54 protein-coding genes and 1 tRNA gene (1 of these 55 running past the window's edge) are annotated in these 57671 nt (G+C 52.1%); 27 read left to right on the top strand and 28 right to left on the bottom strand.

Annotation, left to right across the window (positions count from 1 at the left end):
* The 7 genes from B051_RS0119475 to mutY form a co-directional block, all read right to left on the bottom strand.
* Positions 1–12: the start of a hypothetical protein gene (locus B051_RS0119475; protein ID WP_018479910.1), read on the bottom strand. 1446 nt of this gene lie to the left of the window's left edge; 12 of the gene's 1458 nt are visible here — the first part of the coding sequence; the start codon lies at positions 10–12; its stop codon lies beyond the left edge, outside the window.
* A gap of 162 nt (positions 13–174) precedes the next feature.
* On the bottom strand, positions 175–2271 hold the full coding sequence (recG, locus tag B051_RS0119470) for an ATP-dependent DNA helicase RecG (RefSeq protein ID WP_018479909.1): 2097 nt from the start codon (positions 2269–2271) through the stop codon (positions 175–177).
* A 133-nt stretch (positions 2272–2404) separates the two neighbouring features.
* A complete protein-coding gene (locus B051_RS0119465) occupies positions 2405–2812 on the bottom strand; it encodes a hypothetical protein (RefSeq protein ID WP_018479908.1) in 408 nt (135 codons plus the stop codon).
* 102 nt (positions 2813–2914) lie between these two features.
* Entirely contained in the window at positions 2915–3469 is a 555-nt protein-coding gene (gene gldD / locus B051_RS0119460; protein WP_018479907.1) for a gliding motility lipoprotein GldD, read from the bottom strand.
* Positions 3470–3494: 25 nt separating this feature from the next.
* Complete coding sequence (gene gldE / locus B051_RS0119455; RefSeq protein WP_018479906.1) at positions 3495–4826, bottom strand: gliding motility-associated protein GldE; 1332 nt, start codon at positions 4824–4826, stop codon at positions 3495–3497.
* 65 nt (positions 4827–4891) lie between these two features.
* The gene (locus tag B051_RS0119450; protein WP_018479905.1) at positions 4892–5368 is read right to left on the bottom strand and encodes a single-stranded DNA-binding protein; all 477 of its coding nucleotides are present in this window, start codon (positions 5366–5368) and stop codon (positions 4892–4894) included.
* A 110-nt stretch (positions 5369–5478) separates the two neighbouring features.
* A complete protein-coding gene (gene mutY / locus B051_RS0119445; protein ID WP_018479904.1) occupies positions 5479–6570 on the bottom strand; it encodes an A/G-specific adenine glycosylase in 1092 nt (363 codons plus the stop codon).
* 353 nt (positions 6571–6923) lie between these two features.
* Here mutY and B051_RS0119440 point away from each other — a divergent pair, with 353 nt between their 5' ends.
* The 3 genes from B051_RS0119440 to B051_RS0119430 all read left to right on the top strand — a co-directional run bounded on the left by B051_RS0119440 (position 6924) and on the right by B051_RS0119430 (position 9982).
* The gene (locus B051_RS0119440; protein ID WP_018479903.1) at positions 6924–7229 is read left to right on the top strand and encodes an HU family DNA-binding protein; all 306 of its coding nucleotides are present in this window, start codon (positions 6924–6926) and stop codon (positions 7227–7229) included.
* Positions 7230–7296: 67 nt separating this feature from the next.
* Positions 7297–8172 carry a tetratricopeptide repeat protein gene (locus B051_RS0119435; RefSeq protein ID WP_026236545.1) on the top strand — a complete coding sequence of 292 codons (876 nt, stop codon included), beginning with the start codon at positions 7297–7299 and terminating at the stop codon, positions 8170–8172.
* Positions 8173–8380: 208 nt separating this feature from the next.
* Positions 8381–9982, top strand: coding sequence for an Rne/Rng family ribonuclease (locus B051_RS0119430; protein WP_018479901.1), 1602 nt, complete (start codon positions 8381–8383; stop codon positions 9980–9982).
* A 69-nt stretch (positions 9983–10051) separates the two neighbouring features.
* Here B051_RS0119430 and B051_RS0119425 read toward each other — a convergent pair whose 3' ends face one another.
* Positions 10052–10729: a porin family protein gene (locus B051_RS0119425; RefSeq protein WP_018479900.1), complete on the bottom strand. Its 678-nt coding sequence runs from the start codon at positions 10727–10729 to the stop codon at positions 10052–10054.
* Between the two features lie 69 nt (positions 10730–10798).
* Between B051_RS0119425 and gldB the strand changes: the two genes are divergently transcribed.
* Together gldB and B051_RS0119415 are read left to right on the top strand one after the other, a co-directional pair.
* On the top strand, positions 10799–11791 hold the full coding sequence (gene gldB, locus B051_RS0119420; protein WP_071594925.1) for a gliding motility lipoprotein GldB: 993 nt from the start codon (positions 10799–10801) through the stop codon (positions 11789–11791).
* A gap of 36 nt (positions 11792–11827) precedes the next feature.
* Positions 11828–13039 (top strand): glycosyltransferase family 4 protein, encoded by a 1212-nt coding sequence (locus tag B051_RS0119415; RefSeq protein WP_018479898.1) that lies wholly within the window; start codon positions 11828–11830, stop codon positions 13037–13039.
* 35 nt (positions 13040–13074) lie between these two features.
* On the opposite strand, the gene B051_RS0119410 is transcribed toward B051_RS0119415, so the two are convergent.
* Positions 13075–13491: a hypothetical protein gene (locus B051_RS0119410; RefSeq protein ID WP_018479897.1), complete on the bottom strand. Its 417-nt coding sequence runs from the start codon at positions 13489–13491 to the stop codon at positions 13075–13077.
* Between the two features lie 387 nt (positions 13492–13878).
* On the opposite strand from B051_RS0119410, the gene B051_RS22100 reads away from it, so the two are divergent.
* Positions 13879–14358, top strand: coding sequence for a DUF4890 domain-containing protein (locus B051_RS22100; RefSeq protein WP_083919482.1), 480 nt, complete (start codon positions 13879–13881; stop codon positions 14356–14358).
* A gap of 87 nt (positions 14359–14445) precedes the next feature.
* On the opposite strand, the gene nth is transcribed toward B051_RS22100, so the two are convergent.
* From nth to B051_RS0119380, 5 genes are all read right to left on the bottom strand, one after another.
* Positions 14446–15129 (bottom strand): endonuclease III, encoded by a 684-nt coding sequence (gene nth / locus B051_RS0119400; RefSeq protein WP_018479895.1) that lies wholly within the window; start codon positions 15127–15129, stop codon positions 14446–14448.
* Positions 15130–15147: 18 nt separating this feature from the next.
* A complete protein-coding gene (locus B051_RS0119395) occupies positions 15148–15378 on the bottom strand; it encodes a hypothetical protein (protein ID WP_018479894.1) in 231 nt (76 codons plus the stop codon).
* Positions 15353–15955: an RNA polymerase sigma factor gene (locus B051_RS0119390; RefSeq protein ID WP_018479893.1), complete on the bottom strand. Its 603-nt coding sequence runs from the start codon at positions 15953–15955 to the stop codon at positions 15353–15355. The genes B051_RS0119395 and B051_RS0119390 overlap by 26 nt, the downstream gene beginning before the upstream one ends.
* 387 nt (positions 15956–16342) lie before the next feature.
* On the bottom strand, positions 16343–16732 hold the full coding sequence (locus tag B051_RS0119385) for a group III truncated hemoglobin (protein ID WP_018479892.1): 390 nt from the start codon (positions 16730–16732) through the stop codon (positions 16343–16345).
* A gap of 339 nt (positions 16733–17071) precedes the next feature.
* Entirely contained in the window at positions 17072–17398 is a 327-nt protein-coding gene (locus B051_RS0119380) for a hypothetical protein (protein ID WP_018479891.1), read from the bottom strand.
* A 523-nt stretch (positions 17399–17921) separates the two neighbouring features.
* On the opposite strand from B051_RS0119380, the gene B051_RS0119375 reads away from it, so the two are divergent.
* A complete protein-coding gene (locus B051_RS0119375; RefSeq protein WP_026236544.1) occupies positions 17922–19190 on the top strand; it encodes an MFS transporter in 1269 nt (422 codons plus the stop codon).
* A 66-nt stretch (positions 19191–19256) separates the two neighbouring features.
* On the opposite strand, the gene B051_RS22270 is transcribed toward B051_RS0119375, so the two are convergent.
* Both B051_RS22270 and B051_RS22095 read right to left on the bottom strand, forming a co-directional pair.
* A complete protein-coding gene (locus tag B051_RS22270; RefSeq protein WP_018479889.1) occupies positions 19257–19379 on the bottom strand; it encodes a 30S ribosomal protein THX in 123 nt (40 codons plus the stop codon).
* A gap of 130 nt (positions 19380–19509) precedes the next feature.
* Positions 19510–20532, bottom strand: a complete 1023-nt coding sequence (locus tag B051_RS22095; protein ID WP_018479888.1) for a T9SS type A sorting domain-containing protein — start codon at positions 20530–20532, stop codon at positions 19510–19512.
* 530 nt (positions 20533–21062) lie between these two features.
* On the opposite strand from B051_RS22095, the gene uvrA reads away from it, so the two are divergent.
* The 7 genes from uvrA to B051_RS0119330 all read left to right on the top strand — a co-directional run bounded on the left by uvrA (position 21063) and on the right by B051_RS0119330 (position 33168).
* Positions 21063–23867 carry an excinuclease ABC subunit UvrA gene (uvrA, locus tag B051_RS0119360; protein ID WP_026236543.1) on the top strand — a complete coding sequence of 935 codons (2805 nt, stop codon included), beginning with the start codon at positions 21063–21065 and terminating at the stop codon, positions 23865–23867.
* A gap of 173 nt (positions 23868–24040) precedes the next feature.
* The gene (gene tpiA, locus B051_RS0119355; protein ID WP_026236542.1) at positions 24041–24802 is read left to right on the top strand and encodes a triose-phosphate isomerase; all 762 of its coding nucleotides are present in this window, start codon (positions 24041–24043) and stop codon (positions 24800–24802) included.
* Positions 24803–24894: 92 nt separating this feature from the next.
* Positions 24895–25260 carry a DUF6150 family protein gene (locus B051_RS0119350; RefSeq protein WP_018479885.1) on the top strand — a complete coding sequence of 122 codons (366 nt, stop codon included), beginning with the start codon at positions 24895–24897 and terminating at the stop codon, positions 25258–25260.
* A gap of 9 nt (positions 25261–25269) precedes the next feature.
* The gene (gene prmA, locus B051_RS0119345) at positions 25270–26100 is read left to right on the top strand and encodes a 50S ribosomal protein L11 methyltransferase (RefSeq protein WP_018479884.1); all 831 of its coding nucleotides are present in this window, start codon (positions 25270–25272) and stop codon (positions 26098–26100) included.
* 18 nt (positions 26101–26118) lie between these two features.
* Entirely contained in the window at positions 26119–30897 is a 4779-nt protein-coding gene (locus B051_RS0119340; protein ID WP_018479883.1) for a hypothetical protein, read from the top strand.
* A 166-nt stretch (positions 30898–31063) separates the two neighbouring features.
* Positions 31064–31708, top strand: coding sequence for a glycerol-3-phosphate 1-O-acyltransferase PlsY (plsY, locus tag B051_RS0119335; protein WP_018479882.1), 645 nt, complete (start codon positions 31064–31066; stop codon positions 31706–31708).
* Between the two features lie 98 nt (positions 31709–31806).
* Positions 31807–33168, top strand: coding sequence for a dipeptidase (locus B051_RS0119330; protein ID WP_018479881.1), 1362 nt, complete (start codon positions 31807–31809; stop codon positions 33166–33168).
* 63 nt (positions 33169–33231) lie between these two features.
* Here the strand turns inward: B051_RS0119330 and B051_RS0119325 are convergent, their stop codons facing one another.
* The 9 genes from B051_RS0119325 to B051_RS0119285 form a co-directional block, all read right to left on the bottom strand.
* Positions 33232–33900 carry a porin family protein gene (locus B051_RS0119325; RefSeq protein ID WP_018479880.1) on the bottom strand — a complete coding sequence of 223 codons (669 nt, stop codon included), beginning with the start codon at positions 33898–33900 and terminating at the stop codon, positions 33232–33234.
* A gap of 152 nt (positions 33901–34052) precedes the next feature.
* Positions 34053–34715, bottom strand: coding sequence for a porin family protein (locus tag B051_RS0119320; protein WP_245539672.1), 663 nt, complete (start codon positions 34713–34715; stop codon positions 34053–34055).
* A gap of 365 nt (positions 34716–35080) precedes the next feature.
* Positions 35081–35668 (bottom strand): porin family protein, encoded by a 588-nt coding sequence (locus B051_RS0119315; RefSeq protein ID WP_018479878.1) that lies wholly within the window; start codon positions 35666–35668, stop codon positions 35081–35083.
* A gap of 245 nt (positions 35669–35913) precedes the next feature.
* Positions 35914–37452, bottom strand: coding sequence for a YifB family Mg chelatase-like AAA ATPase (locus tag B051_RS0119310; RefSeq protein ID WP_018479877.1), 1539 nt, complete (start codon positions 37450–37452; stop codon positions 35914–35916).
* A gap of 138 nt (positions 37453–37590) precedes the next feature.
* The gene (locus B051_RS0119305) at positions 37591–38223 is read right to left on the bottom strand and encodes a hypothetical protein (RefSeq protein WP_018479876.1); all 633 of its coding nucleotides are present in this window, start codon (positions 38221–38223) and stop codon (positions 37591–37593) included.
* 32 nt (positions 38224–38255) lie between these two features.
* Positions 38256–38828, bottom strand: a complete 573-nt coding sequence (lpcA, locus tag B051_RS0119300; protein ID WP_018479875.1) for a D-sedoheptulose 7-phosphate isomerase — start codon at positions 38826–38828, stop codon at positions 38256–38258.
* A 9-nt stretch (positions 38829–38837) separates the two neighbouring features.
* On the bottom strand, positions 38838–39176 hold the full coding sequence (locus B051_RS0119295; protein ID WP_018479874.1) for a hypothetical protein: 339 nt from the start codon (positions 39174–39176) through the stop codon (positions 38838–38840).
* 128 nt (positions 39177–39304) lie between these two features.
* Positions 39305–41143, bottom strand: a complete 1839-nt coding sequence (locus B051_RS0119290) for an ABC transporter ATP-binding protein (protein ID WP_018479873.1) — start codon at positions 41141–41143, stop codon at positions 39305–39307.
* Between the two features lie 255 nt (positions 41144–41398).
* Entirely contained in the window at positions 41399–43078 is a 1680-nt protein-coding gene (locus tag B051_RS0119285) for a hypothetical protein (protein WP_018479872.1), read from the bottom strand.
* A 191-nt stretch (positions 43079–43269) separates the two neighbouring features.
* On the opposite strand from B051_RS0119285, the gene upp reads away from it, so the two are divergent.
* Together upp and B051_RS0119275 are read left to right on the top strand one after the other, a co-directional pair.
* Positions 43270–43932: a uracil phosphoribosyltransferase gene (upp, locus tag B051_RS0119280; protein WP_157579118.1), complete on the top strand. Its 663-nt coding sequence runs from the start codon at positions 43270–43272 to the stop codon at positions 43930–43932.
* Positions 43933–44086: 154 nt separating this feature from the next.
* Positions 44087–44539 carry a hypothetical protein gene (locus B051_RS0119275; protein ID WP_245539671.1) on the top strand — a complete coding sequence of 151 codons (453 nt, stop codon included), beginning with the start codon at positions 44087–44089 and terminating at the stop codon, positions 44537–44539.
* Positions 44540–44646: 107 nt separating this feature from the next.
* Here B051_RS0119275 and B051_RS0119270 read toward each other — a convergent pair whose 3' ends face one another.
* On the bottom strand, positions 44647–45990 hold the full coding sequence (locus B051_RS0119270; protein WP_018479869.1) for a DEAD/DEAH box helicase: 1344 nt from the start codon (positions 45988–45990) through the stop codon (positions 44647–44649).
* 142 nt (positions 45991–46132) lie between these two features.
* On the opposite strand from B051_RS0119270, the gene B051_RS0119265 reads away from it, so the two are divergent.
* The 6 genes from B051_RS0119265 to B051_RS0119240 all read left to right on the top strand — a co-directional run bounded on the left by B051_RS0119265 (position 46133) and on the right by B051_RS0119240 (position 50874).
* Positions 46133–47467, top strand: coding sequence for a dihydroorotase (locus tag B051_RS0119265; protein ID WP_026236540.1), 1335 nt, complete (start codon positions 46133–46135; stop codon positions 47465–47467).
* A 9-nt stretch (positions 47468–47476) separates the two neighbouring features.
* Positions 47477–47845, top strand: coding sequence for a DUF6980 family protein (locus B051_RS0119260; RefSeq protein WP_018479867.1), 369 nt, complete (start codon positions 47477–47479; stop codon positions 47843–47845).
* Between the two features lie 132 nt (positions 47846–47977).
* Positions 47978–48053, top strand: a tRNA-His gene (locus B051_RS0119255).
* Positions 48054–48204: 151 nt separating this feature from the next.
* Complete coding sequence (locus tag B051_RS0119250) at positions 48205–49128, top strand: PfkB family carbohydrate kinase (protein WP_026236539.1); 924 nt, start codon at positions 48205–48207, stop codon at positions 49126–49128.
* Positions 49129–49283: 155 nt separating this feature from the next.
* Positions 49284–49484, top strand: a complete 201-nt coding sequence (locus B051_RS0119245) for a hypothetical protein (RefSeq protein ID WP_018479865.1) — start codon at positions 49284–49286, stop codon at positions 49482–49484.
* A 154-nt stretch (positions 49485–49638) separates the two neighbouring features.
* A complete protein-coding gene (locus B051_RS0119240; RefSeq protein WP_018479864.1) occupies positions 49639–50874 on the top strand; it encodes an NAD(P)/FAD-dependent oxidoreductase in 1236 nt (411 codons plus the stop codon).
* Between the two features lie 4 nt (positions 50875–50878).
* Here the strand turns inward: B051_RS0119240 and B051_RS0119235 are convergent, their stop codons facing one another.
* Positions 50879–52603: a M61 family metallopeptidase gene (locus B051_RS0119235; protein WP_018479863.1), complete on the bottom strand. Its 1725-nt coding sequence runs from the start codon at positions 52601–52603 to the stop codon at positions 50879–50881.
* 176 nt (positions 52604–52779) lie between these two features.
* Here B051_RS0119235 and rpmH point away from each other — a divergent pair, with 176 nt between their 5' ends.
* From rpmH to B051_RS0119215, 5 genes are all read left to right on the top strand, one after another.
* A complete protein-coding gene (rpmH, locus tag B051_RS22265; protein WP_071594924.1) occupies positions 52780–52938 on the top strand; it encodes a 50S ribosomal protein L34 in 159 nt (52 codons plus the stop codon).
* 54 nt (positions 52939–52992) lie between these two features.
* The gene (locus B051_RS0119230) at positions 52993–53385 is read left to right on the top strand and encodes a ribonuclease P protein component (RefSeq protein ID WP_018479862.1); all 393 of its coding nucleotides are present in this window, start codon (positions 52993–52995) and stop codon (positions 53383–53385) included.
* Between the two features lie 29 nt (positions 53386–53414).
* Positions 53415–55064 carry a S41 family peptidase gene (locus B051_RS0119225; protein ID WP_018479861.1) on the top strand — a complete coding sequence of 550 codons (1650 nt, stop codon included), beginning with the start codon at positions 53415–53417 and terminating at the stop codon, positions 55062–55064.
* 133 nt (positions 55065–55197) lie between these two features.
* Positions 55198–55896 carry a tRNA (adenosine(37)-N6)-threonylcarbamoyltransferase complex dimerization subunit type 1 TsaB gene (tsaB, locus tag B051_RS0119220; protein ID WP_018479860.1) on the top strand — a complete coding sequence of 233 codons (699 nt, stop codon included), beginning with the start codon at positions 55198–55200 and terminating at the stop codon, positions 55894–55896.
* An 8-nt stretch (positions 55897–55904) separates the two neighbouring features.
* Positions 55905–56417, top strand: a complete 513-nt coding sequence (locus tag B051_RS0119215; RefSeq protein ID WP_018479859.1) for a DUF2480 family protein — start codon at positions 55905–55907, stop codon at positions 56415–56417.
* Between the two features lie 923 nt (positions 56418–57340).
* Here B051_RS0119215 and B051_RS22780 read toward each other — a convergent pair.
* Positions 57341–57671 (bottom strand): hypothetical protein (locus tag B051_RS22780; protein ID WP_211214363.1); only part of this gene is annotated, 331 nt, incomplete at its 5' end.

The following is a 57671-nucleotide window of genomic DNA, read 5'->3' as shown; positions in this document are numbered from 1 at the left end:
TGATGTTCTCACAGGTATAGGATTGTTTTAAAAAGTAACGCTTTATAGGTATAGAAGCTTATAAAGTTCAGGCAAGCTGCCCTACTTTGCAAGCACAGCCTCTGAAATAATTGCACATTGTTTCGCGTGGAACCTCAGGCAGTTAGGTATGGGAGGAGCAGAAACAGGGAAGATTTAGCTGATGCGGCTCCAGTTGATGGTGTTTACGCTGAGTGACTTGATGTGGCGGAGAATGTTCTGGTTCTGCGGCTGCTCCAGTTGTTCATCTTCCTGCAGTATCCGCTGCGCCGCGGCTCGTGCCTCCTGCAAAATAGGCGCATCCTTGGCCAAGTCCGCGATGAGCAAATCCAACACACCACTTTGCTGCGTGCCCATCAAATCGCCCGGACCGCGCAGTTTTAGGTCAATGTCGGCTATCTCGAAGCCGTTGTTGGTGCGCACCATGGTCTCCAGCCGCGTCTTGCTGTCTTTGCTTAGTTTATATCCGGTCATGAGTATACAGTAGCTCTGTTCCGCCCCACGGCCTACGCGCCCGCGCAACTGGTGCAGCTGCGACAGCCCGAAGCGCTCGGCACTCTCGATAATCATCACGGAGGCATTCGGCACGTTCACACCTACTTCAATCACGGTGGTGGCCACCATTAGCTGCGTTTCATTGCGCACGAAACGCTGCATCTCATAATCTTTGTCCTGCGCTTTCAGCTTGCCGTGCACCATACTGACCTGGTACTCCGGGAAAGCGCGCCGTATGCTCTCATAGCCGTCCATCAGGTCCTTGTAGTCCATCCCTTCCGATTCCTCGATGAGCGGATACACGATGTATACCTGGCGGCCCAGCTTGATTTGGTCGCGCACGAACTGGAACACGCGCAGGCGGTGGCTGTCGAAGCGGTGCACCGTCACAATCTCCTTTCGTCCTGCTGGCATCTCGTCTATCACCGACACGTCCAGGTCGCCATAGAGCGTCATGGCCAGAGTACGGGGGATAGGCGTGGCCGTCATCACGAGCACGTGCGGGATGATGCATGGGTTCTTGCGCCACAGCTTAGAGCGCTGTTCCACGCCGAACCGGTGCTGCTCGTCCACGATACAAAGACCCAAGTTATGGAACTGCACCACATCCTCCAGCAAGGCATGCGTGCCCACAATCATCTTCATCTCGCCGGAACGCAGCTGCTCGTGCAACACTTTCCGGTCTTTGGTTTTGGTAGAGCCGGTGAGCTTGCCTATGTTGATGCCGAGCCGGTCTGCGAATTCCTTGAGGCCAGTATAGTGCTGGTCCGCCAATATTTCAGTTGGGGCCATCAGCACCGACTGCGCCCCGTTGTCTGCGGCGATAAGCATGGTGATGAAGGCTACGATGGTCTTTCCCGAGCCCACATCGCCCTGCAGTAGGCGGTTCATCTGCTTGCCGGCCGTCAAATCTTTGTGTATCTCCTTGATGACCCGCTTCTGCGCATTGGTCAGGTCGAAGGTCATGTGGTTTTTGTAGAACTCGGTTACAGTAGGCACCTGCTTGAACACCTGCCCCGCCAAATCGGCGCGTCGAACGGTCTTCTGGCGCAGCAGCCGCAGCTGTATGTAAAATAGCTCTTCGAACTTAAGACGGAACTTGGCCGCGTTGTACTTCTCAACCGATTGCGGAAAGTGGATGTTGATGAGTGCATCTCGCTTGCTCATGAGGCGGTAGTGGTCGATAAGCTCCGGCGACAGCGTTTCCTGGATGTTCGGTACAGCCACTTTGAGCAGCAACTCCATCATGCGGGCAATCACTTTGCTCTCGATGCGGTGGGCTTTGAGTTTTTCGGTGGTATGGTACACCGGCTGCAGGAAGGCAGTTGTCTGCTTCTCCTCGGCCAGCTCCTCCAGCTCCGGGTGCGCCATGCTGAACTTCCCGTTGAACGCCGTCGGCTTGCCGAACACGATGTAGTCGGTGTGGTTCTTGAGGGACTTCTGCATCCATTTAACGCCCTTGAACCAGACCAGGTCCATCTCACTGCCGTCTTCATCCACTAAAGTAGCGGCCAGGCGCTGCTTCCGGCCTTCGCCCAGCACCTCTTTGCCCTTCACACGCCCCTGCACCTGCACATACGGCATGCTCTCGTCCAATTCTGCTATTTTGTAGAACTGTGTCCGGTCGAGGTAGCGGAAAGGGTAGTGCTGAATCAGGTCGCCGTAGGTATAGATGTTGAGCTCCTTCTGCAGCAGCTCGGCACGCTGCGGACCCACGCCTTTCAGGAATTCAATCTTGGTATGGAAGAAGTTGCTCAATGGTTCTGGGTGAAATTAGCAGGTATACATTACAAAAATAAGCAAAAGCCCCGACAGGTATAAGTGCTGCCGGGGCTTTCTGGTTTGTGTGTGCTGCTTTATTGGTAAAAACCTTAATGCCGGCGAGGTATACTTAAACAAGGTGCCGGCCTATGGCCGCGTTTTTAGCTATTACAAATAGGAAAGGAGATAAAATTGATAACAAAACATACAACCATCCTGCAGTTCTAGCTGCCTTTGTATTTGCCCAAGGCTTGTCCTTATAATGGTGGTATACCTTCATCGGCTTGTCGCCCTTTATATAAATAAGGTAGATAATGACGAAGTTAGCTATCATTATTAATGGTAAGTCAGAATTGGAAAATCCGGCACCATAGGCGTAAGGGTCTTTAATTGCGCGTATGATTGTATATAGGAAAAGTTCTTGAGCAGACAGTACAATAGTTAAAGCTGATAATGCACCATAGTGTGGATTAACTACATCATTTCGATAATAGTTAGAAAGCAGGTAATAGGGTAAATGAAAGAAGTGTAAAATCATCAGAATTTACAGGCAAAGGAGGATACTTTGACATTGCCATACGCTTGTAGAATCTGCGTCCGCTGCAAAAATCTTCTAGCAATCAATATCAATTATCCGCAATTACTTTCTATCCTTAAACTCCAGCGTGTTCAGCAGGTGGATGATATCCTTCTTAACATACTCTATCACCGGGGCCAGCGAATCATTCTGTGTAGCTGTTCTAAAGTAGAGGGCGCCGCGGAAGAAGTGTGTGGTAGTATCCGTCACATAGAACTGGAATTGGCTGGGCACTTCACCGGTCAGCTCGAACACAGAGGCCACGTCGCCTTGTGGCGTTTTAATCTCGGACTCCTCTATACCATAGGCCTTCACCTGGTGTTTGGCAGTGAGCTTGCGCGCATCTTCCACCAGGTTATCAAAGGCTTTTGGGTCGTTATTGATGGCCTTGTAGGTCAGCTGCACATTGGCTCCCAAGCTCGGATAGATGATGTTTATCCAGTGCGGCTGCGCAATCATCGACGAATCTGGACGGATTTTGGCGTGCCGCGAATATTCAAAGGTATAAGGATGCGCCTCCTGAAGCTGCTGGTAAGCTGCCTGTGGTAGGTCGATGCGGTTGTATCCTTTCGGCTTTGGGGTGTATTCGGCGCCGCAGCCAACGATGGCCGCAGCCATACCTGCCCACAGCAGAAGCTGAAGTCTAACTGACTTTATGGTAGTTCTCTTTTTTGCTTGTGACATTAATCTTCACTCGTTTTATGCGCTTCGTGTCCGCCGACTCAATCGTAAAATGGTAGCGGCCGTACGTGGTATCCTCACCCACAGTAGGTATCCGGCCAAACAAGGCCAGCATCAATCCAGCAACCGTTTCGTGCTCATTCTTTACCCCGTTAAAGGCATCAAACGGAATCTCGGTTATCTTGCAAAAGTCATGCAAAGATGTTTTGCCGTCAAATATAAAGGTATTTTCATCGAGTTGGGAGTAAATGATTTCCTCCTCATCGTCATATTCGTCGTTAATCTCGCCAACTACCTCTTCCACCACATCCTCCATCGTCAGCAGTCCGGTGGTGGTGCCATACTCGTTCACCACGATGGCCATGTGCACGTGCTTTTCTTTGAAATCCTGTAGCAAGTCAGAGATGTGCTTCGTCTCGGGCACGAAGAAAGGCAGCCGGATGAGGCGCTGCCAGTTAAAATCAGCGCCTTTCCCAAGGTGTGGCAGCAGGTCTTTTACATACAGTATACCATCAATTTGGTCGGTACTATGTCTGTAGACAGGCACGCGGGAATAACCCCATTGGGTAATTTGTGGCAGCAACTCCGGCAGCGTGGCGCCTCTGGGGAAGGCGACGATATCCATACGGGGGCGCATAATCTGTTTCACGGTGATAGAGCCGAAGTTCACGATACCCCGCAGAATCTTCCGCTCCTCAGGTGAGGTTTCCTCGTTCGATAGGGCCACGTCCAAGCTGTGGTGCAACTCTTCCAAGCTCTTGCTGTAGGAGCGGGTCCGGTAACGCCGGTCTATGAAACTGCTGATTCTGGTCAGCAGCCAAGCTACCGGGCTCAGCATGGGGCGCAGACTCTCCAATATGGGAGCCATGCGCTGCGCTATAGTATAGCCATACTTGCGGGCGTATACCTTCGGCAGCACTCCTCCAAAAAAGACAATGAGAAAGGTGACCAGCAGCAGGCTGACTACCATAACAGGCGCCGCCATAGACGTAGTGCCAAAAATCTTCCAAGCGATGTAAGCGCTGAGCGTGATGATGCTGACGTTAAGGGCGTTGTTGATTATCAGGAGGGAGGCCAGCAATTGACGTGGGCTCTGCAGCAGGTGGTATACCAATTGCTGCGACTTGTGGGTGCTTCTTCTGCTCTTCTCCAGGTCCTGGTCTGTGAGCGAGAAGAAAGCCGCCTCTGCCCCCGAGGTGAGGGCAGAGAGCAGCAGTAAGATAAAGCAGGCAGCGGTTGCCGCTATATATTCAATTTTGAGTAAGGCTGATGCACTTTGTAATAATTGCAGCAAGCTATAACTCAAGGGGTCTCCGGAATCGATACTGTCCAAAATTAACTTTTTAAGTTAAACAAGATTTAGAACGGTAAGTCGTCTGGCTCATCGTTCTGGAAGGCAGAGGCATTGCCCTTGCCTGCTGTGGCGGCACTTGCCTGGCCAGAGGACTGCGTAGAAGCACTGGCTTGGAAGCCTCCTCCTGAGCTGCTGTTGCCACCGCCACCTTCTCGGCCACTCAGCATCGTCATGTTATCAGCCACTATCTCGGTGCTGTAACGCTGGTTGCCTTCCTTGTCCTGGTAGCTGCTGGTGCGGATTTTGCCTTCAATGAAAACAGACTGGCCTTTCTTGAGGAACTTCTCAGCTACCTCAGCCAAGCCGCGCCACAGCACGATGTTGTGCCATTCGGTGCGCTCCTGGCGCTCGCCATTCTTGTCCTTGAAGGTTTCGGAAGTGGCGATAGGGAACCGCGCTACGGCTACACCACCTTCCAGGTGACGTACTTCTGGGTCTTTGCCCAGGTTTCCGATAAGGATTACTTTGTTTACACTTGCCATGTCTTTTTTTGTTAAATAGTAAGTTGAATTGGGCTACTCCGACAACCTAGCCGGAGGCAAATATGGCGTACTGAAACCTAAAATGCTTTTGCAGTTAAATAAGTTTCAGTCTATAAATTTAGTAAAATATTCTCATCTTTCAAATAGCTGCTGATAAGAACTGGCTTCGGAAGTGCATCTATTTTTACGGTATCAAAAAGGGCCAGTCTTGTCTCTTGCAACACCTCCTCCCTTAAACGTGTTTGCAACCGAATCAGGTAGAATCTGGCCGTGATTTTCTGGTGGCTGAGGATGTGCTTATAGTCCTTTCTAGATAGCTGTACCTGCTGTTCCTGCACATCTATACTTGCCCCCTGTAGCTCCTGCAGCAAACTGGCCGAATCCAGCATTTTAGAATCGCTCTCAAACAGGTAGAAGTCATACAATCCTTCCCAGATGTCGCCGCTCAGGCGTTTCCGCAAGTAATACTGCCCCTCCAGTTCAAACACTATGTAATGAAAGAAGCGTGGGCGGGCGGCTTTGGCCTTTGATTTGACCGGAAGCTCCTGAACCAGCCCGTGCGTGAAAGCAAAACAGGACTGCTGCAGCGGGCAGAACAGACAATCCGGCATGAGGGGCGTGCACTGGATGGCGCCAAACTCCATAATGGCCTGATTAAAGGTATCCGGGGCATCGGCAGGTATAAGCTGGTTGGCTAGTTCCTGAAAGACCTTACGGGAAGCAGGAGCGGCGATGTCCTCAGAGATACCAAAGACGCGAGCCAATACCCGGAATACGTTCCCATCTAGCACCGCCACCTGCTCCCGGAAGGCAAAAGAGGCGATGGCGGCGGCCGTATAGCTGCCAATGCCACGCAACTTCAGCAGCTCCTCATACCTATCTGGAAATACCCCACCATATTCGTGCACAATCTGCTTCGCGGTGTGGTGCATGTTGCGGGCCCGGGAGTAGTAACCCAAGCCCTGCCAGAGGCGCAGCACCTCATCCTCGGGAGCGGCGGCTAATTGCTGCACAGTAGGGTAGGTGTCGGCGAATCGCTCGTAGTAAGGCAAGCCTTGTTTGACTCGGGTCTGCTGCAGTATCACTTCCGAAAGCCAAATCAGGTATGGGTCGGTGGTCTCACGCCAGGGGAGCGCCCGCTTGTGCCGCTGGTACCAGTCCATAATAGTCTGTGCGAAAAAGGAAGAAGGCAGGTTTTCCATGGTATGCGTTCCTGGCTGAGATGGAGAAATGGGAACAGCAAAGGTACGGCTTTGTTGCGGAATGCGGGAAGAAGGAAAAATCAGAATAATGCTATGTGCTTAAAATATAAGCTGATAGCGGGCGTTACGGAGGTGGCAGGCTGGCACGGGTATTGCTGTCGGCAGGTTGGCAAAACAGTGGAAGCGGAAGCGGCGCAATGGGGCTTTATATCTGTAATAATTTAGTGCTAAAGCTTTTACTTGTCGAAAAGTAGGTATACCTTTGTGCCCCGAAAAATACGGTAATGGCCTGCGAGCCAACTGTTACTAGCAGAGAAAGTTAACTTATTATCTAATTTATAAAATCTAAGAAAGTGACTAAAGCAGAAGTAATATCAGAGATTGCTGATAAAACAGGGATTGACAAGGCTGATGTTCAATCTACCATCGAGGCTTTTTTCAAAGTGGTAAAGGACTCCATGGCTGACGGTAACAACATCTATGTGAGAGGTTTTGGTAGCTTTGTGAATAAGAAGCGCGCTAAGAAAGTGGCTCGCAATATTTCGAAGAATACCTCCATCATCATTGATGAGCACTTCATCCCAAGCTTCAAGCCATCTAAAACGTTCATCCAGAAGATTAAGAACAGCAAAAAAATCAAAGAACTGGCTCATTCTTAATTCTTTTGTATCTTTGTCGCTCTTTGATTATCTAACTTAGTCACATACAAAAGCTTACGTAAAAAGAATGTCACGGAATCAAATACTGATACTTGTTGCGGCTGTCGCTTTGGCGGCTGCCATGTTCTTTTTGCCTAAAGTGGTGGTGACCAAAGAAGACCAAGATACGCTTGCCAACGGGGAAACCACCGCTCTGCCGGCTGGTCACTCCGAAGACGACGGCCATGACCATGGCGCCGCTCCTGCTGCAACAACAGATGCATCGGCAGACGGTGTGCATGCCACGGCTACGCCTGAGCAGATGTTAGAGCTGGCCACCGTGCGTGGACGTTACAACAAAGCCACTGACGCGCAGGCGAAGGCTTTGCTGGCTAACGAACTGGCCGCCGCTTATGCCAATGCCAGTAAGTTTGACAGTGCCGGTTACTACTACGAAATAGCTGCCACCGCCCGTCCAGGCGAGAAGAGCTATAGAAAAGCAGGTGACCAGTACTTCGAAGCCTTCACGTATGCGGCAACGCAGCAGCGGGCCAGCGAACTGGGAGGCAAGGCGCGCAAGATGTACGAGCAGGTACTCAAGAACAACCCAACGGATTTGGATGCCAAAACCAACGTGGCGATGACCTACATCGCAAGCGAGAACCCCATGCAAGGTATAACACTGCTGCGTGAGGTGATTTCGGCAGACCCAAAGAACCAGAAGGCCCTGTTCAACCTGGGAATCCTGTCAGTGCAGTCTGGTCAGTGGGACAAAGCCGTAGAGCGTTTTCAGGAACTGGTGGATGTGAACCCGGAACACGTGGAGGGAACATTCTACCTAGGGGTTTCTCTGGCAGAAGTTGGCAAAAAAGAAGAAGCGAAAAGGATTTTCAACAAGGTGAAAACCATGAGCAGCGACCCTGCCCTGAACACCTCGGTTGATGAATACCTGGCAAAACTGTAATTCAAAAAATATTCATTTAATAAAAACTTCAAGACTATGCCTTGCGGAAAGAAAAGAAAAAGACATAAAATCGCTACACACAAGAGAAAGAAGCGTCTAAGAAAGAACAGACATAAGAAGAAGTAATTTCTTCTGCGTCAATTGAGGCCCACATTGCTTCTGCAATTGTGGGCTTTGGTCTATACATCCAACTAATCTTTGAGAGAAATTGAGTAACGAGCTTATAATCAATTCTACTCAAGATGGAGAACGCATCGCCCTTTTACAGGACAAGAGACTGGTAGAGTTTCACCACGAGAAAAAAGACACGAATTACATCGTGGGTGATATTTTCCTGGGCACTGTAAAAAAGGTGATGCCTGGCCTTAACGCTGCTTTTATTGACATTGGATACCACAAGGATGCTTTTCTGCACTACCATGATTTAGGAGCCAATGTCCGGACGCTGAACAAGTTCGTAAAGACAGCACAGACACAGAAGAATGCTTCCCCGAAGCTAAACCAGTTAAAATTTGAGCCTGAAATAGACAAACTGGGCAAGATAGCGGACGTCCTCAAAAAAGGACAGCAGCTGTTGGTCCAGATTGTGAAAGAACCTATTTCGACAAAAGGGCCCCGTCTTTCCTGCGAGATATCGCTAGCCGGGCGATACCTGGTGCTCGTGCCGTTTTCAAACACGGTGAGCGTATCCAAGAAAATCGTAAGCAAGGAGGAGCGCACACGCCTGAAGCGTCTGATTACGTCCATCAAGCCGGAGAACTTCGGCGTGATTATACGTACGGTGGCTGAGGGACGTGAGGTGGCAGAGCTCGACAGAGACCTGCGCAACATGGTCGATAACTGGGAAGAGGGCTTCAAGTCGCTAAAGCTGGCAAAACCCAATGACAAGATTATTGGGGAGCTGGGCCGTTCTTCTTCCATCTTGAGAGATTTAATGAACGAAAGTTTTGACAACATAGTAGTGGACGACGAGTCCCTGTATGATGAAATCAAAACGTACATCGGCAGTATAGCTCCAGATAAACTTAGGATTCTGAAGCATTACACCGGTAAAACCAAAACCTTCGAACACTTCAACATTGAGCGACAGCTAAAGGCTGCTTTCGGCAAAACAGTGACCATACCAGGAGGCGGATACCTGGTGATCGAGCACACCGAAGCACTGCACGTCATCGATGTTAATAGTGGGAATAAATCCAATACCGAAACCGATCAGGAGGCCACCGCGCTAAATGTCAACATGATGGCTGCCAGAGAGGTAGCCCGACAGTTGCGCCTCCGGGATATAGGTGGTATCATTGTAATAGACTTCATTGATATGAAGTCGCCAGAAAACCGCCAGAAAGTATACGAGGTAGTAAAAGAGGAGCTGAAGAGCGACCGATCGAAGTCAACAGTTCTGCCTATCTCTAAATTTGGCCTGATGCAAATCACGCGACAGCGTGTGCGGCCTGAACAGAATATCGTGACCGGCGAAGTATGCCCGACCTGTAACGGCACCGGTAAGATTACAGCTAGCATTCTGATTACAGATGAAATTGACGTAGCGGTAGACGACCTGCTGACGAGCCACAACCACAAGAGCCTGACCTTGTATGTGCACCCCTTCCTGTACACCTACTATACCTCAGGTCTTTTCTCTAAACAGATGAAGTGGTTCTTCCACTACTTCAAGTGGGTGAAATTTGTAAAAGACACTTCGCTAGGCATCACTGACTTCAAGGTGATGGACGATCGGGGCGAAGAAATCGAACTGCGTACCGCCATGGCCGAGGCCAATGGGATGCAGGATAAAGAAGATGAAGCTTAGTCAGATAGCATGCAAACAAAAAAGCCGCCCCGGTATACCGGGGCGGCTTTTTTGTTTTGGCTGGTAGGCCTAGAACTTGACGCCTACATCAATGGAAACACCGTTGTTCTTCACGGCGATGTTTTTATCGTTGAGCACGTTTCTGTAGTGCTTGTCGATGTTGCTCAAACCACGATGGTAGGTGACACCCCCGAAAAGCTTGGTGCTTTGGCCCATTTGCATTTCTGCGCCGGTACCCAACACAGCGCTCGTCTCAAAAATGTTAAACCGTTTCGCCGTCCTTTCCCCGTTAAGAATCTTCTCATTGTTCACCTGAGCAGCGACTTTCGTACCAAGTGCTCCACCCACCTGGAAGTAAATAATCACATCAGGCGCCACTTCATTCGTGAAGAGCTTTAGGGTAAGAGGAATCTCCAGATACTGCACAGCCAGTTCGTCCTCAACAGTGCCTTCCACGGGGTTGCCGCCTGCATCCTGACCTGTGACTTTGTAGCTTATTTTGGCGCCTTTGCTACGGTACATTAATCCTGAGCTAAAAGCATAGTTGTTGGAGAAGAAGTAGTCGCCTATCACGCCTACACCCAGGCGCAGCGTGCTGTTGGACTTTTTAAAATCATACCTGTCTTCTGCGATGAACCTATTGCCCGAGATGGTTGGGGAGAATTGTACGCCAATCTCGAGTTGAGCCATGGCAGAGGAAGCGATGCAGAGAAATAGCACCAGCAGGGTAAGTTTCTTAAGTTGCATAAGTAAATTGAAGAAGTAAAGTTATACTGTTATGGCAGATCCCTGTATTTTTGTGTTAAATATACGGCAATGTATTACAGATTATTCTTACTCGCAACCATCGTGTTGCTTTTTAGCTGCAAGAAGAAAGGCTGCGAATTACCAGAGGAGATTGCGCGCATACCGGTGACGGTGGAAATAGAACGTCTGGAAAAACCTTTCTTTGCGGCTTCTACCAAAGAGGACATAGCCACTTTCCTGCAACAGAACCCGATGTTTGCCGACCGCTTCCTGCAACGCAAAGGATATCCTGCCGATTCTGTACTTATCAACAACCTGTATGGCCTGGCGACAAACCCAGAACTTAAGAAGCTGGCAGAAGAGGCAGAGCAGACCTTTGGGAACATGGAGCAGGAGAAACAGCAACTGGAAACAGCCTTCAAATCCATCAAATATCATTACCCTGAGTTCCAGGAGCCCCAGGTGAAGACGTTCGTCTCTGGTCTGAACCAAGACCTGCTGGTGTCCGACAGCCTAATGGTGTTGGGCCTGGACTTCTTCATCGGCAAGAATGCCAGCTTCCGCCCTGATACCTACGATTACATCCTGAAGCGCTATGAACGGCCTAACATGATTCCAGCCGCCATGCTGCTGCTGTCCGACCGGTTCAACAAAACCAACTTCACAGACAGAAGCCTGCTGGCCGAGATGATTAATACAGGCAAAGCTTATTACTTCGTGAAGGCTATGATGCCTTGTACCCCTGATTCTACCATCATTGGTTTTAGCGGGCAGCAGCTAGCCGATGTAAATCATAATGAAGGCCGCATATGGGGACACTTTGTGGAGCAGAGCCTGCTGTTCGAGAAGAGTCCTTTTGTAGTGAACAAATATATAGGAGAGCGTCCCAACACTCCCGAGATTGACCCTGCTTCGCCGGGAAGATTGGGGACTTGGGTTGGCTGGCAGATTGTTCGTAAGTATATGGAGCGCCACCCGAAGGTGACCTTGCCGGAGTTGATGGCAGACCCGGATTATCAGAAAATATTCAACGAATCAAAGTACAAGCCAGAGAAGCGGTAAGTTTCTTACCTGCTGGCCTCTCTATACCTGCGCTACATGCACATCGCCATTTTCAATCAGCATCACCACAACCCGGATTGCCCCTCTACCTGCAGGCACTATACCTTTTTGGAGTATCTGGCGAAGCGGCACAAGGTGAGTTTGGTGACCAGTAGCGCCTGGAAAGAGCTTCGCATCACGAATAACTACAGCTGGGTTCCAGAAGGGGTTGATTTGTACGAACAGGTGGTGCCTTATAGCAATAAGATGGGCGTGCGGCGCCGACTTGTGTCTTACGGAGGGTTTGCGGCATACAGCCTCACCAAAGGTCTGGCTATACCTAAGCCAGATGTCATCTGGGGTGTTTCAACGCCTTTGTCTACTCCCTGGATGGCGGCCCGCGTGGCAAAGCTGCGGGGCGTGCCGTGGGTGTTTGAGGTGCAGGACCTGTGGCCGAGCTTCCCCATCGAGATGGGCGCTGTGAAGCGGGAGTGGCTGCAGCGCCGCCTGTACCGCCTCGAGAAAAGCCTGTACCAGAGTGCCAACCACATCATCCCGCTGTCTCCGGACATGGAGCGCTATATCGTTGGTAAAGGTATAGCGCAGGAGAAAGTCACGACTATACTCAACGGCACGGATTTGGAACTAGCCGACGCGCCAACACCGGCGGAAGTAACGGCTTTGCGTCAGCGGTACAACCTGCAGGGCAAGCAGGTCGTGTTGTATGCCGGCACCTATGGTCGGGCCAACGACATACCTACCCTGATGCTGGCTGCGGAACAATTGGCAAGCCGAACAGACATTGCGATTGTGCTGACCGGCGGCGGCTATTATGAGCAGGAACTACATCAGCTAGCTTTGCGTCTCCCTAACCTATACCTGCTGCCGCCTCAGCCAAGGCCAGAGGTATTCAAATGGTTCAAGCTGGCAGACCTGTCCCTGATTACGTTCAATGACCTTCCGGTATTGGCCACTAACTCTCCTGCCAAACTCTACGATAGCCTGGCCTGTGGCACGCCTGTAGTGGTCACCAACCCTGGTTGGACAAAGGCGTTCGTAGAGAAGCATGGGTGTGGGTGGTACACACCCGCTGGCCAGTCCCAGGGCTTGGCAGAGACCATTAAGCGCCTGCTGTCTATGCCGGAAGAGCTGAGGCAGGCAGGCGCCAGAGGAGAGGATGTGGCAAGAGAGCAGTTTGACAGGCAAGTCCTCGCCCGTCAGATGGAGGAGATTCTGCTGAGGGTAGCGGGGGAAAACAAACGAGGGTAGGCTATCAAGCCTACCCTCGTTTGTTTTGGACAATGCTAATCTTGCAGGCTTTTGGCCAATTGGCTGAAATCTTCTTTCAGTGCCTTCTCATTGGCAGCAATGGTCCAGCACAAGACTTTGTAGAAATGGGTTTTCGTCTCCACAGCCGAAACCAACATGAAGAATTCTCCATCTTCGTCTTTCCAGGTTAATTCTGCCTGCGCCACCTGGTTGCCGTTCGCTTGTGTAGTGTTCACCTTGCCGAGCTTCCGTTTCTTGGCTTCTTTTCTATAGTCGTTGGTAAAATTAGAAAGGAAGTCCTCTGCACTGGTGAATTTCAGGCCTAACTGCTCCAGTTGCTCTTTTGAGTCTTCCAATACAATGGTATAAGCTTCTTTGTTTTTGCTGAAGTACTGCAGCGAGGCATCATCGTTCAATTCATAAGTCTTCACCATGTATTCCGGAATCTGCATGGTATAGGAATGGCCTCCTCTGCGCTCCGAAAATTTAGTTTGGGCTTGGACGCAAACAATGGTGCAGGCAAAAAGCACTGCGGTTACTAGTAATCGGAAGGGTTTAAGCATGGGCGGAAAGGTATAAGGGTATATGTAGTATAGTATAACATTACAATATAGATATAAATTAAGTATAGCTGCAAATGCAGTCTGTGGTCAACATCCCTCAGGCAGCGGTTTGGCTTTAGGTCCCTGCTCATAGGCAGTATATACCTGATGCTATACCTGGAATTTGCCTCCTTATCATTTCTGGCACAACCTTTGGAAGAGTTAGTTCAGTGAAGCATAGCATCAATCTTACGCTTCGCTCCCAAACAAACTGGACACAGTACTAAAATAGAATAAATGAAAAAGTTGATTGCAGTACTCTCATTAGGTATGCTGGTTGTTGGAAGCTCTTACGCCCAGACCATACCTCAAAAAAGTCAGCAGGAGAAGAAGGCCCGTATGGAGCAACGTGGCATGAGAGCCGATAAAGCCAAGAAAAGCCCCGAGGAAATGGCTCAGATGAGAACCGAAAGGCTTGCCAAAAAATTGGAGCTGACTGCCTCTCAGAAAAACCAGCTACAGGCACTGAACCTACGCCATGTGCAGGAGATGAAAGCCCAGCGCGAAGGCTTGAAAGGCACAGAGGACAAAGCACAGAAGCGCGCGGCCATGAAAGCGAGCCGTGAAAAATATCATGCTGAACTGAAAGGTATGCTCTCGGCGGAGCAGTATGCCAAGTATGAAGTCATTCGTGCAGAAAAGCGTGCCAAGCATAGAGAACGTAAAACTGGCTTCGAAGGCCAAAGAAGCGGAGAGAACCAGAAGCAGAGAAGCTAATCAGTCATGTAATACCTACAGTTTTTGATATGGAAAAAGGCAAGCTTCTGGCTTGCCTTTTTCTGTACCTATAAGTCATATCTAATACTATACGCCACCTACCTTGTTTTCTGGGTCATCCGGGATGTTGGGGAAGTTCTTCTGGAAGAATTGGCAGAAGTGGGTGAGGGGGCATTCCTCGCACTTGGGGCGGCGGGCCACGCAGATGTAGCGCCCGTGCAGGATGAGCCAATGGTGCGCTTTGGCAATAAGCTCCTGCGGCAGGTTTGCCACCAGTTCCCGTTCCACATCCAGAGGAGTTTTGGCCGCTTTGGAGACCAACCCGAGTCGCTTGCTTACCCGGAACACGTGCGTGTCCACGGCCATGGCTGGCTGGTTCCAGATGACCGATACGATGACGTTAGCAGTCTTGCGGCCCACCCCAGGCAGCTTCACCAGCTCCTCCACGGTGCTGGGCACCTCAGAGTTGAACTGCTCCACCAGCATCCTGCCCAGTCCTGCCAGGTGCTTGGCTTTGTTATTAGGGTATGAGATGCTTTTGATGTAGGGTAGGATGTCATCTGAGGAAGACGCAGCCAGGTGCTCCGGTGTGGGGAACGCTTCAAACAGGGCAGGCGTCACCATGTTCACCCGCTTATCGGTGCATTGGGCACTCAGCACCACGGCCAATATAAGCTCATAGGGGCTGGTATAGGCCAACTCCGTCTCAGGCTCCGGAAAATTCTGGGTGAAATAGTCTATGAGGTGCCTGTAGCGTTCTCGTTTGCGCATAAAAAAAGTCTGCAGTCTTTACGACTGCAAACTTAAGCTTTTTGAGTAATTTAAAATGTTGTTGATGGTCCGCTGGCTGGGGCTTTTGGCCGCGCCGTCAAGCAAACGCTGGAGGAGCAGGAGGTCAGAGCAGTTGTCGGCTAGCTCGTCGTCGTGCGTCAACGCTGTTTCCAGTTGCTCGCGGGCATCATCTGCCAACTCATTGTATACATACTGGATAAGCTCATTCTGAGTAGAGGTTTTTATCATAAGCAATTGTGCCGTTTAGCATCTTTTTTCTTAGGTTGATTAATGCGTAGCGCATACGACCCAGAGCTGTATTGATGCTTACACCGGTTGCTTCGGCAATCTCCTGGAAACTCATGTCGGCGTAGTGCCGCATCATGAGGACTTCCCGCTGCGCCTGGGGCAGCGTTTGGATGAGCTCACGCAGACGTGCATGTGTATCCTCTTTGATTTGCAGCGACTCGGCAGAATCTTCTGCAAAAGATAAAGCATTGAACACATTGCTGCCGTCTTCCAGCGTAATCATCGGGCTTCTTTTCTCTTTACGGAAAAAGTCGATTGCCAGGTTATGGGCAATACGGCATATCCAGGAAGAGAACTTGCCTTCTTCGTTATACCGCCCGCCCTTCATGGTATGGATAGCCTTTATAAAGGTATCCTGCAGAAGGTCTTCGGCTGTATACGTGTCTTTGACAATCAGTAAGATTGTAGTGAATACCTTGTTCTTGTGTCTGTTTACTAGCTGTTCAAACGCATTTTCGTTACCTGCGATGTAGAGCGTCACCAATGCGGAGTCGCTCAGCTGGGTAGTTGTATTCATCGTAAAGCTACATTAAGTTAACGTAGAGCTTTATATCATATTGTTGCGTTTAGCTTTAAGAACTAAGATTTTTATGAAGTGTAAATCAAATATAGATAAAGCATCCTGACTGTGCAAGAACAGCCGCCTCTCCTTAAAAAAAAATATTACAGGAGCTATATTTTCAGAATAAATTACTGATACCTAATATACGGCAATATAATATAAGTGTATATGCTTTGAGTTAAATTTTATTTTCAACATATATAAGAACTTATAAATCAGAATATAGAGCCCCCTTTCTGCCTAATGGTATACCTATTGCTGCTACCATGATAAAAGGGCAGGGGGAGCGGTTATCGTCCGCTCCCCCTGCCCTTTCTAGCTAGAATAAGATTCTGCTGTGGCCTAAGCAGAATATTCTTTGCCAATAATGCCTATCAGGCCCATCTTCATCTGAAAGACCTGTGCTATACTAGTGGCTTTCTGCTTTATCTCCTGCGCCTTTTCGCCTTCAAAAAGGCTATCTACTGTCTGGGTGAACAACTCGACCCAGCGGGCAAAGTGTTGCCTGTCCACGGGAAGGCGCATGTGCTTCGGGAAGGGCTGGCCTTTGTAGGCCATGGTGCCGAAAAGCACTGAGCTCCAGAAACTATACATAATGGGCAGATGGTGCTCCCAGTTCACCTGTGCAAACCCATCGAAGATGGGCTCCAACAAATCGTCTTCCCTCACGCTGACATAAAAGGTGTCAACCAACAGCTTTATGTCCTGCTCATCCTTGATATCTGTCTTCATCCTAAAACCTGCTATTATGTTTGGCCCATCGGTTGACGCGTATTTGCTAAGACGGCTGTCAGGCAGAGTATGTCATCTGGCTGAGGCCCACCCAAGTGCCGGAACCTATGGAAAAACAAAAATACAAGGTATGCCCTGGCAGAAAAATGACATTAGTCACCCTCACTTGGTGCGCAGATAAAGCACGCATTGGCAGGATAAATCGATTGTGAGCAAGGCGCTTGTAGGTGTGCCGCAACAGGCAAGAAACAGGTATAGCAGGTATAGCGCATAAAAAAATCCTTCGCGAGGATTGAGTACCTGACGAAGGATGCGTTATTAATGATTTACGCGAAGGTGTTACTGCCGGTTATACCGCTTGAGACGGTTCAGGATGAGCAGCAACCTGCGATTGATTTCGCGCTCCTCCACAGGCTTGCACTGGGCTGTGATGTCGCAGGGTTTCTGCAGCTTCGCCTCTACGGCCTTCAGGTGCTGCAGGTAGCACTCAATGGTTGTGCACGATACATTTTGAAGCGCGTTTTCAGCTGCCTTGCTGTTGAGGTTGATGGCCTTTGCGATTTCGGTATTAATGAGTTGGGTAACGTCTGAGCTGGATGTGATTTCCTGCTGGTACACCTTCTTCTCGATGTTCTCCAATAATGTGCGGATGTCCAGTTGTTCCATGTTTCTGTCTTTTATTAAAGTTTTAAATCCTATAAAGCGAACGCTCCCTGCCTCCTGATTCTGAATCAGGAAGAGATTTTACCCTAGTAAAGGGAGGTTTACGAAACAAAAAATTGTGGGCTGTACCAGTAGCAGGTACATGACTGAGGCAGTATGCTACTTGCAGCTTTGCATAGACGCGGAATGGGCGGCTGGGAAATAAGGTGTCCGCTCTATAAAAATTTATACTTCTATCGGTAAAGGAGTGTTGCAATATAAGGGTTAAAATTCTGAAAAATTTTATATAGTAAAGGAAGGCAGTGGGTTATGACCTTGTCTATAAACTGTGAGTCGATATGGCAGGTCTGTCTCCGTTGGGTCGGTGCCTATTCTTGTGGGCATACCTGTTTTTGCGTTTCAGCTACACCGCCCGGATGGGAGCACAGGTAATCATCAGATTAAATATGAGTTAGCAAACTCTAGCTTTTCGAGCTTTCGCGTAGCTTTGCGGTTATGTTCATTTTTTTGAGGAGGAGAAAGAGGTATGGGCAGTAAACCGACAAGGAAACATGACCCTTATGCCGTTTTGCGGTTGCGCGACTTCAGGCTGTACGTTTCGGCCCGGCTCTGCATTACGCTGGCTATGCAAATACAGGCCGTAATCGTGGGTTGGCAAATCTACGATATCACCAAAGACGTTTTTTCGCTTGGCTTGATAGGGTTGGCGGAGGCTATACCTTCCATTTTCGTGTCGTTGTATGCCGGCTATGTGGCAGATACGGTGCCGCGCAAGCGCATCATCGTGGCGGTGGTGGCGGTGCTGCTGCTGTGTTCGCTGGCGCTGCTATACTTTACGCTGGATGTGAGCCAGGTGCTGTTGCTGTACGGGGTGGTACCGATTTATGCGGTCATCTTCATCAGCGGTATAGCCCGTGGCTTCATGGGGCCGGCAGTGTTCTCTTTCATGCCCCAACTGGTAGCCGACAAGCAGCTGTACGCCAATGCCATCACCTGGAGCAGCACGACCTGGCAGGCGGCGTCACTGGTGGGGCCCGCCCTGGGCGGGTTGGTATATGGGTTCTACAGCATTACGGCTGCCTATGCCCTGGATGCCCTGCTGGTGTTGTTGTCTTTCACGGCTTTCGCGCTGATTGGCAGCAGACCGCTTCCAGAGAACGTCAATCCGCAGAACCTGAAGGAAAGCCTGCGCTCTGGAATCAAGTTCGTTTTCGGGAATCAGGTTATTCTGAACGCCATTTCGTTGGACATGTTCGCGGTGCTGTTTGGCGGGGCGGTGGCGCTGCTGCCGGTATTCGCCTCAGACATCCTGCTCATAGGCCCGCAGGGGCTCGGCTTTTTGCGGGCTGCGCCTGCGGTTGGCTCCGTGGCTATGGCCATTTGGATGGCTTACCATCCTATCACCGTGAAAGCCGGCAAAATCATGCTCTGGTGTGTGGCGGGTTTCGGGTTGAGCCTCGTTTTCTTTGGCCTGAGCACCAGCTTCTGGCTTTCGCTGGTGTTGCTGACATTGAGCGGGGCATTCGATAGCATCAGTGTGATTATCCGGTCTACCTTAATCCATACGCTGACGCCGGAGTACATGAAGGGGCGCGTGTCGTCGGTGAACAGCATCTTCATCGGTTCGTCCAATGAGATTGGCGCTTTCCGGGCGGGGGCAATGGCGAAGGTGATGGGGGCTGTGCCATCTGTCGTGCTGGGTGGCGCCATTACCCTGCTAGTGGTAGGTATAACAGCCTTGAAGGCAGATAAGCTGCGCAAACTGGATTTGACTCCGGAGATGGAGGTGGTATAACGACAGCAGGCCCATGTTCCTTTCTCGGGAACATGGGCCTGCTGTCGTTCTGATAGGGTGATGCTACTAGGCTGTGGCCTCTTTCTTTTCGGAAGCGCCTTTTTGTTTGTTGGCTTTGCGGCGGCGGCTGTTGCCGTAAGTGCCTTTCACAATCTTGCCCTTCTTCGATTTTTTATCTCCTTTTCCCATACGTGTTGGTCTTTAAGTTTGAACGGTTGTAAACACTGCATACGCGTTCGCACCCGTTGCAGGTTCAGAAATATCCATAAAGGACCGGTCTTTTGGTTGTGGTTGCAGCGCCAACCGTTCAGCAACTTTGTTACTCCACCAAGAGGCGCTGCTGAAGGATGGTGTCTTTGGTTGTGGCCGTGAGCAGGTATAGGCCCTTGAGCTTCTTTAACTCCTCCAGCCGTAGGGTGGCGTCATCTCCTGGGTATAGCGTTTTGGAGAAGATGGCGCGACCAGTCATGTCTTTCAACTCTAGGAGCGTCTCGGTTTTTATGCCACCACGGCCCAGGCTAATCTCGCAGTCGCCCTTGAGGCAGGGGTTGGGTGCCACCACAAGTCGCTGGTTTTCCTGAGGTGCGTTCTCAGCGGCTACTATATAGGAGTACTCGTATTGGCCATCGAAGTCCACCTGCTTCAAACGGTAATAACTGGTTCCGTCTGCTGGCCTCTTGTCCTCGAAGGTATAGTCTTTGGGTATGGAGGTAGTGCCATGGCCTGGCACAATGCCTATCTGAGTGAAGGTATGGCCATCCGTGCTTCGCTCCACCTCAAAGTGTTTGTTCTCCAGTTCGCTGGCCGTGCGCCAGCTCAGGCTGATTCCCTTGGGAGAGGCCGCCACACTGAAACTGACCAGTTCCACTGGCAAAGGAAAGATTTCCTCCAGGATGTTTTCGCACTCTTCATCTCCTGTATACACTATTTCTACGGTGGTGGGGTCGCCTGTGGTAAATTCGATGGTGAGCCTGAGGTCGTTGTTGTTTTGAAATGCCCTCGCGTTAATCTGGAATTCGATGTCCTGGACTTCGCCGGTTATGTCATCGCCAGCTATTACAATGGGAGAGCCTCCCGGGCGCGAAATGCTGATTTCAGTCACGTCGTCACATGCTTGAAAGACTACCCTTACATTCAGAAGCTGCTGGCCCGGCGGGTCTCCTGGCTGGTTGACGTAGGGCGTCACGCTGGCGTATCCGATGGCAATACAACGTTCCTCCGGATTTTCATCGTCTGTGTAGAAACAGGGAGTATCGTCTGTCTGAGCCGAAGCCGCTTGGGCAAACCCTATCAGTAAAACGGTACAGAGTATGGCGCGAAATAAATGTATATGCTTTTCCATAGGATTAGGGCATTAAGTTTTTTCTGGGTATACAAGACCTGTATGCCAGCGATTTGAAAATGTAAACTTGCCTTAGGGTAGGGTGCGGGCGATAAGGCGGTAGAAGGGCTAAGGTGTTACAGGCTGCTATGCTGGTAATTTGGCACTTGATGCTTTCACTCTATCAAACATCCCAGTGGGACTGCTTAATATTGCACAGCAGTTATATAGGTATACGATATATGCTTCAGTCTGTTGAACTTAACAGAGTTTTTATACGCAATAAACTTCCCGTTCATTTAATCGTGGCGCAGCGTGAGGAGAGGCGGAGATTAAAGGTAGGATGCATAAACCTTTTTGCAGTGGCGGGTGTTTCAAATGATGCCCTCATTCCTTCCGGAGGTTGCTGCTCCTTGCGCTGAGAGGTGTAAAAGCAGGTGCAACAAAACCTTCTGAAAGCGGTCAGGTATTTGTAACTTTACACTTTCATCTAAAGAGATAAAATGGCGCTGGCTGTGGGGTTTACCGCTGCTGCCAGAACCACTGTCTGTATGGCAAATCAAGCAGAGCAAAACATAGACGCCCTCGACCCCCGGCAGAACATCATCATCAAAGGGGCGCGGGTGCACAACCTGAAAAACCTGAGTGTGGCCCTGCCACGCAACAAATTCATAGTGGTCACCGGCCTGTCGGGCTCCGGCAAATCTTCCCTGGCCTTTGACACCCTGTATGCCGAAGGGCAGCGCATGTACGTGGAGAGTCTGAGCTCTTACGCGCGCCAGTTCCTGGGCCGCATGGACAAGCCCGATGTGGACTACATCAAAGGCATCAGCCCAGCCATCGCCATCGAGCAGAAGGTCAGCATCAAGAACAACCGCTCCACGGTGGGCACCAGCACCGAGATATACGACTACCTGAAACTGCTATTCGCCCGCATCGGCAAGACCTATTCGCCGATTTCGGGGGAGGTGGTGCAGAAGGACAGCGTGGCTGATGTAGTGGACTTCATCTTCTCGTTGGAGGACGAGGCCCGTGTGATGATACTGGCGCCACTGCAGCAGCACAAAGAGCGCACGTTGGCAAAGGAGCTGGACCTGCTCTTGCAGAAAGGCTATTCACGCATCTACGCCGACGGACAGGTATACTTCATTGAAGAGCTGTTGGAAGAGAAGAAGCCGAAGCTGGGCAAGGAGGTATACATACTCGTAGACCGTGCCGTGATATACCTGTCAGATGAGGATTTGAAGTTCCGGATTGCGGACTCGGTGCAGACGGCCTTTTTTGAAGGCCATGGCGAGTGCCGCGTGCTGTATGGCGAGGAGGAGCGTGTGTTCTCGGACCGCTTCGAACTGGACGGGATGGTGTTTGAGGAGCCCTCCGTCAACTTCTTCAGCTTCAACAACCCCTATGGCGCTTGCCAGACCTGTGAGGGTTTTGGTACCGTGCTAGGTATAGACCCCGACCTGGTTATACCTGACAAGAGCCTGACGGTATACGAAGGCGCTGTTGCCCCGTGGCGCTCCGACAAGATGAACGAGTGGCTGCAACCGCTCATCAAAAACGGCATCCGCTTCGATTTTCCAATCCATCGTCCATTCAATGAACTGTCTGAAAAAGAGCAGGAACTGCTCTGGACCGGCAACAAGTACTTTGAGGGGTTGAACGATTTCTTTCGGCACCTGCAGTCTCAGACGCACAAGATACAATACCGCGTGATGCTGTCGCGCTACCGCGGCCGTACCACCTGCCCCGATTGCAAAGGCTCCCGCCTGCGCAAAGACGCCAGCTATGTCAAAGTCAACGGCAAGAGCATCACAGACCTGGTGCTGATGCCGATTACGCAGGTACTGCCCTTCTTCCGCAATCTGGAGTTGTCGGAGCATGACCAGAACGTGGCGGACCGCCTGGTAACTGAGGTTGCGAACCGCCTGGGCTACCTGGAACGTGTAGGTTTGGGTTACCTGACGCTCAACCGCCTCTCCAACACCCTTTCTGGCGGGGAGAGCCAGCGCATCAACTTGGCTACTTCGCTGGGCAGCGCTTTGGTGGGTTCTATGTACATCCTGGATGAACCGAGCATCGGTTTGCATCCCAAGGACTCCGAACAACTGATTGGCGTGCTGCGCTCACTGCAGGCGTTGGGCAACACCGTGATTGTGGTGGAGCACGAAGAGGAGATGATGCGCGCGGCAGACCAACTTATCGACATCGGACCGGAGGCCGGCTCAGGTGGCGGTAACCTGATGTTCCAAGGCACTTTTGAGGAGATGACCAAGACCTCCCATACCTATACCGGCAAATACCTAAGCGGCAAGATGGAAGTGTCCGTGCCGGCGCAGCGTCGCAAGTGGCGCAATACTATTGAAATACAGGGCGCGCGGGAGAACAACCTCAAGAACCTGTCGGTGAAGCTGCCGCTAGGCGTGATGACGGTGGTGACAGGCGTGAGCGGTTCGGGCAAATCGACGCTCATCAAGAAGATTCTGGCGCCGGCCATGCAAAAGCTGCATGGCTCCACCTCAGAGGCTACTGGTAAGTTCGACAAGCTGGCCGGTGACTACAACAAGATTCAGCACGTGGAGTTCGTGGACCAGAACCCAATAGGGAAATCGTCGCGCTCCAACCCGGTAACGTACGTGAAAGCTTATGACGCCATTCGCTCCCTATATGCAGACCAGCCGCTGGCGAAGTCGCGTGGGTTCAAGCCGTCGCACTTCTCCTTCAACATTGAGGGAGGCCGCTGCGAGGTATGCCAGGGCGAAGGACAGGTGAAGATTGAGATGCAGTTTATGGCTGATATTTACCTGACCTGCGAGAGCTGCCACGGCCACCGCTTCAAGCAGGACGTGCTCGACATCAAGTTCAAGGAGAAGAGCATAGCCGAGGTGCTGGATATGACCATCGCCGATAGCATCGACTTCTTTGCGGACCAGCCGAAAATCATTGAGAAGCTGCGGCCGCTGAACGATGTAGGACTGGGATATATTCGTCTGGGGCAATCGAGCAACACCTTGTCAGGTGGCGAGGCGCAGCGCGTGAAGCTGGCTTCGTTCCTGACCAAAGGCGTGCAGCCGCACCAGGAGAACATTCTCTTCATCTTTGACGAGCCTAGCACCGGTCTGCACTTCCACGACATCAGTAAACTGCTCACGTCCATCAACGCGCTCATCGAGAACGGCAACACAGTCGTCATCATTGAGCACAACATGGACATCGTCAAGTGCGCCGACTGGATTATCGACTTGGGCCCGGAAGGAGGTACAAACGGAGGCCACCTGCTGTTCGAGGGCACGCCCGAGGAGATGGCGAAACTGGAAGACAACCACACTGCCCGGTTCCTGAAGGACAGGTTGTAAGGTATAGCACAGGTATAGCAAAAGCCGCAGATGCATGAGTGTCTGCGGCTTTTGCTATACCTGTGTCGCTGTTTTTAGGCAGGTAGGGGAGAGGTATACCATTATTTGCTAACTTGCCGTAAAGCAGCACAGACTGTCAAATCAAGTATAACCATCATCAACAAACATAAAACATGAGAAAACGAATCGTCGCTGGCAACTGGAAAATGAACAAAACCTATGAGGAGGCGCTTTCGCTGGTATCGGAAATCGATAACATGGTGAAGGACGAAGTGAACGGTGACGTGACCGTCATTGTGGCCCCTCCGTTTCCATACCTGCAGAGCGTTGGCAAACTCACACAAGGCAACGACCGCATGTTCCTGGCTGCCCAGAACGTGAGCGAGCATGAGAGCGGCGCCTTTACCGGCGAGGTGTCGGCTGCCATGCTGAAGTCCGTGGGAGTGGAGTACATCATCATCGGCCACAGCGAGCGCCGCATGTACCACCACGAGGACGCGCAGACACTCTACAAGAAACTCAAGGCAGCCATCGCACAAGGTATGACGCCCATCTTCTGCTGCGGCGAGCCGCTGGAGGAGCGCGACGCTGACCGCCACTTCGACTACGTGGGCAAGCAGCTGCACGACAGCCTTTCCTACCTCAGCAACGAGGAGTTTGACCAGGTGGTGGTGGCCTATGAGCCCATCTGGGCCATCGGAACGGGCCGCACGGCCAGCAGCCAGCAGGCGCAGGAAATGCACGCCTACATCCGCGAGCAACTGTCGCGCATGTTCGATGCCGAGGCGGCTTTCAACACCAGCATCCTGTACGGCGGCAGCTGTAACCCCGGCAACGCCAGGGAGTTGTTCTCACAGGAAGACGTGGACGGCGGCCTGATTGGCGGTGCCTCCCTCAAATCACGGGACTTCACCGACATTATCAAATCCTTCTAACAAAGCATAAGCGGATAAAAAAGGCTGCTGACACCTGATGTCAGCAGCCTTTTTTGTTGAAGATATAGTTATATTTGGCTAAATTATAGCGTATGATTCTACTGTTGACCTTATGGTTGGCCCTCTTGCCAACTATAGCGGTGCCAGCGCCGCCTGCCCAGCCAGCCGCTGTGTCCCAGGATATCTGCCGGATTTACGGCTCGGTATACCTGGAGCGCGACCCCAAGTACAGGAACACCGCCTCACACACCGTGTTTCTGGGAGATGACGAAGCCTTCGCCACCATGGTGGTATACCGCGAGAACAACAAACTGTTCGCCGACGGAACGGCCATCTGGTACATCACCGACAAGAAAGCCTTTGCAGACCACATCCTATACGTGACCGACAACCGCAATTTCGCTGATTTCACTGTTCATTTTACTTCTGTGCGCTCTTACGCCGCCTGCCGTCCTTAACCCACTCTCATGGATTTCATAGAAATATCGCTTAAAGTAAACCCTGATTTTGCCGACATCCTGATTGCCGAAATGGCGGAGCTCGGATTTGACACCTTTGAAGATACAGCCGAAGGTTTTAATGCTTACATTGATGAGGCGAAATACGAGCAGGAGGCGCTTGACGAGATGCTGGCCCGCTATGCTGACCTCGCGCAGGTGGAATACCAGGCCCAGAAGATTGCGCAGCAGAACTGGAACGAGGAGTGGGAACGGAATTTCGAGCCCCTGTTCATCGCCGGACAGGTATCGGTGCGGGCCTCTTTCCACGAGAAACCGGCTGCTGCCAGGTATGACATCGTCATCAACCCGAAGATGTCGTTCGGCACGGGCCACCACGAAACCACCACGCTCATGATTGAGAACCAGCTCACGCTGGACCACCAGGACAAGCGCGTGCTGGACATGGGCTGCGGCACAGGTATACTGGCCATCATGGCCGGAGAATTGGGCGCAAAGGAGATTGTGGCCGTGGAGATTGAGGACTGGACCGTGGAGAATGCCCGCGAGAACGCCCAACTGAACGGATATCCGGAAATAGACGTGCGCCTGGGAGGTGCCGAGACCATTGCAGGAGACAGTCCCTACGATATCATTTTGGCGAACATCAACCGGAACGTGCTATTGGAAGACATGCCTGCCTACGTGGAGGTGCTGCAAGGCGGCGGCACTTTGCTGCTAAGCGGCTTCTATACCGAAGACCTTCCTGTGCTGCAGGAGCGAGCAGCCGGTTTAGGGCTGGCCTATGTGTCACACCGGGTTAAGAACAACTGGGTGTCTGCCATTTTCAAAAAGAGCTAATTAACCTCACTTCAACCTATGAAGCATAAACTTCTACCCTTAATCTTTTTTCTGGCAATTTTCACGGCGCAGGCCCAGACCAAACTCTCTACTGACCCCAATGAGTTCGTGAAGGACGCGAAGGCCCTGCTTGTTGCAGGCAGGGTGGCCAGCGCCGAGCAACTGTCGGCTGACTTGGAAGGCATCTGGTCCGGCGACAAGCTATCGGCTAAGCAAAAGCAGCAGGTCGTGGACATCTCGCAGCGCATGTACCGCAAAAAACTGCGCTCCAACCCCCATTTCGAGCAGTTCTTCATGATGTTGGTGGGCGGGGTGAACAAGCACAACATGCGCGGCGCCCAACTCGACAACATGTTGGAGGTACTGGACAAAGCAATACAGCAGGAGGAAGGCGCCAACCTGGACCGTTTCCTAGGCACCAGCAGCCGCTACCTCACATCCGGCATACTGTACCAGAACAAGCACTACACGCTGCGCACCACCGGGGGCAGTGTGGGCTTTGCCTATGAAGGCAAGGCGGCTTCCAAAGATGCCGCCAAGGAACCCAGTGGAGGCGAATGGGATAACATCTCCTGGGATGACGAACCTGCCGCAACAGAGGCTGCAGCGGAAGACGATGGCTGGGGAGCAGTGGTGAGCACACCTAAGAAAGTAGATGCCAAGGCAGCCGAGAAGAAGCGGAAGGAAGACTACAAGAAGATGTTCATACCTGCCCAGCCCAAGGTGTCAGGACCTAAGCTGAAACTGGAAAATGTTGCCCTGACTTTCGTGACGCCTTACGATTCCACCTCCATCGGCAAAACCAGCGGCCAGCTGATGCTGGCCAACAACCTGTTTGTAGGCGAAGGAGGCACATTTGAGTGGCAGGCAGCCGGGCAACCTGTTTCCGCTGTTTTTCGGAAGTACAACTTTGATATAACAACGGCTGCCTTCCGGGTGCCGGATGCCACCATCACCTACGCGGCCGTATTGGACGCACCTATCGATGGTGCCTTTGAGTTCAGGAGCACCAAGCCAGGCAAGAACGGCGAGAGGGCCTACCCTAAATTCATCTCCTTCACCAACGATGCGAAGGTGAAAAGCCTGGGCAGTAACATCGCCTATACCGGCGGCTTTACACTGGTAGGCGACAACGTAGGCAGCAAGCCGCTGGACGGAAGCGTTTCCGAGCTGGTTGTCTCTGTGGATGGCAAGCGCAAGTTCCGGTCCATGGCCCACAACTACAGCCTCAACGATTCCATCATCTCCGCTAATAGGGCCTCCATAGCTATTTATCAGAACCAGCAAAAAGACTCCCTGACGCATCCGGCCATGCAGTTGCGTTACACCAAGCCTTCGAAGGAGTTGGTACTCATGCGTGACAAAGGCACTTATGGCAAGGCTCCTTTCTATGACAGCTACCACAAATTCGAGATTACAGCCGAGCGCTTGCTCTGGAGCTTAGAGTCGCCTTTCGTGAACTTCTCTATCCTGAACACGAAGACGCTTATACCTGTGCAACTGGAGTCAGCGCATTATTACTCTAATATCCGCTACCAGCAATTGGTCGGAGTGGCGAGCTTTCACCCGCTGCAGGCGCTGGTGGCATATGCCATCAAAGTGAAGAGCAGCCAGTTTTATGCGGCGGATGTGGCCAAGTCGGCCAAGTTGAAAGAATCAGCTGTGATGGAGGCGGCGCAGAACCTTTCAAGAGAAGGCTTCCTGGAGTATGATGGGCAGACAAACTTTATCTCACTTAAACAAAAGGCCTGGCACTATGTGGGGTCTTCGCGCAAAGCCAACGACTACGACCACATCGTTATCAAGTCAGTGGTGCCATCTGGTCGAAACGCCACTCTCAACCTGAGCAACAACAAGCTCACCGTACGCGGTGTGGACAAAATAGCCTTCAACAACGACTCGTCTAGTGTGTATGTGGTGCCAGACAGCAACGTGGTGCACCTGCTCGATAACCGCAACATGGAGTTTGGCGGGAAGATACACGCTGGCCGCCTTACCTTCCGAGGCACGCAGCACAAGTTCAACTACGAGGAGTTCATGATAGACATGCAAAAGCTGGACACCGTAGCCTTCGTACCAAGAAAGCGTTTCTCTGAAGGAAAGAAGACAAAGGAACAAGTCATGACAAGCCGCTCCGGCAAGATGTCGGGCAAGCTGTATATCAACAAACCCAACAACAAATCTGGACGGGAGTATTACCCGGAGTATCCAAAGTTTGACTCTCCTATGGGTGGTCAGGTAGCTTTCAGCCGTCCGGATGTGTTGGCTGGCGCCTACGACAGTACTGTATACTTTGATATACCTTCCTATAAGCTGGACAGCTTGAGTGCCGGTAAAGGAAGCATGGGCTTTACAGGGACATTCCATTCCGGCGGCATTTTCCCGCCCATCAAGACCAAACTGACCATGATGCCCGACCAGACCCTTGGTTTCTATCATGTGCCGGGGCCTAACGGGCTGCCTGCCTTTGGTGGAAAGGGCGTCGCCCACGATACTATCATGATGAGCTCGGCAGGTATACAAAGCCGGGGCACATTGAAATATCTGACCTCTACGTTTGAGGCGCCTGAGTATACCTACTACCTGGACAGGGTGGTGACGGAGAAAGGCACAAGCGCAAAGATTCAACCTGGCGGGGGCAACGCCGACTATCCGGAGGCTGTTCTGGGGAAATACCAGATGAACTGGATGGCCAAGCAGGATACCATGCATGTGCTCGTTGACAAAGACCCGATGCTGGTATACAAAGAGCAGTACAAGTTCGTGGGCACGGCCAAGCTGGCACCGGGCGGCCTTTACGGCAGCGGGGAACTCGACAACGATGTAGCCAATGTGGTTTCAGATATGTTGCTGTTCAAGGGCCGCAGCTTCTCAGGCAGCCACGCTCAGATGATAGTGAAGTCCGACGTGCAAGGCAGGCCCGCTATGCTGGCACAGGATGTGGCCATCAACTACGACATGAACAAGGACATGGTGGAGTTTGGCAGTGAACAGGTAGGAGCGGCCAGCATCGAGTTCCCGAAGGCGCAGTACAAAACCTCCATGAGCAGCGCCAAATGGGATATGAAGAAACAGAAGGTAAGCCTGACAGCGGACGACAAAGGCGGGAAGAACTACTTCTACTCCCAGCACCCGCAGCAGGCGGGCTTGCGTTTCAGCGCCGAGAGCGGGGAGTACGACCTGAAGGTGAATACCATTTTGGCGGGCGGCGTGCCTTACATTCCGGTAGGGGATGTGCACGTTATACCTGACAGCGGTAGAGTGGCCGTTTCGGCGGATGCCACCATCAAGACCCTGCGCAATGCCCGCGTGATGGCTGACTCCGTAAAGCATTTCCACAAGCTGTTCGCCGGCAACATTGATGTGCTCTCCCGCAACGCCTTCACCGGTGTGGCCTCACGCGACTATCACAACGCCGCGTCAGACTCTTTCAACCTGAAGTTCGCAGAGTTTACATATGGCGAGCATCCGCTGAACAAGAAAGAGGAAATCCTGACGACCTATGCGCTGTCACGGGTGGATGAGGGAGAGAATTTCTACATTTTCCCACGCATCCGGTACCGGGGCAACGTCAAGATGTACTCCTACCGGCCGGACATGGATTTTGATGGCGACCTGAAACTCAACTTCACCGGCAATGAGGCAGACTCAGACTGGTTCCCCTTCAAGAAGGACTCGCTGAACCCAGATAACGTGCGCATACCCATTATCAATCCAAAGGCAGCCGATGGCACCCGACTCCATACCGGACTCCATTTGTCTAGAGGAGATTCCAAGTTGTACAACACCTTCGTGTCGAAGAAGCAATACGAAGACGATTTGGATATCTTCACAGTGGATGGGCACCTCTCGTATGACAAGAGCCTGAGTGAATTCAGGCTGATAAATGCGGCGCGTGCCGTAGCGGACTCCTATGAAGGCAATGAACTGCGCTACAACGAGACGACCAAGACCATCCACTTCAACGGCAAGCTCAACCTGGTAGCCCCGCTCAAGCACTTCAACATTGAGGCGGCTGGCAGCGGAAGCGCTAACTCCGACAGCAGCCGGTATGACATCGACGCTCTCATGGCCTTTGACCTGTCTGTACCCAACCAGGTAATTGCAGCCATCTCTAAAAAGATTTTTGAGACGGTGAGCAGAGACGGCACAGGTATAAGCCGCGACGAGGAGATGGTTTACAAATTAGCCGGACTCATTGGAAACCGTGATGCACGCAAGTACAGAGACCAGGGTGGCTACGTTCCGCTGCCAAAACTGTCGAGCAGTCTCAAGCGCAGCCTGGTGTTCCATAACGTAGACCTGCGCTGGTCCAACAAGACCAAAGCCTGGTATAGCGTGGGCAAGCTTGGGTTGGCCAACGTCATGGACCAGGACGTGAACGCCAACATGGATGGATTCATGGAGATACGCCAGGATTTGAACGGTGAACCGGTGGTGAACCTGTACCTGCAAACAGATCCTTGGACCTGGTTCTACATCGGCTACATGGAAAATGGCCTGGTGATGGTTGCCTCTGACCCGGCTGTGAACAAAGCCATTCGTTCCAAGGCGAGCGGCGGACGTGGCGGCTCACTTAAGTACGCTATGTACATGGGTGAGACTATTGACAAAAACCGCTTCGTAGACCAGTTCCGTCAAGATTATCTCAAAGGACAGAACGGATTCAAGATGGCAAGCGAGCCTTCCATATCTGACCAAGGAGGCTTTAACGTGGCGGAAGAAGAGGACGAAGGTTCTAAGAAGAAAAAGAAAAAGAAAAAGGGTTCTGCAGAGGAAGAAGAGGGGTGGCAATAACCACAACTAAGGATGCAGCCGTATACGGAATTGCACCCGAATCTTGGATATTGAATTGACAAGTTCCTATATTTGGGTTCGATTCGGTTAGAAAACATGCTGTTGGGCCGCACTTAAAGCTTTTAAGTGCGGTTACAGGCTAAACTCATATAATGACACACAGGTCATGGACGTGCTTTTGATTGCAATACTTTTTCTTGCTGCTTACCTGATTGGGTCTATCTCGACGGCTGTTTGGATAGGCAAAGCTTACTATGGGATGGACATCCGCCAGCATGGTAGCGGGAACTCTGGTGCCACCAACACCTTCCGGGTGCTCGGCAAAAAGCCAGGTACCATCGTGATGCTGATTGATATCTTCAAAGGCTGGGTAGCCACTTCGTTGGCCGGTCTGCTGGTTATCTTCAACGCCGTGGAAGCCGATGATTTGATTATCTATAAGCTCATAATGGGGGCGCTAGCCGTGCTCGGACACATCTTCCCGGTATACGAGCGCTTCAAGGGTGGCAAAGGCGTGGCTACGCTGCTGGGTATGATGCTGGCCATTCACCTGGAAGTGGCGCTGATGTGTATGGTCATCTTTGTGATTGTGCTTTTCACGTCCCGCTATGTGTCGCTGGGTTCCATGATTGCCGCGCTGGCTTTCCCTATCCTGCTGCTGCTGCCACGCTTTCATCCTGACAATCCCATTTTGATAGTGTTTGGGTTTGTGCTGTTCGCCGTGGTGGCGCTTACGCACCGCAAGAACATCAACCGCCTGCTGCAAGGCGAGGAAAGCAAAGCCAACATCAAGCTAGGCCTTCGGAAATAGGTATAGCCGGAGACTATCCACTGAAACCATTTACAAGCCATCCTTCCTACAAGGGTGGCTTTTTTTTGTAACTTTAAGCCTGAACACAACCATACACCATGAACCAATATATCTCTGACAACAAAGATCGATTTATAAATGAGCTGATGGATATGCTGCGCATTCCGTCGGTGAGCGCTGACCCAAAGTTCAAGCAAGATGTGTTGCGTACGGCGGAGTACGTGGCACAGAAGCTGACCGAGGCAGGGGCTGACAACGTAGAACTCTGCGAAACGGGTGGCTACCCAATTGTATACGGAGACAAGATAATAGACCCGGCGCTGCCGACCGTGCTGGTATATGGCCACTACGACGTGCAGCCTGCTGACCCCTATGAGTTGTGGCATTCGCCTCCGTTTGAGCCTGTCATCAAAGATGGCAAGATATACGCCCGCGGTGCTTGCGACGACAAAGGACAGATGTACATGCACGTGAAGGCCTTCGAGGTGATGATGCAGAACAACGCCTTGCCATGCAACGTGAAGTTCATGATTGAAGGCGAAGAAGAAGTAGGCTCCGAGAACCTGGCTACCTTTGTGAAAGGCAACAAAACGAAGCTGGCGGCAGACGTAATCCTCATTTCAGACACAGGTATGCTGGGCAACGACACGCCCTCCATCACGACGGGTCTGCGTGGCATGAGCTACCTGGAGGTGGAGGTGACCGGGCCAAACCGTGACTTGCACTCAGGCTTGTATGGTGGCGCGGTGGCCAACCCCATCAACATCCTGTGCCAGATGATTGCCTCCATGCATGACGAGAACAACCACATCACCATACCTGGCTTCTATGACAACGTACAGGAACTGAGCCAGGAGGAGCGTGCTGAGATGGCGCGTGCGCCTTTTGATTTAGAGAAGTACAAGCAGGCTTTGGATTTGACAGACGTACACGGTGAGGCAGGGTACACAACCATGGAGCGCAACTCCATACGCCCGACGCTGGACGTGAACGGCATCTGGGGCGGCTATACCGGCGAGGGAGCCAAAACGGTAATCCCTTCCAAAGCCTTTGCCAAGATATCGATGCGCCTGGTGCCGAACCAGACTTCAGCGGAAATAACAGAGAAGTTCCAGAAGCATTTTGAAAGCATTGCACCGAAAAGTGTGCGTGTGCTGGTGAAGCCGCATCATGGCGGCGAGCCTGTCGTGACACCTACAAACTCGGTTGCCTACCAGGCTGCCGCAAGAGCCTACGAAACTACCTTCGGTGTGAAGCCGGTGCCGGTGCGCAGCGGCGGTTCCATACCTATCGTGGCCATGTTCAAGTCAGAACTCGGCTTAGATTCGGTGCTGATGGGCTTCGGTTTGGATTCAGATGCCATACACTCTCCAAACGAGAGCTTCGGAGTTTTCAACTTCATGAAAGGTATAGAGACCATCCCGATGTTCTACCAGTACTATGCGGAGATGAGCAAATAGGTATAGCCAACTAACAAGCAGGGCCCGCCTTTCCGAGAAAGGCGGGCCCTGCTTGTTTTATAGTTAGTAAGGCGATGAACCGCGCGCCGGCACCAGGTAACCGATGGAGAGTTGCCAAGCAAGGTTGCGCTGTTTCAGGTCTTCTTTAGGGAAGGGGCGAAGGCTGCCTGTGTTGCGTATACTCATGAAGAATCCGTTTTGCAACATGAGGCCACCACCCACAGCATAACCCACATCAAAGCTGTTGAAGGCTTCCCGGCTGAAGTTGCGTGGTTCCAGAACAGCAGGAGGGTCCGTCAGGACAGTTTCGACTAGGTTGACGTCGCTGCTCACGTTGAGAAGATAGCCCAGATAAGGGCCTGCTTCTAGAAAGAGCGCCGCTTTTTGTACCTTGACCAAGAGCGGCAGTTCGATATAGTCCAACCGTGAATCACCGGCAAGTGCTGTTCCAGGAGGAATCGTTGCATCGTTCTCCCGCCTGTAGTTGTCGTACACAAACCCCTTTCGAGCGTAGTTAAGCTCCGCCTGCACGCCAAGCCGGGAAACAAATTCGTAGGTGAAGACAAGGCCTGCGTGTATACCTGCCAGGTGGTTGATTTGGTCTGATGAGACGTCTTTGCCCACGGCTGTGGAGAAACCGCCGCCTGCCTTTGCGCCATACCTGTAGTACTGCGCCTGTGCAGCTAATAAAGGCATAACCAACAGGAAACTTAAGATGAGTGCTTTTTTCATAGTGGGAACAGTAGGTGGCCTGTATTTCTTGTACTCTCTATCCTGCTAATTGGTTGATTATGAGGCTCTGTTACTTATATTGCAGAATGTAAAAAGCCCGCCTTGCGCATAAGGCAAGGCGGGCTTTTTAGCACCACTAGGTATGGCAAGTATTATCTGCTGGTCGGGATGCCGAAGCCTACGGTCACCATGAAGAGGGAGTGACGCGCGTTCGTCAGGTCGCCTTCAAAGTTCACGTCTTCCTTCACAAAATCGTTGATGCTGCCGTTGTAACGCACACCAAAGCTGATGGCGTTGTTGCGGGAAGTGAAGCCTATACCTGCTGCGTAGCCTACCTCAAACTCAGACAAACCTTCTTTGCTCTTTTCGTCCCGGTTAGTGGATTGCAGGTTGTCGTTGATATAGGTCTTGGTCTCGTTGTTTACGCTCAACAGGTAAGAGGCCTGCGGACCAGCCTCGAAGTAAAGTGGGCCCGCCTTGATTTTAGCCAGTACCGGAAGGTCCAGATAGTTGTAGTTTGATTTGCCTTCTCTGCGGTAGGTTTGGTTCAAGACGGTGTACTCTGATTCCTCGTTCTTGAAACCCTTGGAAGAGTAGAGCAATTCCGGCTGGATAGAGAAAAAATCATCTACTATACCGAAGTTGGCAAAGATGCCACCATGGAAGCCCACTTTGTTCTCGAAGCGGTCTTCGTTGCGCAAGTCGCCGGAGAGGTTAGAGATGTTGGCACCGCCTCTGACACCGAAACTGGCTGTCTGGGCCTGTGCGGCAAATGCAGTCATCACTGCGAATACGAGCATTAGTAACTTCTTCATAATTTTTGGTTTGGTTAATATGGTACGTCATAGCAATATACGTGCAGCATTATGCTTTTATTGGATTGCCTCACACAGCTTGCATAGCAGTATCTCGACAGTATATTGAATATCAGCTAGATAAAATTTATACTTTGCACTAAATTTTTTTGAGTGTAAAGAACTGGCACAGGTATAGCGGCTGGCGGCAAGTGCCAATGTCATTTTTGCACATATTGTTTCACTGTGTCGTGCCTAGGTATAGCAGGCGGAAGTGTATCTGGCACTTTATAAGATTCTGGCTCTGCAGACTGGTTCATACAGCAAAAAAGACCCGGCGGAAGCCGGGTCTTCTATGTCATAGTTATTCTGTACTAATGGATGCTTTATTGTGCGCCACCGAACAGGTAGCCCAGCGTTAGCATGAATACGTCGTTTCTGAAATTTGGTGCACTGCTGTCGTCATAAAGCTTTGAAACATCGCCATTATAGCGTACGCCAATGCTTAAACCGAGTGGGGTAGCCGACAAACCCACGCCAGCCGCATACCCGAAACTGGCTCTTTTGAATTCATCCAGGTTGTCCTGTATGTTGTTTCCGTTCTGCTCTACGTCGCCGCTTATACGCACCGACACCTGCGGACCGGCCTCAAAATACAGGGGGCCTGCATTCACACGGCCAAGCACAGGCACGTCCAGGTAATTTACTTTTATCTTGAACACATCATCGCTTGTCTCAGCACCCTTCATAGAGAAAAGCAGTTCCGGCTGGATGGAGAAAAAGTTGTCCGTTGTCATCGGGAAGTTGGCAGTCAAACCACCGTGTGCGCCAAATATCCTGTCGAGGTTATCGGCGTCAGAACCACTGAAGCCAGAATAGTTGGCACCAGCCCTGATACCAATGCGCGGGCCTTGCGCATGAGCAGCAACCATGGTAGTTACCGCCAATACAAGTAATAAAATCGTCTTCTTCATAGTAGTAAATTTGATGGTTAAATTAGGTAATATGAATCGGGTCATTTCCTGTTAGTGTTATTAATCCCGATGTAGCCTATTACGCAAGGTCAGGAGAAAAGTCTAAAAAAGAGGTTTGTCTCAGATGAAATACGGTGCAATAAACTGTTAGCAAAATAGGCGGCTTGAAATCAAGAAAGCGGCAGCTGATACAGCTGCCGCTTTATGTAATAAGCTATATATGAATAATTTGCAGGTTAGATGCTTTAGCCCGCCCACCCCTCTCTATCCAGGCTCCGGTACTGGATAGCTTCTGCTAAATGTTCAATTTTTATTTCTTCGTTTCCAGCCAAATCAGCAATCGTTCTGCTTACTTTCAGAATGCGGTCGTAGGCGCGGGCAGAGAGCCCCAGGCGCTCCATCGCCGTCTTGAGCAAAGCCCTGCCGGAGTCGGATACCTGGCATACCTCCTTCACCATTTGGGAAGGCATCATAGCATTGGAATGAATCTGGTCGAAGTCTTTGAAACGTTCCCGCTGCAGCTCACGTGCCGTCACTACGCGACTGCGGATAGTGCCGCTGTCCTCTGACTTGCGGGTGGCGGTCATCTCGTCAAACGTAACGGGCGTCACCTCCACATGTAGGTCAATACGGTCTAGCAACGGGCCACTCACCTTGTTGAGGTAGCGTTGCACAATGCCGGGTCCGCACACACACTCTTTAACCGGATGATTATAATAGCCACAGGGGCAGGGGTTCATGCTGGCAATCAGCATAAAGTTGGCCGGGAATTCCAAGGTGGTTTTGGCTCTCGAAATGGTCACCCGCCGTTCCTCCAGGGGCTGGCGCATCACTTCCAAGGCGGTACGCTTGAATTCAGGCAGTTCGTCCAGGAACAGCACGCCGTTGTGGGCCAGCGATATCTCACCGGGCTGCGGGATGCCACCGCCTCCCACCAAGGCCACATCGGAAATGGTGTGGTGCGGCGAGCGGTATGGCCTGGTAGAGAGGAGCGAAGATACCTCACCCAACTTGCCGGCCACCGAATGGATTTTGGTTGTCTCCAGCGCTTCGTGCATGGAGAGGGGCGGCAGGATAGAGGGCAGTCGCTTGGCCAGCATGGTCTTGCCGGCACCCGGAGGACCTATCATAATCACATTATGGCCACCGGCCGCCGCGATTTCCAGGGCGCGTTTGATGTTCTCCTGCCCCTGCACGTCTGAAAAGTCAGCGGCATACTGGTCTACGTTGCTCTGGAAAATGTCGCGGGTGTCTATGCGGAGTGGCGGTATGTCGGCTTGTCCGTTTAGGAAATCGATGGCCTCTTTGATGTTCTCCACCCCGATGATGTCCAGGTTGTTGACAATGGCGGCTTCATTGGCATTACGGGCGGGAAGAATGAACCCTTTGAAGCCCTCCTTGCGGGCTTGTATGGCAATGGGCAGCACGCCTTTGATGGGGCGGAGCGAACCATCGAGTGAGAGTTCGCCCATAATCATGTACTGCGACAACTTGTCTGGCGCCATTTGACCGGAGGCGGCCAGCATACCCATAGCAATGGTGAGGTCGTAGGCAGAGCCTTCTTTTCGTATGTCGGCAGGAGCCATGTTGATGATGGTCTTCTGGCGCTTCAGCTTATACCCGTACTGCGCTAGGGCCGACTCTATCCGCTGCTCTCCTTCTTTAATGGCGTTATCGGGGAGGCCTACCAGAAAATACTTGGCACCGGCACTTACACTTACTTCTACGGTCACGGTATAGGCATTTACGCCCTGCACGGCACTGCCAAACGACTTGATGAGCATACAATAGAGCTATAATCTATAGGATGATTTTTGATTGAGTTAGAGCCGGAACACTTGCTGCATGCAATTGATTCCGGTGCAGCGGCCTCATAAGTATAATTTTTTCAGGTATAGCAAGAAAGAGACACAAGCGGTGGCTCATTGCCCATCATAATACCGCAGGGTAGGGTGGACGGGAAGGTAGCTGTTTTTGGGAGAAAGACGCTTTTCATGCACTGTCATGGCGACGCATATGCTGTCTGGATAAACTATCTCAAAGCTGATGCCATCGGCAGGTGCCTCAAACAGGTATGCCGTTTCCTGATTTTCCCTGGTGTAAAAGGCTGTTCTGTGTAGCGGTGTAAAATCCCTTCGGATGCTGTCAATCGGAGAACCTGTGCGTATGCCGCCGGCCGTTTCGAAGTCTGGTGACGTGACGCGAATCTGCTGCGCTCTCATGGTTTCCTCTTCCCCCACGGTCGTCCTGACAAAAAAGATGTTCAGCTGGTGCTGTTTCGTAGCGGTTGAATCGGTATGCCAAGTGGAGAGCGCCTTTCCCATGGCTGCGTCACCTTCGTCGGGCTTGCCCAGAATGCCGTGTACCTGCTCCGGCGTCATCCCTAGCTTTATCAGGCCCACCCGCTCCCCCGGCACAATAAGGATGTCTGAGGATGGGGCAGTAGGGGTGACCTCAGGAGTCGTTGCGCTTTCCTGTGGTTGCTCCTCCTTATTGAGTGTATTGCAAGCGTGCAGCGTAAAGAGTAGTAGCAGAAGGCTGGCGAAGCGTGGCATGGCAAACGAAAAAGGTATGGTGGCTATACCTTCTACGTCAGTCGCTTCTCAATGAGTAAGATGAGGATGTGGATGACCTTGATGTGAATCTCCTGCACGCGGTCGGCGTAGCCCATGTGTGGCACGCGAATTTCTACATCGCATAGAGGGGCCAGCTTGCCGCCGTCCTTGCCGGTGAGGCCAACGACCGTCATGCCTTTGGCTTTGGCTGCCTCTGCGGCTTTGAGCACATTGGAGGAATTGCCGCTGGTGCTGATGGCCAGCAGCACATCGCCTGGGTTGCCCAGCGCCTCCAGATAGCGCGAAAACACGAAATCGTAGCCATAGTCGTTGCCTACGCAGCTCATGTGGCTGACATCGGAAATGGAGATGGCAGGTATAGCCCGACGGTTGTCGCGGTAGCGGCCGGTGAGTTCCTCAGCAAAGTGCATGGCATCGCACATGGAGCCGCCATTGCCGCACGACAGTATTTTGCCGCCTGCAGTGACCGCATCCGCCATGGCTGTGGCCGCCTTCTCAATGGAGGTAATGTTGGCTGGGTCGGCTATAAAGTTGGCAAGCGTCTCTTGCGCCTGTTTCAGTTCCGCTACTATTAGGTCGGTCATGTGTTGTGGTTAGTTACTGGCTACAGCCATCTCCATTCTGGATTCTCTGTAGCTGTTGCTTCTGAAAGCCTGCTTGCGCTCATACAAATCGGCTTTTAGTTCATTTATCTTTACCTGCGCCATGTGGCGGTCGTATCGGAGCGATGCAATGTAGAGCTTGCCAATCCAGAGTTTCAGCAGCATGAGCCCTGCGCCAATCGCGCCCAGTGATTTATATAGGATGAGTGTCTGTTCTTCTGTGGTGATGCTGAAGATGGCATTCTGGTCTAGCAGGTTGGTCAGCAAAAGTGCTATAAACACGGCATAGCAGAATGCCACTGCATCCGAGACTGTCTTAAGTGTTTTCATGCTTTGAACATAGGTTTTGGTGCAACAACGGGTCGGGCTAAACTATGAAAAAAGTATGACTTTCCCGAAGCGATGGCTCCAAAATTTACGCTAAAGCAAGTACTCGTACCATTAAAACGCTATTCCTGCTAGGACACCAGCTGCATCTGGGTGAGTTTTGCGTACAATCCGCTGTGCTGCAGCAGCTCCTCATGCGACCCGCGCTCAATTATCTGTCCCTGTTGTAAAACTACAATCTCATCGGCATGCTGGATGGTGCTCAGGCGGTGAGCTATCACAATGGAGGTCCTGTTCTTCATCAGGTTGGTCAGGGCTTCCTGCACCAGCTTCTCCGACTCGGTGTCGAGGGCCGAGGTCGCCTCATCCAATATGAGGATGGGCGGGTTCTGGAGTATGGCCCGCGCGATGCTCAGGCGCTGGCGCTGCCCGCCAGACAGACGTCCGCCGCGGTCACCAATCATGGTCTGGTAGCCGTCCGGTGTCTTGATGATGAACTCGTGAGCATTGGCGATTCTGGCGGCGGCTATCACTTCCTCCTCGGTGGCATCGGTCTTGTTAAAGGCGATGTTGTTGAAGATAGTGTCGTTGAAGAGGATGGATTCCTGCGTCACCACGCCCATTTTGTCCCGCACTGATTCCATGGTATAGTCCCGGATGTCGTGGCCGTCAATGAGGATTGCGCCCGCAGTAGGGTCGTAGAAGCGCGGTATCAGGTCGGCGAGAGTAGACTTGCCTCCTCCGGATGGACCCACCAGCGCAATGGTCTTGCCTTTCTCGATGGTCAGGTTGATATTTTGCAGCACGTTATGGTCGCCGTAGCTGAAGCTGACGTTTCGGAACTCTATCTCGTGCCGGAACTCTGGCAGCACTTTCGCGTCTGGCTTATTCTGGATAGCCGGCACGGTATCAATCACGCTCAGGATGCGGTCACCCGACACAAGGCCGCGCTGTATATTGCTAAAGGCGGCCGACATGGCTTTGGCCGGCACCAGCACCTGCGAGAACAACACGATGTAAGTGATAAAAGCCGCGGCGTCCAGTTCCGACTCCTGGTTCAGCACCATGGTGCCACCAAAGTATAGGAGCAAGGCTACTACCGTCACGCCCATGAACTCCGAGAAAGGGGAGGCCAAGTCGCGCTTGTTGGCGATGGAGCGCTGAATGCGGGCGTAAAGGTCGTTCTGCTGGTGAAACTTGTCCAGGATGTACGGCTCCGCGTTGAAAGCCTTGATGACCCGTATGCCGCTCAGCGTCTCGTCGATGATAGTCAGGATGAAACTCAGAGACTCCTGCCCTTGCTGCGCCGCACGCTTGAGACGCTTGGCTATACCTGCAATGAGCAAGCCGGATAGCGGGAGAAGAATCAGGGTGAAAAGCGTGAGCTTCACGGACATGGTGAACAGCACCACGAAGAAGGCGATGATGGAAATCGGCTCCCGGATGACCACGGTCATGGTGTTCACCACGGAGTTCTCCACCTCCTGTATGTCCACCGTCATGCGCGTCATCAGGTCGCCTTTGCGCTCGTTGCTGAAATAGCCCAAGTGCAGTTGGGTCACACGCTCATAAGTGGCATGGCGTATTTTCTTGACCACATGCGCCCGCAGCGCCCCGATTACGCGCAGCGCCAGGTACTTGAACAGGTTGGACAGGAAAACGGAGCAGGTAATGATGATGCAGACAAACAACAGCGCTCCCTTGCGGCCATACTCCAATATGGCCTGTCCGAAATGGAAGTTGAAGAAGTCCTTCAGAAAATCGATGGACAGGCTGAACTCCGGTTTCGTGGTAATCATGACGGCGGCATCAGCAGTGCCTACTTTACCGAAGAGCACGTTGAGCAGCGGAATGAGGAGCGTGAAGTTGAACAAGCCAAAGACAATGCCCAGCACGGTATAGATGGTATAGAGCGGCACGAAGCGGCCGTAAGGTCTTGCGAACTGCAGTATCCGGAGATAAGTCTTCATATGAACAGGTGCCGCCGCTGGTCTGCGAGCAACTCATAGCGGCAGGTCCGGGTGAAGGAGAGAGGCCTCTTCAACACACAGAAGGTTTTAAGTAGTAAGTAATTATACTGTTTGAGGCCTGCTATACCTGTGGTCAGCCAAGCCGCTGCAAAGATAGCTAATTTCGAACAGGTATGTGCACCGAGCCATCAAAACGAAAACGGGGAGCCTTTTGTGGTAAAGGCTCCCCGCTCAAGGTATAGCTATACCTGCTGGTTAAAACTCATGCAAACGCTGCGCAATGTTCCAGCGCAGCGCCACAGAGGTATAGACGGTGTTCTTATCTAATGTACTCACCTCGGCGTCGGTGCGGCGGATGATGCCTTTCAGGTCCACGAACAGGTTGTGCTTGAACTGGTACGTAGCCGTCAGGTCCAGGTGCAACTGATTGGCTGTGATGCCCTGCCCAATCTCGTGCCCGTAGGGGCCAGGCCTCAGGTTGTAGTCCAGGTTCACGTTGGTGCCCCAGTTGATGGTGTCGCCTTCTGCGGTGATCTCATCTATGCCATAGCGGGTGGCGATGGCCTTGCCCACCAGCTGCAGGCGTGGCAGCGGCTGGTAGCGCGCGATACCTATGAACTCATACAGGTTGGCCCCGGTAGGGTGCGCGAGCGGCTGGCGGTTGTGCTGGTAATTGGAGCTGCCGTCGCGGTGCTGATAGGTATAGGGGCGGATGATGTTCACCTCTCCCTGCAGGTCCAGGTTGGGGAGGCCGAATGCGTCGATGTACTTGGCACCAATCTGGCCGGCTTGCTTGTTCGCCCACCAGCCGTTGCCCGCCCGCACCTCGCTAAGCACGAATTCGTCGAGAACCAGCTGGCCGTAGAGCTGCGCGGTGTTGAACAGGTTCCAGCGGAAGTCTAATCCCAGCATGGCGTTGTCCTGGCTGCCCAGGTTGTGCTCCACGCTGCGGTAGAAGATGATGGGGTTCAGGTACTGCAGCTCAAACTTGCCTTTCTCGCGCCCAAAGATAATCTGCTCGAAAAGACCTACGTTGAAGTTGTCAGTCACGTTTACGCCGAGCCGGTGCAGGGCCATGTACTTCTTAGGTAACAAACGGTCGCCGCCGTTGCGGTTACGGTAGTCTGCGGTCAGTTCCTGGAACAGGTTCATGTAGTGCAGGCGCCATACGCGGGTGTTCAGTTTGAGAAAGAAGGCCGGGGGAGCATAGTCAGAGTAAACGAGTGAGCGGTAGCCGTCGCCGATAAAGTGGCGGTCGTGGCCTAACTGTATTTCCACGTGCTTGGAGAGCGAGTAGTTCAGATAGCCGCGCGCCGTGATGAAGTCGTAGCCATCTCCTTTAAACCGTTTCCAGAGACCTTCGTGCGGCACCACGCCATCGCGCTGGATGCGGTCCACCACATAGTCGGCAAATTTGGCCTGGTTCTCGCCGATGAAGGTATAGAAACCGAAGCGGTCATCGATGCTGCCTTCCACTTGCACGCCCCGCGTGTTCACGTAGCGCATGCCGTTGCTCTGGTTGTCATTGCCCAACTCCAGGTGCAGCACCGGATTCACGCGGACGGTAAAGTCCTCTGATTCGTAGTGGAACAAATCAGTCTTGTTGCGGTACAAGGCGTTGAAGATGGGCCGCTGGCTGATGTTGTCGTTGTCCTGCGTGGTATAGTTCCAGTTGTCGTTGAGCAGGTACTGGATGTTGAACATGTCCGCATTGGAGCGCGGCTCGCCGGTGGCTGCCTCGGCTAGCTCGGCTACTTCCCTTCTGCCAATCGGGCGTACGCTGGTGTGCAGTTGCGGCACCTTGGTCCCAAGCTTTATCTGGTAGCGGTCTATCAGGTGGTAGGTATCGCGGTCATAAGGCACGTACACGTCCTGTGCCTGAACCGTAGGTATAGCCAGCAGGCCAAGCGCCAGAGCGGCGAGTATGTTTCTCATAAATAGCTGTTTCAGTTTGGGCGCAAAGTTATCAATCTGCAGGCAATCTACTCAACATGTACTCATATAGTTATGAAAGATAGGTGTTTTTGCAGGCAATTGACGATGTAGTACCGCTTGCAGATGAACGTTTTTGGGCGGCATGAATTGCCAGGACCATGAAAGGCCGTATCTTTATCAGACAAACCACGATGCGTATGCAAAACCAGAACCTGCACATCCTCACCGAAAAGCCATCGCTCGCCAACCACTTTGTAGCCGAGCTGCGCGATATCTCCGTTCAGCACGATAGCTTGCGCTTCCGCCGAAACTTGGAGCGCCTGGGTGAGCTGCTGGCCTACGAGATTTCCAAGACGCTGCCCTATGAGACCCGGGAGATAGCCACGCCGCTTGCCTCCACCCAAACACAGCTGCTGGCGGAGCAGCCCGTGCTGGCCACTATCCTGCGGGCCGGTCTGCCGCTTTACAATGGCATGCTCAACTACTTTGATAAGGCCTACAGCACGTTTGTGGGCGCCTACCGGGTGGAGGAGCAGAACACGGAGCTGCAGATTAACATGGAGTACCTGGCCTCCACCGACATCCACGACAAAATCCTGATTCTCGCGGACCCGATGCTGGCCACAGGCCGGTCGCTGGTGAAGTCCTACAAAGGAATGCTGCGCCACGGCAAGCCGATACAGGTGCACTTCGCGGCGGCCATCGCCTCGCCGGAGGGAGTGGCCCATGTGCAGCAGGAGGTGCCGGAAGCGCATATCTGGCTTGGGGCCATGGACGAGCGCCTCAACGAAAACTTCTACATCGTGCCTGGCCTGGGCGATGCCGGCGACCTGGCGTTTGGTCCCAAGGTATAGGCCGTGTCTAGTCACATGGTTTCCCGGCTGCGCCACTGGCTGTGGCTTGCGGCTGAACGTCTCAAATATTCGTGTCAACGGGGTGTGCCGTATTTAGGCTCCTGCGTATAAACGTTGTGGCAATTGAAGCCAGACCCATAAACAAGATAGACCAGTGGCTGAGGAGATTCTAAAATATATGTCGGTGTACTTCATCAGCATGATTAAATTCATCGGAGGGCCTATGGCGGGTATTTCCTTGAAGCTCTCGTACATGGAGACGGTGTTGTTCACCGTGGCCGGCATGATGACGAGCGTCATCGTGTTCTCCTTCATTGGGCGGGCTGCCTCCCGGTGGTACTCCAATTACCGGCGCGAAAAGAAGAAACCCGTGTTCGGGAGCAAGAGCCGGCGCATCGTCCGGATATGGAGCAGCTTTGGCGTGATTGGGGTGGCCTTCCTCACGCCACTCCTGCTTACGCCGGTGTTCGGAACCATCGTGGCGGCTGTGTTCGGAGTGCCCAGGCGGAGCATCATCCTGCACATGCTCTGGAGTGCCGTGCTTTGGAGCTTCCTGCTGACCTACATGGTGTTCGAGTTCCAGGAAGTGGCCCTGCAGTATTTTTAGGTATAGACATACCTGGATTTGCCAACTATACCTATACCTGACCTTGCAGCTATACCTGATAACATAAAAAGAAAGCGCCAGCCGAAACCTCGGCTGGCGCTTTCTTTTTAGCGTTTCTTCTTTTTCGTTTTTTCCCAGAACGAGGCTTTCGGGTCGCGTTTGCTCTTAGTAGGCCGCTTTTTAGGTATGGCTTTCTTCTCGTGGAATGCTCCTTTGAAGTCTGGGTTCGCGCTGCGCTTCTGGTGGTCGATGTCGCGGGCGATGGCCTGCTGCTCCTCGAAAGGCGTCTCGTGCATCTTCACCTCCTCCGGCATCGGTTCCTCCGGAATCTGCATGCGGATGAGCTTTTCAATCTTGCGGATGTGGTACATCTCAGCCGGGTTGGCAAATGTGATGGCGGCTCCTTCATTCTCGGCGCGGCCCGTGCGTCCGATGCGGTGCACGTAATCTTCGTACACGAACGGCACGTCGAAGTTGATTACATGGCTCACCATGGTCACGTCTATACCTCTGGAGGCCACATCCGTCGCCACCAGGAAGCGCACATCGCCGCCTTTGAAGGCCTCCATGGAGTTGATGCGGGTGTTCTGGCCTTTGTTGCCGTGTATGGCGCGCACCTCGCCGTACTCGCGGCGCTCCAGGAACTTGGCTACATCTTCTGCGTTTTTCTTGCTGCGCGTGAAGATGATGACCCGGTTGAATGTCTCTTTATCCTTAATCAGGTGCTCGAGCATCGCGATTTTAGTGCGCAGGTTTGGCACCTGGTATAGCACCTGGCTCACCGTCTCCACGGGGGTGGCTTGCGGCGTCACTTCTATGCGGGTCGGGAACTCCAGGAACTCCTCTGACAGCTCCACCACCTTAGGGTGCATGGTGGCCGAGAACAGCAAATTCTGGCGTTTGCGCGGCAGCACCTCCAGCAGCTGACGGATTTGGGGCATAAAGCCCATGTCCATCATTTTGTCGGCCTCGTCAAGCACCAGCGTCTTAAGCTCCTTCAGAATCAGCTCTCCTTTCAGGTATAGCTCCATGAGGCGCTTGGGTGTGGCCACGAGTATGTCAACGCCGTTGTTGATGGTTTCAATCTGTGTCTTCGGGCCGAGGCCACCGTAGATGACGGTATGGCGCAGGTCGGTATACTTGCCCAGCAGGCTGATGTTCTCCTCTATCTGCATGGCCAGTTCGCGGGTGGGAGCCAGTATGAGGGCGCGCGGGTTGGTGCCTTGCGCATACTTCACCTTCATGAGAATCGGCAGCAGAAACGCGGCAGTCTTGCCCGTCCCGGTCTGGGCGATACCCATTACATCGTGGCCGCCCATGATGACCGGAATCGCCTTCAGCTGAATGGGTGTGGGCTTCTCATAACCGGCATCGGCGATGGCGTTCAGCAGCTGTTTGTTCAGCTTAAAATCCTCGAACGTGGTCACTTCTTTCTCTGCTTCTTCTGCCATGGGTCTGGTAATATTCTTTGTACTTATTTACAAAAGTACGGGAATTTTATGGTTGGGAGGCAAAGAGACTCCAGACGGGGCCGTAAAACGTGATTTCATCCGTATATTAGCCGATATCAAAGCCGCCGTGAAAACACTTTCTATGAAATCCATCCTCATCCAGAACGCCCAACTCGTAAACGAAGGAAAAACCACCACAGCCGATGTGCTGATTCAAAACGGGCGCATCACCCAGATTGGTCCAGGTATAGCTACCGAAGCCGACGAGACCATAGACGCCACTGGGCTATACCTGCTGCCCGGCGCCATCGATGACCAGGTGCACTTCCGGGAGCCGGGCCTGACGCATAAGGCCAACATCGAAACAGAGGCCAGAGCGGCCGTGGCGGGAGGCGTCACCTCGTTCATGGAGATGCCCAACACCGTTCCCAACACCGTAACGCAGGAGCTGCTGGAGGAGAAGTATAAGTTTGCTGCCGAAACCTCGCTGGCCAACTACTCCTTTTATATGGGCGCCACCAACGACAACCTGTCTGAGGTGCTGCTCACCAACCCCAACACCGTCTGCGGCATCAAGATTTTCATGGGCTCCTCCACGGGCAACATGCTCGTGGATAACGAGGAGACGCTGGAGCAGATTTTCTCCAGGGCAAAACTGCCCATCGCCGTGCATTGCGAGGACGAGCAGACCATCCGCGACAACATGGCCATCTACGAAGAGAAGTATGGTGATGACATACCGGTGAAGTGCCATCCCGAAATACGTAATGAAGCCGCCTGTTTCAAGTCGTCGTTCCTGGCGGTGAAGCTAGCCGAGAAGCACAACACGCGTCTGCACATCCTGCACATCTCTACCGAGGAGGAACTGAAGCTGTTCCGCAACGACATCCCGCTGGAGCAGAAGCGCATCACAGCCGAGGTATGCGTGCACCACCTCTGGTTCGACAAAGAAGACTACGATACATTCGGTACGCAAATCAAGTGCAACCCAGCCGTGAAGGAGCATCGCCACAAAGAAGGCTTGCTGCAGGGATTGTTGGAAGATAAACTGGATGTCATCGCGACAGACCACGCGCCGCACCTGTGGGAGGAGAAGCAGGGCAAATACAAACAGGCGCCAAGTGGGGTGCCGCTGGTGCAGCACTCGCTGCAGATGATGCTGGAGTTCGTGAAGCAAGGCAAGCTGACAATCGAGAAGGTGGTGGAGAAGATGGCGCATGCGCCGGCGATTTTGTTTAATGTGCGCGAGCGCGGCTACATCCGGGAAGGCTACTGGGCTGACCTGGTGCTAGTGAATCTGGACAAACCTTACACCGTGACGAAAGACAACACCTATTATAAGTGCAGCTGGTCGCCGTTCGAGGGCCATACCTTTGGCAGCACCATCACCCATACCTTCGTCTCGGGCCACCTGGCCTTTGCCGACGGAGCGTTTGATGAGAGCAAAAAAGGGGAGAGGCTGCTGTTCGACCGCTAAGGTATAGCCATGGAACTAGAGCGATTCAAAGAACTGCATGCCCGCTTTTTCGGGAAGGAGTTGCCGGAGGAAGTGCTGGCTTCAGAGGAGTACGAGGCTTACAGTGAGGCCATACACGAAGACGAGGCCTGCTATACCTGGGCCACTGCCGAGAAGTTGAAAAGCAAGGGCTTCGACTACGGGAACTACTGCTGCCTGATGCTGGCCGACAAGGTATATGAAAGCCTGGATGAGGACGGCGAAATCCGATATGGCAACCCGGAAGTGGTCATCAACAAATGGGACGAAGGGCTGTACGGTATACCGGTGCACAATGGCAGCGCCACCATGGTGGTCATCAACTACTGCCCGTGGTGCGGCACCAGGCTAAGCGTGTAGGCGCTATACCTAACCCAGTGCGATTGTAAGTCCAAAGGCCACAGCGAGATAAGATATTTCATGCAAAAAAATGCGAACCACGTATTGTAAATAAGAAAACGGCACGTATATTTGCATTCTCAAACGAGACACGGTGGTTGTAGCTCAGTTGGTTAGAGCACCAGATTGTGATTCTGGGGGTCGTGGGTTCGAGACCCATCTTCCACCCGAAGCCCTTGAAGCAAACCTTCAAGGGCTTTTTTGTTTAACTTTGTTTTGAAATACGGGCCCCTTTTATCCAGACAGTAGAGGCAATAGCCAAGCTGCTGACGTGGCCTCCCATTCATGAGTTGTAATTCATCATCGTAATTGAAAAAAATATGAGCTTAGTAGTAGTCGGTTCTATGGCGTTCGACGCGCTGGAGACTCCCTTCGGAAAAACAGATAAGATAGTGGGCGGTGCGGCGACCTATATCTCCCTCTCAGCCTCTTATTTCGTGAAGCCTGTGAATGTGGTGTCCGTAGTGGGCGGAGATTTCGACCAGGACCACATCCAGCTGATGCACGAGCGCAACATCAGCACCGAAGGCGTGCAGGTGAAGGAAGACGAGAAGTCCTTCTTCTGGTCAGGCCGCTACTTCAACGACATGAACAGCCGCGAGACGCTGGTGACGGAGCTCAACGTGCTGGGCGATTTCGACCCCATCATACCGGAGTCGTACCAAGGTTGCGAATACCTGATGCTGGGCAACCTGGCGCCTCAGGTGCAGCGCACGGTGTTGGAGCGTCTGACTAACCGCCCGAAGCTCATCGTGATGGACACTATGAACTTCTGGATGGACATCGCTATGGAGGAGCTGCAGAAAACCATCGCGCTGGTAGACGTGCTTTCCATCAACGACGAAGAAGCACGCCAACTGAGCGGGGAGTATTCCCTGGTGAAGGCGGCTCGCAAAATCATGGCGATGGGACCTAAATACCTCATCATCAAAAAAGGCGAGCACGGTGCCTTGTTGTTCCATGAGGAGAAAGTATTCTTCGCGCCGGCTCTGCCGCTGGAGGAAGTGTTTGACCCAACCGGAGCAGGCGATACCTTCGCGGGTGGTTTCATCGGCTACATAGCCAAAACAGGCGACATCAGCTTCGAGGGCATGAAGCGCGCCATCATCCATGGCTCAGCGCTGGCTTCGTTCTGTGTGGAGAAATTCGGTACGGAGCGCCTCAAGAACCTGAGCCAGCAAGAGATTGACAACCGCGTGCAGCAGTTCGTGAGCCTGGTGAAATTCGATACCGTATTGCAGTAGATTATAATAGGTATAGCACACAGAAAGGGGAGGCTTCGGTCTCCCTTTTTGCGTTTCGTAGGCGTTGCACACTGGCTCATGATGATATAAAATGCAACAAAGTATGGCTAACAGGGGTAAACCTATACTGTATACACCAATACAGGAGACAAACGATGAGCATACAAAATCAAAATAAAAAGACGCAGGACGAACTGAAGAAGAACAATCCGCAAGGAGAGGACCCAAACAAATTGATGGGTAATATTGAAGACAATCCTGTTAGGAACGCTACTAACGACAGCGAAACCAAAGTGCAAAACCCGAACCGAAACCTCGCTAAAGGCGGCAATAACATGCCTTACGATAAAAAGTAGCTTTAGAGAGACCAAAATAAGACTATGAAAATTGAGAGGGGAGGAAGGCCATACAGGCCTTCCTCTTCTTGTTTTATAGCTGGCTTTTTTGACTGCCATGGTGCCAGGCTGGAAATTGCTTCTTATTTTTAGCCCCCTTCACTAGAAGAGCACTATGCAGCACCACGACATTTGTATACTGGGCGCCGGACCAGGAGGCGCTTCCGCAGCACTGCACCTAGCCAACAAAGGCATCCCGTCCGTTCTGATAGACAAAGCCGTTTTCCCCAGGGACAAGGTATGCGGCGATGCGCTCAGCGGCAAAGTGGTGAGCGAGCTCAAACGCATCTGCCCGGATTTACCCGCTGTGCTAAGCCAACAGGAGTCACAGCTGCCTTCCTGGGGCATCCATTTCGTCTCTCCGGCCGGGTATAAGCTGAGCGTTCCTTTCAAGTACAATTACAACCCGGAGCAGGACGTGCCATCCGGCTACATCTCCAAAAGAGTCGATTTCGATAATTTCCTGGTGGAGGAGGCGAAGAAGCGCCCTGAAATCACCTTGCTGGAAGGTATAGACGTCGCCTCTGTCGAGAAGGCAGAGGGAGGGTACCTGCTGACAGACAAAAGTGGAAGCCTCCAATTAACAACGCGTCTGTTGATTGCGGCCAATGGAGCGCATTCGTCCTTCGCCAGGCAGCAGGCCGGTATAAAGCAGGAGCCGGAGCACTACTGCGCCGGATTGCGCGCCTATTACAAAGGCGTGCAGGGGCTGGACAAAGACAACTTCATCGAGCTCCATTTTCTCAAAGATTTCCTGCCAGGCTACTTCTGGATTTTCCCTCTTCCGGGTGGCTACGCCAATGTGGGGGTGGGTATGCTGAGCGAGACGGTGAGCCAGAAAAAAGTGAATCTGAAGAAAGAGATGCTGCGCATCATCGCCACGCACCCCGAGTTCCAGCAGCGCTTCGCTGGAGCAGAGCTAGTAGGCGACATCAAAGGATATGGTCTACCGCTGGGCTCCAGGAAGCGGGTGATTTCAGGGGACAACTACATGCTGGTAGGCGATGCGGCTTCGCTCATCGACCCGTTCACCGGCGAAGGCATCAGCAATGCCATGATTAGCGGCCGCTGGGCAGCCACACAAGCCGAGCTGTGCCTGCAGCAGCAGGACTTCTCTGCTGATTTCATCCAAGGCTATGACAAAGCGGTGTATAACCGCCTCTGGAAAGAGCTCAAGCTAAGTCGCCGCATGCAGCGCCTGCTCAACTACCCGTGGCTGTTCAACCAGGTGGCCAGCAAAGCATCCAAGAACCAGGCGCTGGCCGAGACCATCTCCTGCATGTTCACCGATTTGGATTTGCGGGAGCGACTAAAGCAGCCATCCTTCTACCTGAGGCTGCTTTTCAACTAACCTACTAAAACTCCTGCTTCAGCCAAAGCTGGAAGTTCTGCTTCTCTTCAGTAGTGGCGTCCGCACGTTTGGCTACGGTATACCTGGTATAGAAAGTCTGCTGACCAGGCTGCAGTTTTACTTGGCGCAGCTGCTTGTTGCGGAACAAAGTCAGCTCCATAGTTTGGCCCAGGTATAGGTCCGCTAGCAGCGGCTGCAGGTTCTGCTCCAGTTTTCGTCCGTTCACGGCTACCAATTCATCGTCCACGCTCAGTACAGTACTGGCAGGCGAGTCAGGTGCTATAGCCGACACCTTCGTGAGTTGGTTATCTGCAACAACCTTGAAGCCGAACAGCCGCTCGTACAGCAGCGGGTTCTCCTCTGCCTGCAGCGTGCAGCCTATGTAGTGGAGCGCTTCATCCAAGGCTTGTTCTATAGGCGAAGTCCCATAAATGTATTGCTCGAAATACGACCGAAAATCCTCTCCACCGATACGCAGCACCAAGTTTTCATAATCTTCCTCGCTATACCCATTGGCGCGTTTCCCATACTCTTCCCACAGGTGCCGCATCACGGTATCCAGGCTAGCTGCATTGCTAGTGGCTTGCCGCAGTTGCAGGTCAAGCAGCAGGGCGGTCAGAGCTCCTTGGATGTAGATAGACACCTTTCGGTCAGGTATGCCGGGTTTATAACCATCCAGCCACAGGTCGAAAGAGGAGTCGGCTACGGAGAGGTGGTGGTGGCCATAATCAGCGAAGTAGCGTTGCAGGGTGGTATTCAGTTCCTCGAAATACTGTGTGGCCGAGAACACGCCGGAGCGGGCTAGCATGTAGTCGCCGTAGTAGGTGGTGACGCCTTCGGCTACATAGCCCGTCCGGAAGTAGTTCTCACCAGTGAAGTCGTAGGGCAGCATTTCCTTCGGCCGTATCTGTTTCACGTTCCAGGTATGGAACAGCTCGTGTGAGCTTACGCCCAGAAACTCCTTGTACAGCGCCGGCGTCATCAGCAGTTCGCCCTGGCCCAGCGTGATGACGGTAGAGTTGCTATGCTCAACGCCATGGTAGAAGCGGTAAGGCAGGATTTCGTTCAGGTAGTGGTAATCAGCTACAGGGAAATCACCGAACACCTCCAATTGCTCTTGGGTGAAAGCCTCGAAATCCTTTTTAATCCTTTCCCAGTCCGGGCGGCAGTCGCCCTGTATCCAGATATGGAAGGGTATACCTGCTACCGTATAGGTTTCCTGCTGCAAGGTGGCGCTGGCGATGAGGGGGCTATCTACCAGTTGGTCGTAGTTGGTGGCCTGCAGGGTATGGCGCTCCGTCTCCTTCAGTCCGCAGGCAATCTGCCAGTCGTCTGGCAAGTGGAGTTGGAGTAGCTGGGGCTCCTGCTCGCGTCCCTCCACCGCCATCAGGCAGTTGATGCCGTTCAGGTATAGCTGCTCCTCGTCCAGCCAGGAGCCGCCCCCGTCCATCTGCCGGGCATAAAAGCTATACCTGATTTCCACTGTCTCAGCTCCGCCTGCCTCCACTAGCCACTTGTCCTTAGTCACCTTCCGGACAGGTATAGCGTGGCCATTGGCGCTGGCCGTAACACCGCGCAACTTTTGGGCAAAGTGCTGGAGTTCGTAGCGGCCGGGGCGCCAGGCCGGGAGTTGCAGGTATAGCTCCTGCTGTGTCTTGCCAGGTATGGATAGAGTAATGTCCAGAAAGTGCGTGAGCGGGTTGGAAAAGCTGATGTGGTGCCGAATCATGGGATAAGTTTTTTACTCGCTTCATACGAAGAGAGCCTTCAGGTGAACAGTTATAGCCGATTTTGACGCTGCCGGAGCGTAAATTGGTGTATTTTTACAAATATTATAGAAGATGGATTGCTAATTTAGAAAAGCTTCCCTAATTTTGCAGGCCATAATAAAACCATTGGCAGACGATGAAAAGAACATTCCAGCCTTCTCAGAGAAAAAGAAGAAATAAGCACGGTTTCAGATCTAGAATGGAAACCGCTAACGGTAGAAGAGTGCTCGCTAGCAGAAGAGCGAAAGGCAGAAAGAAACTTTCCGTTTCTGACGAAAGAAGACACAAGGCTTAATTTCGGCTTGCGCTTTGCCCAGCCCGGAGCCGCTCAATTGAATGGATCCAGCACATGACTGAGCAGGCAGAGCAACCGAATTCCTATACATTTTCGAAAGAAGAACGCTTGTGCAGTAAGCGGCTTATCTCGCTGCTGTTTAGCAAGGGTTCTTCTTTTAATTTGTATCCCCTCAGGTTTGTACATTACTCTCCTGAAGACCTTCTATCCGAGAAAACGCAGTTGGTTATATCCGTGTCGAAGCGCAACTTCAAACGCGCCGTCGACCGCAACCGCCTGAAGCGCCAAGTGCGTGAGGCTTACCGCCTCAACAGGCACATTCTATCCCAACACCAGGAGCAGGCTCCCCGCCTCCTTGCCATCATTTATATAGGCAAGGAAAAAAAATCCTTTGATACAATCCAAAAAAAACTAATTTCCGGTTTGGAACGTTGTTTGATTAAGTAGTCTTACCTCGTCCTCAAACCTGAAATAGTATGTACAAAAAGTCTATAGCCGGCCTTGTCATAGGCTGCCTTGCGCTCACACTGGTTTCTTTTAAATCAGAATCTGAGCGCTATTTCGAGATTGCCAAAAACCTAGATGTTTTTGCCACCCTTTTCAAAGAGGTAAACACCTACTACGTGGACGAAGTGCCGCCTGCCAAACTGGTGCGCACAGGTATAGATGCGATGCTCAAGTCGCTTGACCCGTACACGAACTACATTCCTGAGGACGATATCGAGGATTTCCGTACCATGACCACTGGTCAGTATGGCGGTATAGGTGCGCTCATTGGCAGCCGCAACGGCAAAGTCATGGTGCAGATGCCGTATGAGAACTCGCCCGCCCACAAGGCTGGTCTGGTGATAGGCGACGAGATTGTGAAGATTGACGGCGTGAATGTTTCCAACAAGACTACATCTGAAGTAAGCAAGCTGCTCAAAGGCCAGGCGAACTCTACCATCAAACTGGAGGTGCGCAGCTACGGCCAGACCAAACCCCGCACTGTAGAACTGACCCGCGCCAACATCATGGTGGACAACGTGCCCTATTACGGCATGCTGGACAAGGAAATAGGTTACTTCCAGCTTTCAGGCTTCACCGTGGACGCATCCAAAGAGGTGCGCACTGCCGTTCAGAAGCTGAAGGAGCAGGGAGCGAAGAAAATCATCTTCGACCTGCGCGACAACCCGGGTGGTCTGTTGCACGAGGCAGTGAACATCTCCAACCTGTTTGTTGACAAAGGAAAAGACATTGTGAGCACCAAAGGCAAAGTGAAGGAGTGGAACAAGACATACAAGGCCTTGGACGAACCGCTTGACAAGGAGATTCCGCTCGTTATCCTGACCAGTTCCCGCAGTGCCTCGGCTTCTGAAATCGTAGCCGGCGTGATGCAGGACTATGACCGGGCCGTGCTGGTGGGAGAGCGCACCTTCGGGAAAGGGTTGGTGCAGGCTACCCGTCCGCTATCCTATAACTCCCAATTGAAAGTGACGACAGCCAAGTACTACATCCCAAGTGGCCGCAGCATACAGGCCATCGACTATACCCACCGCAACGAAGACGGTAGCGTAGGCAAGATTCCAGATTCGCTTCGCGTTGCTTTCAAAACAGCCACCGGCCGCGTGGTGTACGATGGCGGCGGGGTGAGCCCGGACGTGGAGGTGGAGCGCACAACTTTCTCTGATATCGCAAGGGCCATCGCCTCTAAAGGTTACTTCTTCGAGTACGCCAACAAATACAGAGCCGAGCACCCCTCTATTGCACCTGCCAAGGACTTCAAAATGACCGATGCAGATTATCAGAAGTTCATAGCATACCTGGAGGATAAGGATGTATCCTATACCACCAAAGTAGAGCGCGAGTTAGAGGAACTGTCTGAGAAGGCGAAGGAAGGAAAGCACCTGGATGATATAAAAGGAGAACTGGCTACCATCAGGAAGAAAGTGTCCCATAACAAGGCTAACGACCTGACCAGGTTCCGTACCGAGATTCAGGAAATGCTGGAAGCCGAAATCGCCTCTCGCTATTACCTGCAGAAAGGCTACATCGAGTCCTCGTTTGATGATGACCCGGACATCCTGATGGCGAAACGGGTGCTAACCGACTCTCAGGAGTACGCCTCATACCTGAAGCTGAAGTAAACGACATAAGTCCGACGAGAGGGTGGTGCTGCCAAGGTGCCACCCTCTTTCTTTGTAGGTATAGCATAAAGCTGGCTTTTTGTTTCTTGCCTTTCGTGCAGTACTTTTGTAGATACATTATATAGAATAACGCATGTCCTTTCTGCTCGCGCTCGAAACCTCTTCCACTGTCTGTTCCGTCGCCTTGTTCAAGGGAGCCGATTTGCTGGGAGCTTCAGAGTTGCAAATTGAGAAATCACACTCCTCCCACATCACCGTTATGATTTCCCAGTTATTGGAGAATTGTGGGGTGGAGCTGAGGCAGCTGAGCGCAGTGGCCGTATCGGGCGGCCCGGGTTCCTATACCGGTTTGCGGATAGGAAGCTCAACCGCCAAAGGCCTTTGCTACTCCCTCGACATCCCGCTGCTGGAAGTGTCAACCTTGTATGGACTGGCCTTGCAAGCAGTACAGCATGTACCAAATGCGGAAGAGTATCTGTTTTGCCCGATGCTCGATGCCCGGCGTATGGAAGTCTATACCTGCCTGTTGAATGCTAGCCTAGAAGAGCAACTGCCCATAGCGCCTGTCATTCTGGATGAAGATACATTCAAGAAGCAGCTGGAAGAACATCGGATTGTCTTCTTTGGGAGTGGGGCAGCTAAGTTCAAGAATTTGGTCGGTGAAAATAAGAATGCGTTGTTCATAGAGGGGATACAGCTCTCGGCAAAACCGATAGGCCAACTTGCCCTAGCTAAGTATGAGCAACAGGCCTTTGAAGACGTGGCCTATTATGAACCCTTCTACCTAAAGGATGTTTATATAACAAGTGCGAGTAAGAACATTATTAAATAGTCAACACGATGTCAGAGATAATAAATAAGGTAGCACAAAGCGCGCTGGTAACATTCAACCTGGAAGAACTGCTTCACCCAGGCGAGCGTGTAGTGTATGATATAAAGGATAACCTTTATATGGGGCTCATCCTGCGCGAAAAAGACTTCAGGGCTTTTGTAAAAGACAACGACTGGTCTGTATACGCTGGTAAAAACATAGCTATACTTTGCTCAGCTGATGCGATTGTGCCGACTTGGGCCTATATGCTTTTGGCAACCAAGCTGCAGGCATATGCCAACTACTATGTTTTCGGGGACCTGGAGGCATTGGAGCAGGCACTCATGCAAGAGGCAATCTCCAAGATAGACCCAGAGGAGTATAGAGATGCCAAAGTAGTAGTGAAAGGTTGCGGCAGCATACCTGTCCCGACCTACGCTTATGTGGAAATCATGCGTAAGCTATTACCGGTTACCAGCAGCCTCATGTATGGAGAGCCCTGCAGCACCGTACCACTCTATAAAAAACCAAAAGCAATTTAATCGAATAGTAAAGCTAAAAGCAGAAGCCCCGTTCTATAAGGCGGGGCTTCTGCTTTTATATAGGCTATACCTGAAAACCATAAGGGAGACGATAGCAGGAGAAATATCATACCATTACAATATCAGATAGCATCATCAAAGAGAATTCTAAATTAGACCTTCATCCTGCTCAAGATGGGAGAAACATCTGGAAGAATATTTAATCAACAGGAACTTCTAAATGCGCTAAAGCAGTTATATCTCTTGCGTAGCAGTATAAAGGCTAATGGGGTATGGGGAAATCCACAGGCAATAATCATAAATGTCTCCTTGTACAAATTAGGTAAGCGCAAGTAAAAATGCAGTGAAGAGCTGCAAAAGCATTTCGATTGAAGAGCAAAGGTAAGTAATTCCTGTAGGGGAGGGGTAGGTTAATAGAAACCCCAAACTTTCTTTTGAAAGAATCCCGCAGCGGCTGAGGGGCTTAAGGGGAACCGCCCCTCGGGGAAGGTGAGAGTTCGCCCGGGGCGCTTGCAAATCCGGGAACGCTCCCTACCTTTGCACTCCCTCCACGAGAGCGGGGGGCGGGCGGCCGGCGGGGCCGCCGACAGAAGGGACTGAAAGAAGGCGGAAATTTTTTCCCTCCCCGCTTGCGGATACGGAAAAGCTGCTTACCTTTGCGTCCCCTTCGGCAGGAAGGGCCTGAGGGGCGGAGGCAGAACAGCGGCCGAGAAGAGGGAAAAAACTTTGGCCGGGTGCTTGCGGAAACGAAACTTCTTCCTACCTTTGCAGCCCGCTTCAGCAGGAGGCGTTCGAAGGCCTCTTCCTGACAGGGGGCGACCGGAGAAAGAAGAGAGAAAAAAAGTCGCCCTTGGGTGTTGCGGATACGGAAAAGGTTGCTACCTTTGCAGCCCGCTTCGGCAGGAGGCGTTCCAAGCAACCTCTCAGCAGAGGGTAAAAGGAAAGAGAGAAAAAAGTTTCGCCTGGCTGTTTGCAAGTTCAAAAAGGTTGCTTACCTTTGCAACCCGCTCTGAAACGAAGGTTTCGAAGGGGCCTCCCAGCCAGACGGGCCGGGGAGAAAGAGAAAAAAAAGTCAGTGTTTTTGTTGCAAAGAGGAAAATGTTTCCTACCTTTGCACTCCGCAAACGAGGGCAGCCCGGTTCGGAGACAACGACAACACGAGTGAGTGGCCTGCGGGCCGGCCCTGCAGAAGAGCAGGGCGCAACTGGGAGAAGTAGTCTTCCGGAAAGTTCTTTGAGAGACTGTGAGATAGAA

It is taken from the genome of Pontibacter roseus DSM 17521 (genome assembly GCF_000373265.1).
Classification (GTDB): Bacteria; Bacteroidota; Bacteroidia; order Cytophagales; family Hymenobacteraceae; genus Pontibacter; species Pontibacter roseus.
The sequence above is the reverse complement of the archived record's forward strand: the minus strand, read 5'-3'. Positions and strand labels throughout refer to the sequence as shown.

Bases quoted from the DNA above. Each gene is read 5' to 3' on its own strand.
- B051_RS0119245 (WP_018479865.1), top strand. From the start codon at position 49,284: ATGAGCATACAAAATCAAAATAAAAAGACGCAGGACGAACTGAAGAAG.
- upp (WP_157579118.1), top strand. From the start codon at position 43,270: ATGCGTATGCAAAACCAGAACCTGCACATCCTCACCGAAAAGCCATCG.
- B051_RS0119425 (WP_018479900.1), bottom strand. From the start codon at position 10,729: ATGCAACTTAAGAAACTTACCCTGCTGGTGCTATTTCTCTGCATCGCT.
- B051_RS0119340 (WP_018479883.1), top strand. From the start codon at position 26,119: ATGAAGCATAAACTTCTACCCTTAATCTTTTTTCTGGCAATTTTCACG.
- B051_RS0119265 (WP_026236540.1), top strand. From the start codon at position 46,133: ATGAAATCCATCCTCATCCAGAACGCCCAACTCGTAAACGAAGGAAAA.
- tpiA (WP_026236542.1), top strand. From the start codon at position 24,041: ATGAGAAAACGAATCGTCGCTGGCAACTGGAAAATGAACAAAACCTAT.
- B051_RS0119450 (WP_018479905.1), bottom strand. From the start codon at position 5,368: ATGGCAAGTGTAAACAAAGTAATCCTTATCGGAAACCTGGGCAAAGAC.
- B051_RS0119380 (WP_018479891.1), bottom strand. From the start codon at position 17,398: ATGGAACAACTGGACATCCGCACATTATTGGAGAACATCGAGAAGAAG.
- B051_RS0119435 (WP_026236545.1), top strand. From the start codon at position 7,297: ATGTCACGGAATCAAATACTGATACTTGTTGCGGCTGTCGCTTTGGCG.
- B051_RS0119230 (WP_018479862.1), top strand. From the start codon at position 52,993: ATGACTGAGCAGGCAGAGCAACCGAATTCCTATACATTTTCGAAAGAA.
- B051_RS0119285 (WP_018479872.1), bottom strand. From the start codon at position 43,078: ATGAGAAACATACTCGCCGCTCTGGCGCTTGGCCTGCTGGCTATACCT.
- B051_RS0119465 (WP_018479908.1), bottom strand. From the start codon at position 2,812: ATGATTTTACACTTCTTTCATTTACCCTATTACCTGCTTTCTAACTAT.
- B051_RS22095 (WP_018479888.1), bottom strand. From the start codon at position 20,532: ATGGAAAAGCATATACATTTATTTCGCGCCATACTCTGTACCGTTTTA.
- B051_RS0119260 (WP_018479867.1), top strand. From the start codon at position 47,477: ATGGAACTAGAGCGATTCAAAGAACTGCATGCCCGCTTTTTCGGGAAG.
- B051_RS0119290 (WP_018479873.1), bottom strand. From the start codon at position 41,143: ATGAAGACTTATCTCCGGATACTGCAGTTCGCAAGACCTTACGGCCGC.
- B051_RS0119410 (WP_018479897.1), bottom strand. From the start codon at position 13,491: ATGCAGATTCCGGAATACATGGTGAAGACTTATGAATTGAACGATGAT.
- B051_RS0119240 (WP_018479864.1), top strand. From the start codon at position 49,639: ATGCAGCACCACGACATTTGTATACTGGGCGCCGGACCAGGAGGCGCT.
- gldD (WP_018479907.1), bottom strand. From the start codon at position 3,469: ATGGCTGCGGCCATCGTTGGCTGCGGCGCCGAATACACCCCAAAGCCG.
- prmA (WP_018479884.1), top strand. From the start codon at position 25,270: ATGGATTTCATAGAAATATCGCTTAAAGTAAACCCTGATTTTGCCGAC.
- plsY (WP_018479882.1), top strand. From the start codon at position 31,064: ATGGACGTGCTTTTGATTGCAATACTTTTTCTTGCTGCTTACCTGATT.
- rpmH (WP_071594924.1), top strand. From the start codon at position 52,780: ATGAAAAGAACATTCCAGCCTTCTCAGAGAAAAAGAAGAAATAAGCAC.
- B051_RS0119330 (WP_018479881.1), top strand. From the start codon at position 31,807: ATGAACCAATATATCTCTGACAACAAAGATCGATTTATAAATGAGCTG.
- B051_RS0119415 (WP_018479898.1), top strand. From the start codon at position 11,828: ATGCACATCGCCATTTTCAATCAGCATCACCACAACCCGGATTGCCCC.
- B051_RS0119390 (WP_018479893.1), bottom strand. From the start codon at position 15,955: ATGAATACAACTACCCAGCTGAGCGACTCCGCATTGGTGACGCTCTAC.
- nth (WP_018479895.1), bottom strand. From the start codon at position 15,129: ATGCGCAAACGAGAACGCTACAGGCACCTCATAGACTATTTCACCCAG.
- B051_RS0119325 (WP_018479880.1), bottom strand. From the start codon at position 33,900: ATGAAAAAAGCACTCATCTTAAGTTTCCTGTTGGTTATGCCTTTATTA.
- B051_RS0119395 (WP_018479894.1), bottom strand. From the start codon at position 15,378: ATGATAAAAACCTCTACTCAGAATGAGCTTATCCAGTATGTATACAAT.
- B051_RS0119295 (WP_018479874.1), bottom strand. From the start codon at position 39,176: ATGAAAACACTTAAGACAGTCTCGGATGCAGTGGCATTCTGCTATGCC.
- mutY (WP_018479904.1), bottom strand. From the start codon at position 6,570: ATGGAAAACCTGCCTTCTTCCTTTTTCGCACAGACTATTATGGACTGG.
- uvrA (WP_026236543.1), top strand. From the start codon at position 21,063: ATGGCAAATCAAGCAGAGCAAAACATAGACGCCCTCGACCCCCGGCAG.
- B051_RS0119305 (WP_018479876.1), bottom strand. From the start codon at position 38,223: ATGCCACGCTTCGCCAGCCTTCTGCTACTACTCTTTACGCTGCACGCT.
- gldB (WP_071594925.1), top strand. From the start codon at position 10,799: ATGTATTACAGATTATTCTTACTCGCAACCATCGTGTTGCTTTTTAGC.
- B051_RS0119225 (WP_018479861.1), top strand. From the start codon at position 53,415: ATGTACAAAAAGTCTATAGCCGGCCTTGTCATAGGCTGCCTTGCGCTC.
- B051_RS22100 (WP_083919482.1), top strand. From the start codon at position 13,879: ATGAAAAAGTTGATTGCAGTACTCTCATTAGGTATGCTGGTTGTTGGA.
- B051_RS0119385 (WP_018479892.1), bottom strand. From the start codon at position 16,732: ATGAAGACAGATATCAAGGATGAGCAGGACATAAAGCTGTTGGTTGAC.
- B051_RS0119310 (WP_018479877.1), bottom strand. From the start codon at position 37,452: ATGCTCATCAAGTCGTTTGGCAGTGCCGTGCAGGGCGTAAATGCCTAT.
- B051_RS0119320 (WP_245539672.1), bottom strand. From the start codon at position 34,715: ATGAAGAAGTTACTAATGCTCGTATTCGCAGTGATGACTGCATTTGCC.
- lpcA (WP_018479875.1), bottom strand. From the start codon at position 38,828: ATGACCGACCTAATAGTAGCGGAACTGAAACAGGCGCAAGAGACGCTT.
- B051_RS0119350 (WP_018479885.1), top strand. From the start codon at position 24,895: ATGATTCTACTGTTGACCTTATGGTTGGCCCTCTTGCCAACTATAGCG.
- B051_RS22270 (WP_018479889.1), bottom strand. From the start codon at position 19,379: ATGGGAAAAGGAGATAAAAAATCGAAGAAGGGCAAGATTGTGAAAGGC.
- B051_RS0119375 (WP_026236544.1), top strand. From the start codon at position 17,922: ATGGGCAGTAAACCGACAAGGAAACATGACCCTTATGCCGTTTTGCGG.
- B051_RS0119235 (WP_018479863.1), bottom strand. From the start codon at position 52,603: ATGATTCGGCACCACATCAGCTTTTCCAACCCGCTCACGCACTTTCTG.
- B051_RS0119315 (WP_018479878.1), bottom strand. From the start codon at position 35,668: ATGAAGAAGACGATTTTATTACTTGTATTGGCGGTAACTACCATGGTT.
- B051_RS0119250 (WP_026236539.1), top strand. From the start codon at position 48,205: ATGAGCTTAGTAGTAGTCGGTTCTATGGCGTTCGACGCGCTGGAGACT.
- B051_RS0119270 (WP_018479869.1), bottom strand. From the start codon at position 45,990: ATGGCAGAAGAAGCAGAGAAAGAAGTGACCACGTTCGAGGATTTTAAG.
- B051_RS0119215 (WP_018479859.1), top strand. From the start codon at position 55,905: ATGTCAGAGATAATAAATAAGGTAGCACAAAGCGCGCTGGTAACATTC.
- tsaB (WP_018479860.1), top strand. From the start codon at position 55,198: ATGTCCTTTCTGCTCGCGCTCGAAACCTCTTCCACTGTCTGTTCCGTC.